Origin of the sequence: Luteolibacter yonseiensis (genome assembly GCF_016595465.1) — a bacterium.
GTDB classification, from domain to species: Bacteria; Verrucomicrobiota; Verrucomicrobiia; order Verrucomicrobiales; family Akkermansiaceae; genus Luteolibacter; species Luteolibacter yonseiensis.
Genome location: NZ_JAENIK010000009.1, coordinates 173,014 through 230,684 on the forward strand (window position 1 = coordinate 173,014; position 57,671 = coordinate 230,684).

At 61.8% G+C, this 57,671-nt stretch carries 46 protein-coding genes (1 of these 46 running past the window's edge); 18 read left to right on the forward strand and 28 right to left on the reverse strand.

Features of this window, described 5'->3' with window-relative positions:
* From ffh to JIN84_RS08365, 6 genes are all read right to left on the reverse strand, one after another.
* Positions 1-1,079: the 5' portion of a signal recognition particle protein gene (ffh, locus tag JIN84_RS08340; RefSeq protein ID WP_200350581.1), read on the reverse strand. 298 nt of this gene lie to the left of the window's left edge; the window shows 1,079 of its 1,377 coding nt (coding positions 1-1,079); it begins with the start codon at positions 1,077-1,079; its stop codon lies off the left edge, out of view.
* A gap of 190 nt (positions 1,080-1,269) precedes the next feature.
* Positions 1,270-3,732, reverse strand: coding sequence for a thrombospondin type 3 repeat-containing protein (locus JIN84_RS08345; protein ID WP_200350582.1), 2,463 nt, complete (start codon positions 3,730-3,732; stop codon positions 1,270-1,272).
* Between the two features lie 984 nt (positions 3,733-4,716).
* Positions 4,717-5,898: a polysaccharide deacetylase family protein gene (locus JIN84_RS08350; RefSeq protein WP_200350583.1), complete on the reverse strand. Its 1,182-nt coding sequence runs from the start codon at positions 5,896-5,898 to the stop codon at positions 4,717-4,719.
* 96 nt (positions 5,899-5,994) lie between these two features.
* A complete protein-coding gene (locus JIN84_RS08355; RefSeq protein WP_200350584.1) occupies positions 5,995-7,893 on the reverse strand; it encodes an MlaA family lipoprotein in 1,899 nt (632 codons plus the stop codon).
* A gap of 130 nt (positions 7,894-8,023) precedes the next feature.
* Positions 8,024-11,500, reverse strand: a complete 3,477-nt coding sequence (locus tag JIN84_RS08360) for a pyruvate carboxylase (protein ID WP_200350585.1) — start codon at positions 11,498-11,500, stop codon at positions 8,024-8,026.
* Positions 11,501-11,569: 69 nt separating this feature from the next.
* Positions 11,570-11,875 (reverse strand): DUF6172 family protein, encoded by a 306-nt coding sequence (locus JIN84_RS08365; protein WP_200350586.1) that lies wholly within the window; start codon positions 11,873-11,875, stop codon positions 11,570-11,572.
* Positions 11,876-12,019: 144 nt separating this feature from the next.
* On the opposite strand from JIN84_RS08365, the gene JIN84_RS08370 reads away from it, so the two are divergent.
* Positions 12,020-12,274, forward strand: a complete 255-nt coding sequence (locus JIN84_RS08370) for a type II toxin-antitoxin system Phd/YefM family antitoxin (RefSeq protein WP_200350587.1) — start codon at positions 12,020-12,022, stop codon at positions 12,272-12,274.
* Positions 12,274-12,534, forward strand: coding sequence for a Txe/YoeB family addiction module toxin (locus tag JIN84_RS08375; RefSeq protein ID WP_267908196.1), 261 nt, complete (start codon positions 12,274-12,276; stop codon positions 12,532-12,534). The genes JIN84_RS08370 and JIN84_RS08375 overlap by 1 nt, the downstream gene beginning before the upstream one ends.
* A 574-nt stretch (positions 12,535-13,108) precedes the next feature.
* On the opposite strand, the gene JIN84_RS08380 is transcribed toward JIN84_RS08375, so the two are convergent.
* On the reverse strand, positions 13,109-14,380 hold the full coding sequence (locus tag JIN84_RS08380) for a DUF445 domain-containing protein (RefSeq protein WP_200350589.1): 1,272 nt from the start codon (positions 14,378-14,380) through the stop codon (positions 13,109-13,111).
* A gap of 140 nt (positions 14,381-14,520) precedes the next feature.
* Here JIN84_RS08380 and JIN84_RS08385 point away from each other — a divergent pair, with 140 nt between their 5' ends.
* Entirely contained in the window at positions 14,521-15,033 is a 513-nt protein-coding gene (locus JIN84_RS08385) for a gamma carbonic anhydrase family protein (RefSeq protein WP_200350590.1), read from the forward strand.
* 517 nt (positions 15,034-15,550) lie between these two features.
* Here the strand turns inward: JIN84_RS08385 and purH are convergent.
* Positions 15,551-17,092 (reverse strand): bifunctional phosphoribosylaminoimidazolecarboxamide formyltransferase/IMP cyclohydrolase, encoded by a 1,542-nt coding sequence (purH, locus tag JIN84_RS08390; RefSeq protein ID WP_234043347.1) that lies wholly within the window; start codon positions 17,090-17,092, stop codon positions 15,551-15,553.
* 443 nt (positions 17,093-17,535) lie between these two features.
* Between purH and JIN84_RS08395 the strand changes: the two genes are divergently transcribed.
* Positions 17,536-17,793 carry a hypothetical protein gene (locus JIN84_RS08395; protein ID WP_200350591.1) on the forward strand — a complete coding sequence of 86 codons (258 nt, stop codon included), beginning with the start codon at positions 17,536-17,538 and terminating at the stop codon, positions 17,791-17,793.
* Positions 17,794-17,870: 77 nt separating this feature from the next.
* Here the strand turns inward: JIN84_RS08395 and JIN84_RS08400 are convergent, their stop codons facing one another.
* The gene (locus JIN84_RS08400) at positions 17,871-19,550 is read right to left on the reverse strand and encodes a GH39 family glycosyl hydrolase (protein WP_200350592.1); all 1,680 of its coding nucleotides are present in this window, start codon (positions 19,548-19,550) and stop codon (positions 17,871-17,873) included.
* Positions 19,551-19,817: 267 nt separating this feature from the next.
* Here JIN84_RS08400 and JIN84_RS08405 point away from each other — a divergent pair, with 267 nt between their 5' ends.
* Genes JIN84_RS08405 through JIN84_RS08420 form a run of 4 tightly spaced genes read left to right on the forward strand, consistent with a single transcriptional unit; the run spans position 19,818 to position 25,413 of the window.
* Complete coding sequence (locus JIN84_RS08405) at positions 19,818-20,204, forward strand: GntR family transcriptional regulator (RefSeq protein WP_200350593.1); 387 nt, start codon at positions 19,818-19,820, stop codon at positions 20,202-20,204.
* Complete coding sequence (locus JIN84_RS08410) at positions 20,201-21,112, forward strand: ABC transporter ATP-binding protein (RefSeq protein WP_200350594.1); 912 nt, start codon at positions 20,201-20,203, stop codon at positions 21,110-21,112. The genes JIN84_RS08405 and JIN84_RS08410 overlap by 4 nt, the downstream gene beginning before the upstream one ends.
* An 11-nt stretch (positions 21,113-21,123) precedes the next feature.
* Positions 21,124-23,574, forward strand: coding sequence for a hypothetical protein (locus JIN84_RS08415; protein WP_200350595.1), 2,451 nt, complete (start codon positions 21,124-21,126; stop codon positions 23,572-23,574).
* 3 nt (positions 23,575-23,577) lie between these two features.
* Positions 23,578-25,413: a hypothetical protein gene (locus JIN84_RS08420; RefSeq protein WP_200350596.1), complete on the forward strand. Its 1,836-nt coding sequence runs from the start codon at positions 23,578-23,580 to the stop codon at positions 25,411-25,413.
* A gap of 72 nt (positions 25,414-25,485) precedes the next feature.
* Here JIN84_RS08420 and gatA read toward each other — a convergent pair whose 3' ends face one another.
* On the reverse strand, positions 25,486-26,889 hold the full coding sequence (gene gatA / locus JIN84_RS08425) for an Asp-tRNA(Asn)/Glu-tRNA(Gln) amidotransferase subunit GatA (protein ID WP_200350597.1): 1,404 nt from the start codon (positions 26,887-26,889) through the stop codon (positions 25,486-25,488).
* Positions 26,890-26,926: 37 nt separating this feature from the next.
* Positions 26,927-27,220 (reverse strand): Asp-tRNA(Asn)/Glu-tRNA(Gln) amidotransferase subunit GatC, encoded by a 294-nt coding sequence (gatC, locus tag JIN84_RS08430; RefSeq protein ID WP_200350598.1) that lies wholly within the window; start codon positions 27,218-27,220, stop codon positions 26,927-26,929.
* Between the two features lie 182 nt (positions 27,221-27,402).
* Between gatC and JIN84_RS08435 the strand changes: the two genes are divergently transcribed.
* Entirely contained in the window at positions 27,403-28,005 is a 603-nt protein-coding gene (locus tag JIN84_RS08435; RefSeq protein ID WP_200350599.1) for a hypothetical protein, read from the forward strand.
* A 53-nt stretch (positions 28,006-28,058) separates the two neighbouring features.
* Here JIN84_RS08435 and JIN84_RS08440 read toward each other — a convergent pair whose 3' ends face one another.
* Complete coding sequence (locus JIN84_RS08440) at positions 28,059-29,789, reverse strand: tetratricopeptide repeat protein (protein ID WP_200350600.1); 1,731 nt, start codon at positions 29,787-29,789, stop codon at positions 28,059-28,061.
* Between the two features lie 84 nt (positions 29,790-29,873).
* Between JIN84_RS08440 and proC the strand changes: the two genes are divergently transcribed.
* From proC to JIN84_RS08480, 8 genes are all read left to right on the forward strand, one after another.
* Positions 29,874-30,677, forward strand: coding sequence for a pyrroline-5-carboxylate reductase (proC, locus tag JIN84_RS08445; protein WP_200350601.1), 804 nt, complete (start codon positions 29,874-29,876; stop codon positions 30,675-30,677).
* 47 nt (positions 30,678-30,724) lie between these two features.
* The gene (locus JIN84_RS08450) at positions 30,725-31,660 is read left to right on the forward strand and encodes a tetratricopeptide repeat protein (protein ID WP_200350602.1); all 936 of its coding nucleotides are present in this window, start codon (positions 30,725-30,727) and stop codon (positions 31,658-31,660) included.
* Between the two features lie 18 nt (positions 31,661-31,678).
* A complete protein-coding gene (gene lptE, locus JIN84_RS08455) occupies positions 31,679-32,185 on the forward strand; it encodes an LPS assembly lipoprotein LptE (RefSeq protein ID WP_200350603.1) in 507 nt (168 codons plus the stop codon).
* On the forward strand, positions 32,186-32,371 hold the full coding sequence (locus JIN84_RS08460; RefSeq protein WP_200350604.1) for an ATP-binding protein: 186 nt from the start codon (positions 32,186-32,188) through the stop codon (positions 32,369-32,371).
* A 471-nt stretch (positions 32,372-32,842) separates the two neighbouring features.
* A complete protein-coding gene (locus JIN84_RS08465) occupies positions 32,843-35,359 on the forward strand; it encodes a hypothetical protein (protein ID WP_200350605.1) in 2,517 nt (838 codons plus the stop codon).
* A gap of 47 nt (positions 35,360-35,406) precedes the next feature.
* Positions 35,407-39,189 (forward strand): HEAT repeat domain-containing protein, encoded by a 3,783-nt coding sequence (locus JIN84_RS08470; protein WP_200350606.1) that lies wholly within the window; start codon positions 35,407-35,409, stop codon positions 39,187-39,189.
* A gap of 38 nt (positions 39,190-39,227) precedes the next feature.
* The gene (locus tag JIN84_RS08475) at positions 39,228-40,247 is read left to right on the forward strand and encodes a patatin-like phospholipase family protein (RefSeq protein WP_267908199.1); all 1,020 of its coding nucleotides are present in this window, start codon (positions 39,228-39,230) and stop codon (positions 40,245-40,247) included.
* A 431-nt stretch (positions 40,248-40,678) separates the two neighbouring features.
* The gene (locus JIN84_RS08480; protein ID WP_200350608.1) at positions 40,679-41,614 is read left to right on the forward strand and encodes a ThuA domain-containing protein; all 936 of its coding nucleotides are present in this window, start codon (positions 40,679-40,681) and stop codon (positions 41,612-41,614) included.
* 181 nt (positions 41,615-41,795) lie between these two features.
* On the opposite strand, the gene hpf is transcribed toward JIN84_RS08480, so the two are convergent.
* From hpf to JIN84_RS08505, 5 genes are all read right to left on the reverse strand, one after another.
* Positions 41,796-42,383, reverse strand: coding sequence for a ribosome hibernation-promoting factor, HPF/YfiA family (hpf, locus tag JIN84_RS08485; protein WP_200350609.1), 588 nt, complete (start codon positions 42,381-42,383; stop codon positions 41,796-41,798).
* 372 nt (positions 42,384-42,755) lie between these two features.
* Positions 42,756-44,288: a hypothetical protein gene (locus JIN84_RS08490; protein ID WP_200350610.1), complete on the reverse strand. Its 1,533-nt coding sequence runs from the start codon at positions 44,286-44,288 to the stop codon at positions 42,756-42,758.
* Positions 44,289-44,323: 35 nt separating this feature from the next.
* The gene (locus tag JIN84_RS08495; RefSeq protein WP_200350611.1) at positions 44,324-46,786 is read right to left on the reverse strand and encodes an Amuc_1098 family type IV pilus outer membrane protein; all 2,463 of its coding nucleotides are present in this window, start codon (positions 46,784-46,786) and stop codon (positions 44,324-44,326) included.
* Positions 46,787-46,830: 44 nt separating this feature from the next.
* Entirely contained in the window at positions 46,831-46,968 is a 138-nt protein-coding gene (locus JIN84_RS08500; protein WP_200350612.1) for a hypothetical protein, read from the reverse strand.
* A 51-nt stretch (positions 46,969-47,019) separates the two neighbouring features.
* Positions 47,020-47,949, reverse strand: coding sequence for a bifunctional riboflavin kinase/FAD synthetase (locus JIN84_RS08505; RefSeq protein ID WP_200350613.1), 930 nt, complete (start codon positions 47,947-47,949; stop codon positions 47,020-47,022).
* A gap of 162 nt (positions 47,950-48,111) precedes the next feature.
* Between JIN84_RS08505 and JIN84_RS08510 the strand changes: the two genes are divergently transcribed.
* Positions 48,112-49,254 carry a PDDEXK nuclease domain-containing protein gene (locus JIN84_RS08510; RefSeq protein ID WP_200350614.1) on the forward strand — a complete coding sequence of 381 codons (1,143 nt, stop codon included), beginning with the start codon at positions 48,112-48,114 and terminating at the stop codon, positions 49,252-49,254.
* Here the strand turns inward: JIN84_RS08510 and JIN84_RS08515 are convergent.
* From JIN84_RS08515 to JIN84_RS08565, 11 genes are all read right to left on the reverse strand, one after another.
* Positions 49,237-49,629 carry a VOC family protein gene (locus tag JIN84_RS08515; RefSeq protein ID WP_200350615.1) on the reverse strand — a complete coding sequence of 131 codons (393 nt, stop codon included), beginning with the start codon at positions 49,627-49,629 and terminating at the stop codon, positions 49,237-49,239. The two genes, JIN84_RS08510 and JIN84_RS08515, sit on opposite strands and share 18 nt — an antisense overlap.
* Positions 49,626-49,769 carry a FeoB-associated Cys-rich membrane protein gene (locus JIN84_RS08520; RefSeq protein WP_200350616.1) on the reverse strand — a complete coding sequence of 48 codons (144 nt, stop codon included), beginning with the start codon at positions 49,767-49,769 and terminating at the stop codon, positions 49,626-49,628. The genes JIN84_RS08515 and JIN84_RS08520 overlap by 4 nt, the downstream gene beginning before the upstream one ends.
* A 2-nt stretch (positions 49,770-49,771) precedes the next feature.
* A complete protein-coding gene (gene feoB, locus JIN84_RS08525; protein ID WP_200350617.1) occupies positions 49,772-51,661 on the reverse strand; it encodes a ferrous iron transport protein B in 1,890 nt (629 codons plus the stop codon).
* A gap of 21 nt (positions 51,662-51,682) precedes the next feature.
* Positions 51,683-51,937, reverse strand: coding sequence for a FeoA family protein (locus JIN84_RS08530; protein ID WP_200350618.1), 255 nt, complete (start codon positions 51,935-51,937; stop codon positions 51,683-51,685).
* A 56-nt stretch (positions 51,938-51,993) separates the two neighbouring features.
* Complete coding sequence (locus JIN84_RS08535) at positions 51,994-52,872, reverse strand: metallophosphoesterase (protein WP_200350619.1); 879 nt, start codon at positions 52,870-52,872, stop codon at positions 51,994-51,996.
* Between the two features lie 66 nt (positions 52,873-52,938).
* Complete coding sequence (locus tag JIN84_RS08540; RefSeq protein WP_200350620.1) at positions 52,939-53,661, reverse strand: metallophosphoesterase family protein; 723 nt, start codon at positions 53,659-53,661, stop codon at positions 52,939-52,941.
* A gap of 72 nt (positions 53,662-53,733) precedes the next feature.
* The gene (locus JIN84_RS08545; RefSeq protein WP_200350621.1) at positions 53,734-54,711 is read right to left on the reverse strand and encodes a hypothetical protein; all 978 of its coding nucleotides are present in this window, start codon (positions 54,709-54,711) and stop codon (positions 53,734-53,736) included.
* A gap of 4 nt (positions 54,712-54,715) precedes the next feature.
* Entirely contained in the window at positions 54,716-55,639 is a 924-nt protein-coding gene (locus tag JIN84_RS08550) for an ABC transporter permease subunit (protein ID WP_200350622.1), read from the reverse strand.
* Entirely contained in the window at positions 55,636-56,526 is an 891-nt protein-coding gene (locus tag JIN84_RS08555) for an ABC transporter ATP-binding protein (RefSeq protein WP_234043406.1), read from the reverse strand. The genes JIN84_RS08550 and JIN84_RS08555 overlap by 4 nt, the downstream gene beginning before the upstream one ends.
* 54 nt (positions 56,527-56,580) lie before the next feature.
* The gene (locus tag JIN84_RS08560) at positions 56,581-57,048 is read right to left on the reverse strand and encodes a GNAT family N-acetyltransferase (RefSeq protein WP_200350623.1); all 468 of its coding nucleotides are present in this window, start codon (positions 57,046-57,048) and stop codon (positions 56,581-56,583) included.
* A gap of 47 nt (positions 57,049-57,095) precedes the next feature.
* Positions 57,096-57,668 carry a DUF4256 domain-containing protein gene (locus JIN84_RS08565; RefSeq protein WP_200350624.1) on the reverse strand — a complete coding sequence of 191 codons (573 nt, stop codon included), beginning with the start codon at positions 57,666-57,668 and terminating at the stop codon, positions 57,096-57,098.
* Positions 57,669-57,671 lie beyond the last annotated feature (3 nt).

Consider the following 57,671-nt stretch of genomic DNA (forward strand, 5'->3'; position numbering starts at 1 on the left):
TGCTTCTTGATCTTGCTGAATCCGGGCATGAGGCCCAGCAGGCCTTCGAGCGGACCGAGGTTCTGGATCATCTTCATCTGGTCGAGGAAGTCGGTGAAATCGAACTTTCCTTCCTGCATGCGCTTCATCGAGCGCATGGCGTCGGCCTCGTTCACCTTGTCCGCGACCTGCTCGACCATGCCGACGATGTCGCCCATGCCGAGGATGCGGTCCGCCATGCGGCTCGGGTGGAATTCGAAAAGCTGGTCCAGCTTCTCGCCCTCGCCGGCGTATTTGATCGGCTTGCCGGTGACGGCGCGCATCGAGAGGGCGGCGCCGCCGCGGGCGTCTCCGTCGAGCTTGGTGAGGATGATGCCGGTGATGCCGACGGCACCGTCGAAGTGTTCGGCCACGGAGACGGCCTGCTGGCCGGTGGCGGAGTCCGCGACGAGGAGGGTTTCCTTCGGCTTGACGAAATCGTGCAGGCGCTTGAGCTCGAGGATGAGTTTCTCATCGATCTCCTGGCGGCCGGCGGTGTCGAAGATGAGCACGGTGCCCTGCTGCTTCTCGGCCCATGCGAGGGCGTCCTTGGCGACTTTCACGACGTCGCTTTCCGAGGCATCCGGGGTGTAGCAAGGCACGTCGATCTGTTTCGCGAGCACGGCGAGCTGGTCGATGGCGGCGGGGCGGTAAAGGTCGCAGGCGATGAGCAGCGGGCGTCGGCCCTCCTTTTTCAGGCGGTTGGCGAGTTTGGCGGAGGTGGTGGTCTTGCCGGCACCGTTGAGGCCGCAGATGAGGATGCGGGCGGGCGGGTTGAGGTCGAGCGGTGCCTGGTCGCCGCCGAGAAGGGCTTCCAGCTCGTCGTGGAAGATCTTGACGATCTGTTCACCGGGCTTGATGGACTTGAGAACGTCCTCGCCCATGGCCTTTTCCTTCACCCGGGAGATGAAATCCTTGGCGACGCCGAATTCGACATCCGCCTCCAGCAGCGCGATGCGGATTTCCCGGAGCGCGTCGGCGATGTTCTTTTCCGAGATTTTTCCGACGCCACGGAGGTTGCGGAAAGTCTTGTCGAGGCTGTCGGAGAGCGATGTGAACATGGTGGAAGTTTTGAATCTTGGATCAGGATTGGGAACGGGGGCGAACCTTCCGCACGGAATGGCTGACATGGAATGCCCTTGGATGCAAGAGCCATGGGATCACGGGGGGCATCCCGGTGGAAATACGGAAATCCGCCACCAGCCTGGAAGCCGGTGGCGGAAATGGGGCGGTCTCGGGGCGATGGGGAGTTTATTCGGCGGTCGAAGCCTTCACCCGGACGAATTTGCGCACCGCATCCAGCGGGATCAGCGCCTCCTTGCGGGTGTAGTCATCGGAATATTTTCCGGTTTGGTCGGCGGATACGGTTGGAACCACCGCGCTGACGCCCCACGGATCGGCGAGAGTGGAGCCTTCCTGGAGGACGTAAACCCCGCCCGCGCGTTCCAGCCAGCGGACGATGAGTCCTCCGCTTGTTTTCTCGAATGTCGCCAGCGAAGGGGTGCCGGCGACGGGTGAACCTCCCAAAAGGTATTCCTGGAGGTTCGTGAAGCCGTCGCCATCCGGATCGTCCGATTTGTCGCGGTCCGCTTCGTTGGGGATGACAGAGGAATAGGAGGCATACGGACCGGCATTTGTCACCACCACCTCGTTGGTCAGGCCGTAAAAGTGGAAGCTGTCCGCGGTGCTCCCGGCGGCTTCGATTCTCAAGGTCGTCTCCCGGGCCACATAACGGTAGCTCACGTAATACGCCGAGTCGTTGTTGGGGTCCGTGCTGTTGATGTCGGTGCTCAGCATGATTTTCGGACGGTCGGGAAGGAGCGCTCCGAAAGGTATTCCGACCTCGCTGCCGTTGGTATAGGTGAAGTTGATCGGCCGGAGGGAGTCTTGGGAGTAGGCGCGGATGTAGATCCTCACATCATAGGTCTGGCCCGGGGTCAGGTTGCCCAGCTGGTAGGTCTGGAGAGGGGAGCCGTAGGTGAAGGTGCCGAGCAATTGCTGGAGGCCGGTGCCGGTGACTCCACCGGTCGCGGCCACCCAGCCACCGAGCTGTGTCGCCGTGAATTGATTCTTCGCAGCGCTCGTCCATGTGAAGTCCGCAGGAGCCGCACCCGCGGTGAGCGTGTCGAAGGCGACTCCGTTGATCGTGGCGGCCCCGCCCCCGCTGACACGGTGGGTGTAAGTCTTCGTGCTGCTGATGCCGGTGCTGGCATCATCGGTCACCGGAACCAGGGCGAAGCCGGCCGGCAGCGCCGGGCGTGAGACATAGGAAAGCGGGTCGCTGCCATGGGAGACCTCGAAACCATCGCGGGAGCCGTCTTCATCCGTGTCGGCCACATTGGGATTGGTGCCCACGGTATATTCATCCTTGTCCGGGATGCCGTCGGCATCGCTATCGGCCAGACGCGGATTGGTGACGACGCGTCCTTCGGGCGGCGCGGTTTCTTCCGAGTCGGGAAGACCATCGCCGTCGCTGTCCAGCGAGTAAGGTGACAAGCCCGGCTCCATGACCCAGTAGAAATACTCGTCCGCGTCGGAGAATCCATCGCCATCGTAGTCACCGGTGCCCGCGCCCGGACCTTCGCCGAAGACCAGGCCGGTCAGGTCGGCGAGGCTCGTGTGGCCGGGGAAACCGAGCTCCCAGTCGTCAGGCAGCATGTCGGCATCGTCATCCTTGACGGGCTTGATGAGGAAGATTTTTTCCGAGAAGGAGCCGGTGGTGGCGCCAGTACCTCTCACACGGACGGAATAGGTCTTTCCCGCGGCACCCAGCTTGAAGTTGTAGGACCCCGAGACCAGTTGGTCGAAAGAATTGATGGAGAACTTGTCGTTGTCCGTCGAGCCATCACCAGAGACCAAGGCATAGGTCATTGGTTCGTCACCGCTTTCATTCAGCGGTGTTTTGGCGGTGAGATCGCCGATCGGCGTGCCCGCCGCAGATGAGGTGTTGAAGTCATATCCGGACGTCGTCAGGCTCACGTCGTAGAGTACGGCGGTGGAGATCCTGATGTTGTCGAGATATTGGTCGCTTCCGCCACGGTTCTCCAGCTCCATGTGGAGCTTGCCCGCGTTTCCATTCCAGGTGAACGTGTCGTAGCCGACCACGTTGCCGGCCAGGGTGGTCTTGACCGTGACCGGCGAACCGTCCGCGAAAGAGTTGAAAAGATATTCGATTTTCACATGCCCGGTGGCGGTGGCGGTGACCGGGTCGCCGGTGACCACGCCGTTCTTGTAGCGTGTGTGGATGCCTTCCTTGCCAAACCGGACGGCATGGTCCGTTCCTGAGTCCGTGATACGGACACCAGGCTCGCCGGGACCGGCAAAGCCGACCGCGAATCCCACAAAGGCCCCTTCAAGCGTGCCGAACCGGGTGTTGATGTCGAATTCCACGGTGAGTCCGCCCGCCGCCAGGATGGTCGGAGCGGAGGGGAGCGCCGCGAAGTCGCACCAGGTGCTTGTATCCCTCTGGAAGCGCACGCGCCCTCCGCTTCCCCACATGTATAAACTATTGCCGATACTCACCTGCTGGACCTGTGCGGACCGGACCATGATGTTCTCCGCTTCGATTCCGGAGCGCCGGCCCGCCAGCGGAGCCGAGTCGAGGGCGAGCTGGCCTTGCCCGGTGTCGAAGTTGTCGGCCCAGATGAGTGTCTGGGCGGAAGCGGTTGATGATAGCGAGGCCGCGAGGAGCGGCACGAGGAGGTGTCGGGTCATGATTTTTTTTCGGATGATGATATTTCGTCCTGGGACGGGGATCTGACAGACGTCGGACGGGAACGGCAGCCGCCACATGTCCGCCGTTTCAGCATCATCGGAGGCGTGGCGGACGTGGTGTTCGTGCCGCCATTTTTCCACCTTCGGAAATACTCTATGAAACGATCCTATAACATCGGGTGCTTCCGCCGCATCCCGCCGTCGGGACATGGATATTTCGAGCACCGCCTATGCCAAGAGTCGCCATGTGATGCCGTTGGAGGGGTGCCCGGGGAGCGGGCTGCCGACAATCTAACAGGTGCGGCCGTGGTTGTTTTGATGTGCGGAATGCGGCGGTCCGCCCGCCTCCGTCGTGATGGATCCGGACTGGTCCGGGAGCTGTTTCATGCGTGTTTTTCACAGCGCCGCCGCGCGGTTTGTCATAGGATACGCAATGGTTTGCTCCTATGGAAAACGGAGAGCAGGGTGAGGGGCGGTGGGGTGTCGCGGACCGGTTGTGCCAGGGATGTTCCGGTCTGATATCGATGTTTTCCGCCGCCGGGATATGGTATGGAAACCGGTGGTTCGACATGGTTTTCCAGCCGTCATCCACCTACATGAACCTATAGGTTTACTACATAAACAGGGAGCGGATTTGTAAAGAGTCCGCCCGGTGATGTCATATGATCGGAATCGGATGAAACCGGAGGCGGTCCATCTGATGCCTGCTCTTGGAAACAAGATGGCCCAGGATGCCGGAAACAAAATGGGCTTGTATATCGGAAACAAGATGTCTTTGGGCTCCGCCACGCCTTGGATGGCGTCCCTTCAGGACTTCGACCATTTTTCATCACCCTACCCGGGGCCGCGCTTCGCTTGCCCCGGGCTGTCACATTTCGCACCGTTGGTGCTGGCATGTGGAAGAACGCGCTTTGGGATCATCCGTGTTGGGACCGTCCGTTTTGATCACACACACCCGTATGCCCTGCGGCGAGGTCGCAAGTCCTACTCGCCGTCCGGCAGGTAGGCGGACTCCAGGTCGATCTGGAAAGACCAGCGGAGCGGCGTCTCGGTGGCTTTTCCGGCGGCATCCTTCCAACTGATCAGAACCTGGCAGCCCGGCTGGCGCAGGCGGCGGTTCACCTGCCAGGAATACTTGCGCGTCCCGGCCGAGAAAATGGCCGGGACCTCGCCGAAGCCGGAGACCTTCATGGTGAGGGTGGCGGGATCGAAATTTTCGAGGGTCGAGAGATCCGCGGAGATCACCGGCAGGCGGGTGTTGATGATGGCACCGGCCTCCGGGGTGACGGGGTAGGGTGTCTTCTGGACGAATTCGGCGACCTCCCCGATCTGCGCCGGGGAGCCCTGGCCCTCGCGGAAGGTGGTGGCGAGCTCGAACACCTTGTCATAGTTTCCAAGGATCATGTAGCGGGGGAGCGTCTCGTCCGGGAGGCCGCGTTTGACCTTGCCGGGAAGCACGGTGAAGAGGTGGGTGTAGCCGAATTCCTTGCCGAGCGTGAGCATCTCCTCGGTGTGGTAGCCGCCGGGATATGAGTAGGTGTTCGCCTTGACGGGGAACTTCTCCTCGAGGAAACGCTTGGATTCCCCCATTTCCTTGCGGAGGAAGGCGTCGTAGGCCTGCGGACCCTTCTTGCGGAAGGACTTGAAGACGATGGGAAACGGATGGCTGACGGAGTGGCTGCCGATGGTGCATCCGTGGCCGAGCATTTCCTGGATCATCGGGATGGTGAGAGCCTTGCCGCCGCCGTCCACGTAGTCCTTGTAGAGGTAGAGGGTGAACGGATAGTTGAACTCGCGGAGGATGGGGTAGGCGTCGGTGTAGAAGGATTTCCACCCGTCGTCGAAGGTGAGCAGCATCGACTTCTGCGGGATGTCCCGCTCGCCTTTTTTCCAGGCGATGAACTCGTCGAGCGTGATGACCTTGATGCCCAGCTGCCTGACGGTCTCCATCTGCTTGCGGAACTTCGAGGTGCGGATGCGCATCGCGGTTTCCGGCAGGGTTTCGGAAAAATCGTGGTAGCCGAGCACGGAGACGCGCACGCCGTCGTCCGGCGTCGTGGGTTGTTCCACGGCGGGCGGCTCCACCGGCACGGGTGGCTCCGGAGTTTCCTGCGCCCATCCGCAGAGGGTGGCGAGGAAGGTGAATAGCAGGATGTGCTTCGTCATCAAGGCGGGCAGGTTAGGCCCGGTCCGGGATTTTTGAAAGTCCCAAGACCGGTGGATTTGGCGTTTCCCGTTGTCCGGCTCCTCGCGATGGATGGGTCACTTCAGATCCCGCACCGCACCGAGGATGGCGTCCCGCACCGGAGGGCTGGACAGGTTCCCCATGTGGCCGCCGGAGGGGAAGAGCGTGAGGCGCGACGGGCCGAAGGTGGAGTTCATCCACGAAAGATCGTCCGGCGGCAGCAGGAAATCGTTGCGGTTGGTGATGACGCGGATCTTTTTCTGGTCCCGCAGGGCGGCGGTGTGGGTGGCGAGATTTCCCTCGCGGCGGAGTTCCGCCATGCTGATGCCGCGCTGCTGGTAGTAGGGAACCGCGAATTGCTGGAAGTAGTCGCTGAACGTGAAGTTCATGATCTCCCGGTAGCTCTCCTCACGCTTCCACGGAGTGATCGGCGTTTGCAGGACGCCCATGTTGTTGCGCCTCTGGCTGCTGTAGACGATGTCCCGCAGGGCGACACGGAATGTCAGGCCGATGAGATACTTCGTCTCGATGCCTTCGAACGGAGGAGCCCCGCCCGCTTCGGGAGGCAGGGTGATCAGCTTCGCGACCTTGTGCGCGGCGTTGTTCAGCCGTGCCTGGCGTTCCGCGGCGGGCCATGCGAGCGGCGCGCGGGTGTAGCTGTCGAGGTGCTGCGAACCGTATTGCAGGTTCACCGGCGGGTTGATGGCCACGTAGCGGTCGAAGCGCACGAGGTCGTCCGGCGCCTGCTTCTCGCCGGCGGCGATGCGCAGGCTGAGGAAGCCGCCCATGGAGCAGCCGACGAGGGCCTTCTTGCCAAAACGGCCGGGATATTTGCCGGCGAGCAACCTGTCGATTTCCGTCAGCGCCACATGCAGGTCGCGGCTGTCCACTTTCGGGTAGGCGGGGACGTCGGCGGAGGAAGCGTTTTCCATGAACTCCGGCTGGAAGACGCTGGAGGTGGTGACCACGGAATAACCGTTCTGATAAAGCTGTTCGGCAAGCCAGAGCGTGGCGAGGGAAAGGCGGTGCGAGCTGAGGCCCGGCGAGATGTAAACGACCGGAGCCGTCTGCGGCTGGATCCAGCAATTGAACTTCAGCCGCCTCCCGGTGGAGGGGATTTTCACCGACATCTCACGGCCGTCGGAACCGAACTCGGGATCCGTCAGGCTGATCTGGACGGCTCCGAGTGTTTCAAGGGTCGGGCGGTCCACTGGACCTGCGACCCGCCAGTCCGGCTGGCCGTCCTTGGCCGCGTAACTCCAGGCGTATTTCGCGAGCGCGTAGGAGTCGTCTTCGGACTTCAGGATGCGCGCCGCGCTCTCCGCCTTGTCGGACAAGCGGTTGAAAGCGGTGACGGGACCGATGGCGGTGTAGGGCGAGCCCGCGTAGTTCCATGGCTCGGCGGCGCTGTCCGCGAGGTAGCCCGTCGCGTTCCGGTCGTCGCTGGGACCAGCGAACGGAAGCACCAGGAACATCGATGGTTTCCAGCCCCAGGTGCCGAAGGTCTGGCTGAAATTCGCTTCCGTTTTCGGGATGTTCCATTTCGTCGCGACATCGAAAAATCCGAGACCGCCCGCGGTGGTGTTTGTCAGGAAACGCACGGTTTCATCACCGGCATCGGACCAGCGGCCCTGCAGCGTGTCATTGATGAGGCGGCCGGGGTAGTTGAGATTCCGGCGGAAATGGTTGATCGATTCCCTCGCCGGTGGCGGAACGACCGCGCGGTAGCCCTTGGCCACCGGTCGCACCACGCCCACGAGGATGCCCTTGTTCGCGGCCCACATGCCGCGGTTGAACGGCTCCAACGGATCATTGATGAACTCCGGAGCCGGAGCATGTCCGTGGCTGTCGGATCTCGCCGAGGTGGGGGCCGGGCCTGTCGTCGTGCAGGAGGCGAGCGCGGCGGCCAGCGCCACATAGGTGGCGTGGCGGGGCAGGCGGGAGGGAGTGGTGCGCGTGACAGAGGGACGGATCATCTGGAGAAAGGAGCGGGGACGGGTGAATCTAGCCTGCTTCCTTCCGACGTAAAGGGCGGATATGGGAGATCTAACCGCCCTGCCGGAAGGCTTTCCCGGCAGGGTCATTCCGGAGGGTCACCCTGGAGGGTCATGCCTTCAGTCTCACCAGCAGGTCGTCGCTGTCCACCTGATCGCCCTTTTTCACGAGGACATCGGCAATGGTCCCGTCCGCGCCGGCGCTCACGGTGGTGAGCATTTTCATGGCTTCGAGGATGACGAGCTTGTCGCCGGCCTTCACTTCCTGGCCGGGAGAAACGGCGACCTCCGTGACCATGCCGGGCATGGGCGCGCAGGAGTGGCCGGGATTTCCCGGTTCGCCTTTCGGGCGCGAGGCCTTGGAAACGGATTGCAGCGATTTGTCCAGCACCACGGACTCGCGGGGCATGCCGTTGAGTTCGTAGAACAACGCCCTACGGCCCGCGGAATCCGCCTCGCCGATGGAGATGAGCTTGATGATGAGGATTTTCCCGGTGTCGATCTCGATCTCGATTTCCTCGCCGATGTGCAGGCCATAGAAAAACGCGGGAGTCGGCAGGCCGCTGAGGTCGTCATACTTCGCGCGGAAGGCGGTGAAGTCGGCGAAGACCTGGGGATACATCAGGTGGGAATAGAGGTCGTCGTCGGTGGCGGCGCGTCCGAGTTTCGAGGCCAGCTCCGTGCGGGTGGCTTCGAGATCGATGGCTGCGGCGAGTTCGCCGGGACGCTTGGTCGTCGCGGTGCGGTTTCCCAGCACCACCTTCTGCACGTCCTCCGGCCAGCCGCCGTCGGGCTGGCCGAGGCCGCCGGACAACATGTCGATGACGCTCTCGGGGAAATCCATCGAGCCGGGCTTGAGCTTCGGCACGTCCGCCGCCTTCATGCCACGGGTGACGAGGAACATGCACATGTCCCCGACGACCTTCGACGAGGGCGTGACCTTCACGATGTCGCCGAAAAGCTGGTTCACCTCGGCATAGGTGCGGGCGATCTCGCGCCAGCGGTGGCCGAGGCCCATGGAGTTCGCCTGTTCGCGGAGGTTGGTGTACTGGCCGCCGGGCATCTCGTGTTCGTAAACCTCCGCCGTGCCGGAGCGCGGCGCGGAATCGAACGGCTGGTAGAACGCGAGCACCTGTTCCCAATAGTCGGAAAACTCGTTGAGCGAATCGAAGTCCAGCCCGGTGTCGCGTCCGGTGCCGGTGAGGGCGGCGGCCACGGAGTTGAGGTTCGGCTGCGAGGTGGAGCCGGACATCGAGGAGATGGCGAGGTCGACGACATCCACACCCGCCTTCGAGGCGGCGAGGACGGAGGCGGCGTTGATGCCGGAGGTGTCGTGCGTGTGGAAATGCACGGGGATGCCGATCTCCTGCTTCAGCGCGTCCACCAGCTTCCACGCCGCATGCGGTTTGCAAAGCCCGGCCATGTCCTTGATGCAAAGCATGTGCGCGCCCATGCGCTCCACCTCCTTCGCCTTCTCCACGTAGTATTTCAGCGAATACTTGTCGCGGCGGCTGTCGGAAATGTCGCCGGTGTAGCAGATGGCCGCTTCACAGATCGCCTTGCCGTGATCGCGCACGGCTTCCATCGCCACGGTCATGTTGGGCAGGTAGTTCAGCGAGTCGAAGATGCGGAAAATGTCCATGCCGGAGTCCGCCGCGTGTTTCACGAATCCGGCGACGACGTTGTCCGGGTAGTTCGAGTAGCCCACCGCGTTCGAGCCGCGGAAGAGCATCTGGAAGCAGATGTTCGGCACCTTCTCGCGCAGGCGTCGCAGGCGGTCCCACGGACACTCGCTGAGGAAACGCATCGCCGTGTCGAAGGTCGCGCCGCCCCACATTTCAAGTGAGAAGAGTTCGGGCGTGCGGTGCGCCACCGCCTCCGCGACCCGCAGCATGTCGAAGCTGCGCATGCGCGTGGCGATGAGCGACTGGTGGGCGTCACGGAAGGTGGTGTCCGTGATGAGCAGGCGCTTTTCCGCGAGGATCCATTCGGCGAATTTCTCCGGCCCGAGTTCCAGCAACACATCGCGGCTGCCCCGGGGCACCTTCGCCTGGTGTTCGATGACGAGCGAGCGCGGCACCACCGCCTCCTGCATGACCGCCGCGGGTTTCCAGCCCTTCGCGGTGGGGTTTCCGTTCAGCGTGATGTCCGAGAGATAGGCGAGCGTGCGGGTCGCGCGGTCGCGGCGGCGCTTGAACTGGAACAGCTCGGTCTTCGTGTCGATCAGCTTGGTATGCGCCTGGCCGCTGCGGAACGTCTCGTCCGCGATGACGTTTTCAAGGAAGGGAATGTTCGTCTTCACGCCCCGGATGCGGAACTCGCGCAGGGCGCGGTCCATGCGCTGGCAGGCGGTCGGGAAATCCCGGCCCATCGCCGTGAGCTTCACCAGCATGGAATCGTAGTAAGGGGTGACCACCGATCCGGCGTCGCCGGAAGCCGCGTCCAGGCGGATGCCGAAGCCCGCCGCCGAGCGGTAGTTGAGGATGCGTCCGTAGTCCGGTGAGAAATTCTTCTCCGGGTCCTCCGTCGTCACGCGGCTCTGGATCGCGTATCCGATGCACGGGATCTCGTCCTGCGGCGGGATGGCGATCTCCTCACCGAAGAGCGTGTGTCCGGCGGCGACGAGGATCTGCGATCTGACAAGGTCCACCCCCGTCACGCACTCCGTCACCGTGTGCTCCACCTGGATGCGCGGGTTCATCTCGATGAAGAACCAGTCGTTCTTGTCCATGTCGTAGAGGAACTCGACGGTGCCGGCGTTGTCGTAGCCGATGCCCTTCGCCAGAGCGACCGCCGCGTCGCAGAGTTCCTTTTTCACCCGTGGATCGAGATTCACCGCGGGCGCGACTTCGACCACCTTCTGGTAGCGCCGCTGCACCGAGCAATCCCGCTCGTGCAGGTGGACCACGTTCCCGTGCTGGTCGCCGAGGATCTGCACCTCGATGTGCTTGGCGCGGGAAATGTAACGCTCGAGGAAAACCGCCGGATTGCCGAACGCGTTCTGCGCCTCGTTCTGGGCCTCCGCCAGCAGGCCGGCGAGCTGCGACGGGTTCTCCACCACGCGCATGCCGCGCCCGCCGCCGCCGAAGGCCGCCTTGATGATGAGCGGGAATCCGATCTCCCGCGCGACCACCAGCGCCTGTTCCGGATCGGTGATCGGGTCCTCGGTGCCGGGCAGGGTGGGGACGTTGAAGCTGTGGGCGAGCGCGCGGGCCGCCGTCTTGTCTCCCATGTTTTCCAACAGGTCCGGGGATGGCCCGATGAACGTGATGTCCTCACGCGCGCAGGCCCGCGCGAACGCCGCGTTTTCCGAGAGGAATCCGTAGCCGGGGTGGATCATCGTCACGCCCTTCTGCTTCGCCAGCGCCACGATCCCCTCCACATCCAGATACGCGCCGACCGGTCCTTTCGACGAATCCAGCTGATAGGCCTCGTCCGCCTTGAAGCGGTGGATGGAAAAACGATCTTCCTCGGCGAAAATCGAAACGGTCGTCAGACCAAGCTCGGTGGCGGCACGGAAAATACGGATCGCGATCTCGCCGCGGTTCGCGGCCATGAGCTTTCCGGAGGTGGGTGGGTTTTCAAGCATCGTGAATGCTTTGTAAACGCCGCCGGACGGTTCGTGAAGATGAAATACGGGTTACTCCATCCCCCGTGTTTATGCAGGATTGTCCGCGCCATCCTTGGGCTTGCGGTGGCCCGGCTTCGCGAGGATCTCGATGTAAACCGCACCCGCCTCCGCCGCAGCGGCCTGGTCGATGGCGGGGATGATCTCCTCCACATGCTTCGTCTCCGGAGCCGATTCGCCCTGTCCGATCTTGCAGTCGAAATCCCAGAAATCCACGCCCTCCGGCAGCGCCTTCTTGCGCTCGCGCTTCAGGTATTTCCGCACGTCCGCCTTGATCTGCTCGACGACACGCGCCGGTTGGTGGAGTGGGGAGGTGAGTGGGAATGTCTTTTTCATCGGAACCGCTTGTGTCGAGCGGACGGGGGTTTGTCTAGGATTTGTTCTGGAAAGAGGGGTTGCGAAGCAGCTGGAGGCGACCGGTCCGGGATGATCCACAACCGCTCCCTTGACCGACGGATCTGGACATGATACTGTCCATTGATGAACGCGATTTCCTATACAGCCGCCCGGGAGAACCTCGCTTCAACCATGAACAAGGTCTGCGAGGATCACGCCCCCGTGATCATCACCCGCAACAGGGACCAGGCCGTGGTGATGATGTCGCTGGAAGACTTCGAAGCACTGGAAGAAACCGCCTACTTTCTCAAAAGTCCGAAAAACGCGAAACGAATCATGAGTTCCATTTCCCAGTTGGATGCGGGGAAAGGTAGCGAGCGAACCGTTGATCCGGAATGATGAAGCGCAAGCTCATCTTTTCCGACGAGGCATGGGAGGACTATCTTTACTGGCAGGATACGGATCGGGCGATGCTGCGTCGAATCAATCAACTCATTAAGGATATCCGCCGGAGTCCTTACGAGGGCATCGGCAAACCCGAGCCACTGAAACACCAGTTGGCGGGGTGGTGGTCGAGGCGCATCAACGGCGAACACCGCTTCCTTTATCGGGTGACAGAACAGGCCATCGAGATAGCGCAGTTGCGGCATCACTACTGATCTTCACCGGTTTTTCACTCTGTTTTTGGTGCGGGATATGTTATTCAAACCTCTTTCAAAGTGTAAATCATCCGTCGAAAGATGCGTCCGAGATTCCACTTTTTCATCGTTCTTCTAGCGGTGGTGGTTGTCTTTTTTCAATTGTTCGCCTTTGCGATGACTTGGGGGATGATGGTTGGCCACGCGATAGTACAGGGCCGGCACCTGCGCGGAGGCTACATCGGTGCGAACGCATTTCACTTAGGGACGTTCTCCTTTGTTTTGGCATCTTTGTCCGCCTCCATCCTCGCGGGGGAGATCCGCCGCCCGGCTGTCCGATGGATCGCGATCATGAGCTGTTTGGGAGCGTGGCTTCTGTGGCTTTACCCGGCATATTCCTCATATCCGATCCGGATACCTGTCTTCGCGGGCACGGGTGCCTTGATTTTGTTGTCGAGAAGCGGGTTGCCGATGTCTCTGGTCGCCCGATATCTCCGGACCCGCCCCAGCCTCCACCTCGTCAATGAAGAGGAGTGAGCGGCGATGAAAAATTACAACAGTAAGTTTTCCCAAGGCGTCGGAATGTGACGGATACTCAGAAAAGCGATGTCACGAAATGCAGCATCACTCCTAACAGTCCCCCCACCAGCGTGCCGTTCAGGCGGACGAACTGCAGGTCGCGGCCGACTTCCAGTTCGAGTTTGTGGGCGAGTTCCGCGCCGTCCCAGCGGGCGACGGTTTCCTCGATGATCCGGGAGACCTGCGGGGTGTTGTCGGAGATGATGTGGAGCACGGTGACGCGGATGCCGGTATTGAATTTCTCGCGGATGGCCTCGTCCCCGCTCACCTGTGCGGCGGCCCGGCGCAGGCCGTTGGCGATCTGCTGGCGGATCTGTCCGTCCGGGCGGGCGGCGTCTTCCTCGATGGCGTTCTTGATCTCCGTCCAGATGCGGGCGGCGTAGGTCGAGACGTTCGGATTCGCGAGGAACTCCTGCTTGATCTCTTCTCCGCGCAGCAGCATGTCCGGGGACTCCTTCAGGTCCGCCGCGAGCCGTGCGATGCGTTCCTGGATGCGGATGCGGATCTCGTGGTCCGGGTTTTCCCGCACCTCGCCGATGGTGCGCAGGATGCGCTTCATGGCCTCCTCGGCGATGAGGCCGGCCAGCTTGTCCTTCACGGATCCCATGGGCAGGGAAATGGGGATGCCGGGGACGGAAAAGGAATCCGGCATCGGGATCTCCTTGCGGATCAGGTTGGTCAGCATGTCGCGGTTCTCGGCCATGCTCTCGCCGCTGAGGGCGAGCAGGTCGTCCACGATGCGCTCGTGCTTGTCGCCCGAGGTGAGCAGTTCAATCAGTTTCCCGGCCACCGGGGCGATGGGGATGTTCCGGATGCGGTCGATGAACTGGGTTTCGAGGAAACGGGTGATGTCCTCGTCATCCAGGGCGTTCAGGAAGCGCGGCAGGTATTTGGTGGCGCGCGCCGAGAGTTCGTCCGCCTTCGTGGTGATCCATTCCGCGCCGCGGGCGCTGAGGTCCATCTTGGTGAGCTCGCGCTCCACCACCTCGCGGCTGAGGAAATTGCTGACGACGAAGTGCGAGAGCGAGCGGGCGATGCGGTTTTTCCCGCGCGGCAGGATGCGCGTGTGCGGGATGGGAAGGCCGAGGGGGTGGCGGAACAAGGCCGTCACGGCGAACCAGTCCGCCAGTCCGCCGATCACGGCGGCTTCGGAAAACGCCCGCAGGTAGCCGACCCACACCACATCCGGCATGAAAAGCGTGCTGATCAACACCGCGAAGGCCACTGCGACCGCGGCGGTGGCGATGCGCTGCATTTTACGAAGCTCGGCGGATTTTTCGGTAGGCATGGAGGGGTGGGATGACGCGGAGGACGGGGGACAGTCGGGCATTTATAGGGGAGATTGCCAAGCGTGGATACGGGGAATCCGATTGTTCCGCTCCGGCCCTCGCGGCTTGCCGTGCACGGCGGGCGTGGCTAGCATGCGGCATGGCCATCGAGACGTTTCTGGAATTTACCCCGGGCATTCATGAAAGCGCGTTCGTCGCGGCGAGCGCGGATGTGATCGGGAGGGTGACGCTGCACGAGGAAACCAGCGTGTGGTACAACTCCACCCTGCGCGGGGACATCAATGAGATCGTCATCGGGCCCAGGTCGAACGTGCAGGATAATGCGGTGATCCATCTCGCGGATGATTACGGTTGTTATGTCGGCGAACTGGTTACGGTGGGTCACTCGGCGATTTTACACGCCTGCACGGTGAAGGACGAGGTGCTGGTCGGCATGGGTGCGATCGTGCTGGACGGCGCGGTGATCGGCGAGCGGTCGATCATCGGCGCGGGCGCGCTGGTGACGGGCGGGACGGTGATCCCGCCGGGCTCGCTGGTGCTGGGTTCCCCGGCGAAGGTGGTGAGGACGCTTTCCCTGGACGAGCAGGCGAAGATCCGCGGCTGGGCGGACAAGTATGTGCTGGGTTCCAGGAAGTATCTGGAAAGGAAGTAACGTGTGACGGCGGTTTCCGACTTGCCGCGAAGGTTGTGAATAGCGCGGATCGGGTGCGTTCGCCAGAACCATGGACTGCGTGCGGCTTGCCGCCGCTTTCCGTAGCCAGCTTGCTGGCACGGGGGGGAGGGCGGGATTCAAAATAGCGGATCATCCCATTGCGACAGCCGGCGGTGGGGACACCGAGGGGGGGCGCCAGTCCACCGCCCGTGCCAGCAAGCTGGCTACGGAAAGCGGCAGCAAGCTGCACGCAGTCCATGGACTTCGCCAGCCGTCAGACGTTCCCGGATCAATCATCACCTCGTTTGTGAAAAACGGGAGGCCTCCGCCATTCTTCTTTGCACCCCCTTTGCGATCTCGCCGGCTTTGAGGCCTTGCTGCTTTGCGGTGAAAAATTCCGCTGCCGGGTTGTTTGAAATAAAAAAACGGAGGCGGAATGGGATTCCGGCCTCCGTTTGGATTCGGGCGTTCGCGAATGAATTCCGCGCTCCCGGTGGGATCTCTCCCGGTGGGTGGATCAATGCCTGAAGTGGCGGTGTCCGGTGAAGATCATGGCCATGCCCGCGGCGTCGGCGGCGGCGATGACCTCCTCGTCACGGACGGAACCCCCGGGCTGGATGCAGGCGGTGGCTCCGGCGTCGATGGCGGACTGGAGGCCGTCGGCGAAGGGGAACATGGCGTCGGAGGCGACGATGCTGCCAGCGAGGCTGAGGCCGGCTTCCTTGGCTTTCCAGATGGCGATGCGGGAGGAGTCCACGCGGCTCATCTGGCCGGCGCCGATGCCGAGCGTGCGGTCCGAGCTGGAGTAGACGATGGCGTTGGACTTCACGTGTTTCACGATGCGCCAGCCGAAGCGCATGGCGCGCATCTCGGCCTCGGTCGGCGGGCGTTTGGTGACGACCTTCGCTTCCAGGTTGTCGAGGCCGAGCGCGGTGTGGTCGCGGTCCATGACCATGAGACCACCCGGGCAGGAACGGATGACAGGAGATTGTTTCTCCGCGAGGTAGGCCTCGTTCATTTTCATGAGACGCAGGTTTTTCTTCTTCTGGAGAAGGGCGCGGGCGTCGCTCTCGAATTCCGGAGCGATGATGACGTCGGTGAAGATCTCCGAAATGATGCGGGCGAGCTCGAGGGTGAGCGGGCGGTTGACGACGATGACGCCGCCGAACGGGGCCTGGCGGTCGGTTTCGAAAGCTTTCTGCCACGCGATCTTGAGGCTCTCGTCATCCTGGCCGACTCCGCATGGGTTGGTGTGCTTGAGGATGGCGACGGTGGGGCGGACGAAGTCGAGGATGAGGTCGGACGCGGCCTCGATGTCGAGGATGTTGGTATAGCTGAGCTCCTTGCCCTGGACCTGGGTGAAGAAGTCGCCGAACCGGCCGTAGAGCGAGCACTTCTGGTGCGGATTGTCACCGTAGCGGAGCTCTTGTTCGAGCGGCAGGCTGAGGGTGAAGTTGCAGCCGGTGCCGGTGCGGCATTGGCCGAGGTAGTTGGTGATGGCGGCGTCGTATTGCGAGGTGCGGAGGAAGACCTTCACGGCGAGCTGCTCGCGGAAACCCTTGGTGGTGTTGCCGTTGTTCTCCTTCATTTCCTCGATGACCTTCGGGTAGTCCGCGGGATCGACGATGACGGTGACGCTGGAGTGGTTCTTCGCCGCGCTGCGGAGCATGGAAGGGCCGCCGATGTCGATTTTTTCGATGGCTTCCTCAAGCGTGACGTTCGGCTTGGCGACGGTTTCCTCGAACGGGTAGAGGTTCACGACGACGAGGTCGATGGGCGGGATGTCGTTCGCCTTGGCCTGGGCGACGTGGTCCGCGTCGTCGCGGCGGTGGAGCAGGCCGCCGTGGACCTTCGGGTGGAGGGTCTTGAGACGTCCGTCGAAGAGTTCCGGCGCGCCGGTGAACTCGGAAACGTCGATCACGGGCAGGCCGGCATCGCGCAGGGCGGCGGAGGTGCCGCCGGTGGAAAGCAGTTCCACACCCATGTCATGGAGTTCCTTGGCGAAGGCGGCGAGGCCGGTTTTATCGGAAACGGAGAGCAGGGCACGAGTGATGGGCATGGGGAATGGTCTTTCGCGTGGTTTGAAATGGATCGGCCGGGTGACGGGCGACGCAGACCCCGTAACCAACCCGCCGCCGCCCGGCAAGCGGAATAGCTGGGAGGGGAATCAGGGGGGAGGCGGTATCACCCGGGCTCATTGGAAAGCATGATGGAGTCCGAAATGGGTTGCGGGCAGTGGAATTCCCTGAGGATTGCGGCGATTCCACCCGACCCGAGTCCATCGATCTGCTTTTCCAGTCGTTCGATTTGAGCCAGCGGCGGAGCAGTCCCGGAAGGCTCCCGAAGAGCCGACAAACGGGCCTTCAGGCATTGATGACGTGCCTCGATCACCCGCTGGGCCAAGGATTCCAGGTTGGGCAAGGACCCGTCTCCCGGGGATTTTCCTGAACAGGCGGCGATGGTCGCCCGGAGGGTCGTTTCCCTATCGGCCACTTTCGAGGCATGCGTGCGTCCGGTGAACTGTCCTTGCCATTGGGCCATTTGAATGAAGCGGAGGCGGTTGATTTAGAGAGATTCTTACCGGGCGCGGCCGGCCGTTTCTTCCTTGAGGCGTTTCAGTTCTTCGACGCCCTCGCTTTTCAAATAGACTCTGCCCGTCCGCGCATAGACCGGCTCGGCAGCGAAGCGGTGTTGAATCGCGAGAGCATCTGCCATCACCCTTTTGAAAACCGGATTTTCGAGAATCCTTGGATCGATTGACGGGTGGTCCCCGGGTTTCATTGTCAGATGAGCTATCAGCTTTCATCGGTTCGCGCAACTCCGCTCATTTCCATGGCTCACTCCCACTCCACCACCAGCAGCGACACTCCCTGGCGCGGCAGGGTGAAATCCAGCTTGGCGGTGTGGTCGGTGATCTGCGTTTCCGCCTCCGGCGCGAGCGTGGCGAGTTTTCCGGCGGCCTCCAGCTCCTGGTATTGCTCCGGGGTGGGCTTTTGTGGCTCGCCCATGGACTTCCAGAGGGTGAAGGAGTTTCCGTGGGTCTCATCCACGCGGTAGTGGCTGACCTTCGCCTTGCCGCTGGCGAGGGGCAGGCCGGGGACGTTCAGGGAAATGGCGGCATCCGGGCCGGTCACGTCGTCGTCGTGGTAGTGCCAGACGAGCACGCTGAGTTTTTTCGCGCTGAGGCTGGCGAAGGCGGAAACGTCCGCCTGCTTGCGGACACCGCTGCGGAGGATGTCCGGCAGGGACACGGCGGAGTCGCTGGTGACGGGAAGGCGGTCGCCGTCCATTTTGGAGAACATCCGGAAAACATTCAGCACCGGCTTGTCCACGCCGTTCGTGGCCAGCGAGCGGAACCCGGCGAAATACGGCTGGTCCTCGAACTCGAACGCCCAGGTGACCGCGCCCTCCAGGTTCACTCCGTGCTTGGCCGCGAGGTCGAGTTTCCGTGGGAAGCTCGCGGCGGTGTAGCTGGAATACATCGTGCCGTTGCGGTAGGCGAGATTCGGCCCCTGGCAGGCGGCGCAGCCCTCCGGATCGGACTCGCCGATGACGATCGGCGTATCCGCGAATTCCGGGTAGCGCGCGATCACCGAGAAGGCTCCGTCGATGTCGCGGAGCTGGCTGGAGATGCCCATCTGGACGCGTCCGTCCATGTCCTTCGGCTGGCCCTTGGCGTGGAAGGAAATGAAATCCGTGGGCGTGCCGGTTTCTCCGGTGGCGGTGTTTTTGCCCTTCACGCAGTGGTCGAGGAAGGACTTAAGGAAATCTCCGCCCGCGCCCCCCGCCAGATCCGGGCCGCCGACCCTCGCGCCGGGGATGGCGCGGCGCACGGCCTTGATCGCGTGGTCGTGCAGCTTGAAAAACTCGTCACGGGTGCCGCGCCAGTAGCCGATGTTCGGCTCGTTCCATGTCTGCCAATACCATTTGAGGACCTCGTCCCGGCCGTATTTTTCAACGGAATGCTTCGCCCATTGGTAGACGAGTTCCTCCCATTTCCCCCAGTCCTTCGGCGGGTAGGTCCAGCCGGTGTAGATGTCGTCATACTTCGCCTTCGGCGTCCAGTGGTGGCGGTAGGGCTCCGGCTTTATCGAAAGCGCCTGCGGCATGAAACCGATCTGCACATAAGGCCGGACGCCGCGCTCCAGCCCGCTGTCGATGATCTTGTCAACGATGGTCCAGTCATAGACCGGGTTTCCCTGCGCGTCCTCGGTGTAGGCGTTCGTCGATCCCCACTTGAGCGCGTGCGTGCCCTCGCCGGTGACGAGCAGGCTGTGGGTGCGGAAAAACACCTCCTTCGGCTTCAGCTCACCCAGTTCGGAAAGGAGTTTCCGGCCGTCCTTCATGTAGGTGTAGTTCGGCTCGTCCGCGCCGAAGAACCGCCAGATCGGCTTGAGCGGCCCCATCGGCCGCGCGGCATCCACCGTGATTTTCACAGGAAACGAATCCGCCGCCATGGCGGACAGGCAGGAGCTGAAAAGGCAGAGGGCGGTGAGGGTGCGGGAAAATGACGGCATTGGGCGATTTTTGAGTTTCAGGGAATCCTATGCGGTTTCTCCGGAAGGAATCTTGGAAGAGTGCGACAGGAATTTGTATGATTCCGCCAAAACTCCTTCACACGGTTCGAGGTAAACGATCCCCGCAGAAGGAGGTGGAAAGCGGAATGGCTGGTGGATCCGGCAGGTTCACGGAGCGTGGGGAGAAGGCAGTCTGATAATTTTCTTGCCATCCGTTTCTAACTGTATCAATCATGCTGTTACGGTTGGTGTTGAATCCGCCCCATCATGCTCCCATTTCGTTTCCAACTCCTCGACGGTGTTCCTGTTTCCGACCAACTCGTGAAAGCGGTGCAGCGCGCCGTTCTCACGGATGAGATGGCGGCGGGGGAGAAATTTCCCTCGGTCCGCATCCTCGCGCAGGAGCTGAAGATTTCCCCGACCACGGCCCACAAGGCGGTCATGGAACTGCGGGATGCCGGGTTCCTCGCCAGCCGTCCCGGTGCCGGGATGGTGGTGGTGAAGCCGGCAGGGTCCTCCCGGGAACAACTCGCCGCACAGCTCGCGCCCGCCTGCCGGGACCTCATCCGCCACGCCAACCAGCTCGGCCTCACCGCCGATGAAACGCTGGAAGTCCTCCGCCGCACCCTTTCCGAAAACCCACCGCTTCCATGAAACCACTTCTTGAATTCCACCAGGTCACCTGCCGGTTCTCCCGATCATGGGCGCTGAGGCATGCTTCGTTCCACGTGCCCGCCGGATCGATCACCGCGCTGCTCGGTCCGAATGGCGCGGGGAAATCCACCGCGCTGAAAATCGCGCTCAATCTCATCCGCCCGTCCTCCGGTCACGTGGAGATCCTCGGGGTGGATTCCCGCAAGCTCGGTCCGGCACAGCTCGCCCGCATCGGCTACGTGGCGGATGGCATGGAGCTGCCGGACTGGATGAGCGTGGACCAGTTCCTCGCCTGGTGCCGCCCGCTTTACCCGAAATGGGACCCGGATCTCGAGCGGTCGTTGAGGAAACAATTCTCCCTGCCCGGCGACCGGAAGCTCAGCCACCTCTCGCGCGGCCAGCGCATGAAGGCGGCCCTCATCGCCGCGCTGTCCTACCGGCCGGAGCTGCTGGTGCTGGACGAGCCGTTCTCCGGACTGGACCCGGTGGTGCGGGACGAGTTCATCACCGGGCTGCTGGAGATCGCGGGCGGGGAAGGCTTGTCGGTGGTGGTTTCCTCCCATGACATCGAGGAGGTGGACCGTCTCGCCGACCACGTGGTGCTGCTCAACCACGGGGCCGTCGTTCTGAACGAAGGCACCGAGCCGCTGCTAGCCCGCCACCGCCGGGTGGAAATCCTGCTGCCGCCGGATCTCGGTGAGCTGCCGCAGCTTCCCGCGAACTGGATCTCGCCGCAATCCGCGGGCCGCGTCCTGCGGTTCACGGACACGGGGCATGAACCGGAAAAACTCGCACGCGCGCTGTCCGCCCTGTTCCCCGGCAGCCCGCCCGCCGGAATCCACCCGCTCGGCCTGCGCGAGCTTTTCGTAACCCTCGTCCGCGAGGGCCGGGCCGACTCCGGAATCTAACAGGCATCATCATGAACTTCCGCACCGTCTCACATCTGCTGAAAACCGACTGGCAGCGCTTCAACATCCCCATCATCGGGATGTGGGTGTGCTTCGTCATCAGCGCCGCGCCCTGGCTGACGCATGACCCGGCATCGTTCGGAGTGCCGATGATCACCGGGACCTCCTATTCGGGAAATCTGGAGTCTCTCGGACTTTCCGAAATTCCGAATGTTCCGCAGTATCTGCGATGGTTCGGCGTGCTGGCACTGGTGCTTCCCGTGCTGCTTTCGACCTTCATCGGGATGCACGACCTGCGTTGGCAGTCCGTGAGTCCCATCCGTCCGTGGCAGCGTTTGGTGGCGAAGACGCTGGGACTGTTGTTTTTCATCGTGCTGCCGCAACTGGTGCCCGGGGTCGTCATCGCGATGCGCAACGGTTTTTCTCCGGCCCATGCCATGGACCAGGTATCCGGCACTGGAACGCAGCTGCTTTTCCTGTATGGCACTCTCGCGGTCATCGGTCGTTACTGCGGCTCGTTCTGGTCATGGAGTGCCGCGGTGGCATGCTTCATCGGTGTTTCCCATCTGATCGGTTCCCTATTGGGGGAAACCTACGAGCCCGGAAATATGTTCGGCATTCTGGTCCGGCTTGGAGGAATTCATCCGGAGGCGGCCGATCAGGTGCGGGTGGTGCTCGGCTTCGTGCTGGTCGTCGCTTTTTCCCGGATCTTCCGGTTTCGGCGGGGAGGTGCGGCCATCATCGCCTCGGCGATATTCGGACTGACGGCGGCATCTTATCTCGGCACCTGGTCGGGCACCTGTCCGGTTTTGTGGTCGCGCCCCGTGGTGATGGACTCGGTCCAGCCTGTCCTTTCCGGCCAAGGTGTCTGGGGGGCGAATGTGACGCAGTATCAGAATGGGATGACAAGGACACGGCGGTCTCTTCAAGCGATGATCGACACCAAAGGACAGGGGGAAGGAGTTTTCGTGAAATGGCGGTCGGATTTCCAAAGCGGAGAGACTGTGCCGGGTCGGTTTTTCCCGGGGCCTCGCACTTCCGAAATGCGGGCCGCGCTTCATCAGGTTTTGCCCGCACCCTTGATTGATCGCAACGATTCATGGGATGTGGTGGATTTTGGTCCGGAAGAGGTCGATCGTCCGCCTGCGGATGTGGGTCTCACCGGAGGGGTGTTCCGTTATCGCATCGTGGCGGATCTTCCTCTGGGACGGAACCGGGTTGCGACCACGCTCGATGACATCGCCACCGCCGCACGGTATGTCGAGAACAAGGAAGGAGAACCCCTGGCCGAGGTGTCCCTCAAATGTCCCCAGTCTTTGACGGGAGGAAGCGACTCCTATTTCAGTTACGTGCTTTACCTGCCGGAGTCCGGCAGGTGTACCGGCCTTGAACAAAGGTATCGCGGGGAAGGTTTCTCTCCGGGCGGCATCGCATGGTATCAACTGTTGATGGAGGCCACGGATACCGGCGAATTCAAGCCAAGGTCTTGGAAAAACGCGCGGCTGCTCGTCATCCAGCCGGAATTCCTGGGCACGGTTTCACGCCGGCTCATGCTACCACCACCGTCCGAGCCTCCTGTTCCCAATGGTGAGGACTGGATGCTGTCCGGGGCCTACAGGCAGCAGCACGAGGCCTACTATTCCAACCTGCGTCCGCATCGCCCGGACCCGGCGACTTGCACGGAGAAGGAACTGTCCCGCTACCTGCGCTCGCTCATCGCGCTGTTTCCATCGGGCATCATCGCGCGGGATCTGGCGGAATATGCTCCACGCTTTCCCCGCCTGCTCGCGCTCTACGCCCAGGAATATTATATCGGCGATGCGATTGAGAATGGCGTGCCCGAATCCTCGAAGGCGGAGGTGGTCTCCGCCGTCGACGGGCCGGTACAGGCAATGAAACTCGTCCGCACCCTGATGAAGCGGAATTGGGAAGATCCGGTCCGGAGCCAGTTTCTCAACTGCCTGGAGGCACCCTTTCTGATCTCGGATTCGAGCGGCGTTTTTTCGATGGTCTCGGCCATCGCCCGGCAGGAGGATCCCGCGACCTATCCCGCGTTGATCCGTGCTTACGAAACGACGGGAGATCCGCGCCTTTACAACGTCATCCGGTCCCTGCCCGGCATCGCTCCGGACTTGGACGGAGCGGTCGACCGGATCAGCCAAAGGCTTTCTCCGGTGAGCAATCTCAGAGGGCAGCCCGTCCGTTTCGTCGGTGCCTTGGACGAATTCCTACGTCCCGTTTCCCATGGCAATCCGGTGGCATTGGCCAAGCTGCTCCAGGTCTGCCAGAACCCGGAGCTGAAAATCTATCTTCCCGGAACTGAACTTCAGGAAGTCGTCTCACCGTCCCCCGTTCCCAAGGACCAGCAGGCATGGCGTGATTTTTTCAGAGGAAAAACCGCCGGCGACTTCACCTACGACGCTTTCGCCCGTTGCTGGCATCCCATCTCCAAAACCCATTGAACCATGTCCGCCCTCACCCACAGTCTCTCGACTCTTTGGTCCCGTTTCCGCTGGGAAATCCTCGGTTACCTCGTGCTGGTCGGTCTTTCCTGTATCTCGAACTCTTCGGAGTCCCGATGGTCGGGCGGCGTCGCCTCGCTCCGGGCGCTGGGTCTTTACTGGATCACCTTCCGCATCCTGCTCTCCGAAGCAGGATTCTCCACCCATGGTGGCTGGCGCACGCGGCCCTTCTCCCGGAATTCCATCTTCCTCAGCCAGGTCCTGCTGCTTTTCGCGATCCTGCTTCCGGGGTGGATCGCCAAAGCCCTGACGATCCATCATCTTTTCCACCCGACAGGCCGGCAGTGGGGTTTCCTCCTGGAATCGATCCGAACCACCGACGTCGTGCCGTGGCTTGTTTTTGTCCTCGCGCTGAAAGGCTTCGAATTGCTCATGCGGTTCCAAGCCCAGGAGCGTGCGCGCAAGGTCATATGGGCCTTCATGATCATCGTGCTCGTCCCGGCATTTTTCATGCCTGCGGTCAAAAACGATGGAGTGGGCCGGAGCGACAGCCGGTATCCCAAAAATCTCTCCCAAGGCATCCTGCGCCAGCTCCCGGATGCCACCGACCTCATCGGAAGGTGGTATGATTCGGGCAACATGGATTCGGAATTTCCGCAGGCGCGCTTGAGGGCCCGCTTTCCCCTCGCAGGCCGGCGTTCCGAAGTGTTTTCCGGACTGCGGCTGCTTTCCCTGGATTCAACGGTGGAGGGTTTCCGATCCAGGGTCACCCTTGATCTCGCCGCCATCCATCGCGGCGACCTCCAGTGGCTCGGCCAGGCGGTTCCGGTGCTCGCTTATTCCGATGGCACCTACGCTGCCGCGCTTTCCTGCCAAATCTCCACCGAAGGCTTCGGCGGCATCGCTTCGGAGCTGCGGAGGGCGGTTTATGAGATTGAATTCGGCTCGCCGCTGATGCTGCCGGAAAACCGGCACGCTTCCCCGGCGGATTTCCCTGCGAAGGAAGTGCTCTTTTTTGTCGAAGACGGCGATGCCCCGCTCATGCCCGCCGCGCCCGAGTTCGTCCCGCGGGATGGTGGACCGGGTCGTCTTCATCTCCGGACCCTGCCGGACACGGTACCGCTGGACCTCGCGGTGCGCCAGGTCATCGACAGTTTCGACACCCACGACAACGTTCCCGACTCCGAGGTCTATTTCAGCGGAAAACTGCCTCGGGAGGCCATGGCCACGGTGCTCGCCTACCACCCTTGGTCGGATCTCGCCTGGGACAAGGTCATCCGCCCGTTCCTCCGGCAGCAAGCCACGGAAGCCGACAAGCCCGCATTGCTCCAACGAATGGCGATCGACCCCCGGCTCGTTCCGCTGTTCATCGAAAAAGGCTGGTTGGCCGATGCCTTGCCAATCCTCCGCCAGCGGGCGAAAGAGCGTCTTCCGGTCGACGCCGCGTCGCTCATGCTGCTCTCGGGTGAAAACGATTCCGCCCTCGTTGCGGACCTCGCGGCGCTCGCCATCCGTCTCGACAGGGGAGTCGGAGAAGTGGCGGCGGAATTGCGGCGAAATCCGGCATTCGACTGGCCCGCTTTTGTCTCCGCGGGATGGAAATCGCGCAAGTACGGCAGGTATGACCGGGAGGGCTGGCTCTATGCGCGCTGGTCCGCGGAGCTGGGAGATTCCAGCGCTTTCCGCCGCCTCGCGGAAAAAGCCGCCGGCGGGAAAAAGTGGGAGAACGAGCAACTGTCCGCCCTCGTCGACGGAGAGCACCAGGACCTCATCGGTTACCTGCGGGAAAACATCGACCGGCTGAAATACGATGCCGGGACGAGGAAGTGGGGGCTGTGAGCCCGGGCCTTCAACGCGCCTTCGCTTTCATGGAAGACGCCTTTGAAAGCTGAACCTCACACGAAGAAATCTTCAAGCTTCCGCCGCCTTGGCGATCTGCAGCATCTTCGCCTCACCCAGGTGCGGGGCGAGGATCTGGAGACCGGTGGGCAGGTTTTTCCCGCCGTCCCAATCGACCGTGCCGCAGGGAATGGAGATGCCGGGGATGCCGGCGAGGTTGGCGGCGATGGTGAAGATGTCGGAGAGGTATTCCTGGAGCGGGTCCGCGGCGGAGGCTCCGAGGCGGCGGGCCGGGGTGGGGGCCACGGGCGAGAGGATGGCGTCCACTTTCTGGAACGCGTTCTCGAAGTCGCGGCGGATGAGCGTGCGGACCTTCTGGGCGCGGCCATAGTAGGCGTCGTAGTAGCCGGAGGAGAGCACGTAGGTGCCGAGGATGATGCGGCGTTTCACTTCCGCGCCGAATCCTTCCTCACGGGATTTCTTGTAAAGGTCGAGAATGTCGGCGGGGCTTGATGCACGGTGGCCGTAGCGGATGCCGTCGAAGCGGGAAAGGTTCGACGAGGCTTCCGCCGGGGCGATGACGTAGTAGGTGGCCACGGCGTGCTCGGTGTGGGGCAGCGAGATTTCGACGATTTCCGCGCCTTGGGCGGCGAGGTTCTGGATGGAGGCCTCGACATTCCTGCGGACGCCGGGGTCGATGCCCTCGCCGAAGTATTCCTTGGGCACTCCGAGCTTGAGACCTTTCACGCCGTCGTTCAGGCCGGACAGGTAGTCGGGCACCGGGACGTCCAGGCTGGTCGAGTCCGCGGGATCGAATCCCGCGATGGCTTGCAGGATGAGCGCCGCATCCTCGACGGACCGGGTGATGGGGCCGATCTGGTCGAGCGACGAGGCGAAGGCGACCAGTCCGTAGCGGGAGACACGGCCGTAGGATGGCTTGAGGCCGACGACGCCGCAGTGCGAGGCGGGCTGGCGGATGGAGCCGCCGGTATCGGACCCCAGTGTGGCGATGGCGGTGCCGTCCGCGACCGCCGCGGCGGAGCCGCCGGACGAACCACCGGGGATGCGGTCGTGGTCGTGGGGATTGCGCGTGGTCTGGAGCGCGGAGTTTTCCGTGGAGGAACCCATGGCGAACTCGTCCTGGTTCAGGCGGCCGAAGGGGATCGCTCCGGCGGCGCGGAGTTTTTTGATGACGGTGGCGTCGTAGGGGGAGATGAAATTTTCGAGAAACTTCGAGCCGCAGGTGCAGGGCTGGCCGAGGACGTTCATGTTGTCCTTGATGCCGATGGGGATGCCGCCGAGGGGCAGGCCGAGATCCGCGCCGGCGGCCTCCGCGAGGGCGGATTCAAGGTCGTGGGACAGGTAGGCTCCGGTCTTGGAATCGCGCGCGGTGATTTCTCCGGCGAGGCCTTCCAGGATTTTCGCGGGCGTGGTTTCTCCGGCGGTGAGCTGCTTGCGGAGTTGGGAAATGGTCATGGGAAAAGTGGGAGATGGGGAGTTGGGAAAAGGGAACTCAGGCGTCGGTGACGACCTTCGGCACGCGGATCTGGCCCTGGGCCTGGTCGGGCGCGTTTTGGAGCATGGCGGCCTGGCTCAGGCTTTCGTGGGGGACGTCCTCGCGCATGCGGCCGAAGATCTCGTTCGCATGGGCCGTGGGATCGATGCCGGAGACGTCGAGCTTCGAAAGCGCCTCGACGTGGCCGAGGATGGCTTCGAGCTGGGGCTGGAATTCCGCGACCTCGGCATCGGAAAGTTCGAGGCGGGCGAGATTGGCGACGTAGCGGACATCGATGTGACTGTGCGACATGGGCGGGAGCGTCTGGAATGGGCGGGGATTTTCCAAGTGCCAAGTGCGGCGGGAGGAGAAGTTCGGAGTTTTTTAAGAAATTCCCGGTCCGTTGTAAGAAGCTTGGGGAAGTCGTCCGTCTGTCAGCAACGGGCTCGTTGTTTTTTCCTCGGGCCGACGAGAGGATGATGGAAACCAAGCCCATGAAACCCGCTTCAATCCTTGTGACGGCATTCACCTTTCTCTGCCTTTTGTCGGCTGCGGCGGCTGATTTCACCGAAGTGCCGGACAGCGCATCGCCCGATGGTGGTTATGCGGCACGCACCGAGCCGCCCGCAAATGTCGAAGACGGACGGGACGGTCTCGTGCTTTATCGAAAAATGACCGGAGCTGCGGTGGCGCGGATACCCCTCGGGGGTTATGCGGGCCATCCGGGCGACGCCGATCCGGCAAATCTTCGTCTTCTGTGGGCACCGGACTCGAAACACTTCGCCCTGATGTTCCGAGGGACCAAGACATCCTGGACCACGACGGTTTACGCCATGAACGCTGGAAAACCGGTCGAGGTGAAACTGGCCGGCGCCACCTCCAAGTCGCTTGAGTTGTTGTCCGCGTCACAAACCAACCGCGTCTCGCGGGAGACGCCTGTGAAGTGGATCGACAACGGGCGTCTGCTGCTGAGAGCGTCAGGTGACACCCTGGTCGGGGATAAGTTGATGTGGTATGAGATCGATATGACCTGTTCGTTGGAAGGCGGGAAGATGACGGATGCGAAGGTCGTCACCCTCAAGCCTCACGATGGCTGAACGGAGCGGCGTCTTTCCGGCGATTCGCCCCGGAATGCGGCGATCCCATCGTATCATTCGGCACCAAGCTCCCCGATCTTTTTCTCCGTCGCGGCGGCCTCGGCGGGCATCTTCGCCTTTTCATAGGCATCCTTGAGCCCCTTGAGGGCGCCGATGTCGTTCGGGAACAGGGCGAGGGCGCGGTTGTAGGCTTCGACGGCCTCCGTGGGTTTGTCCGCGGCGAGGTAATATTCTCCGAGGCGGCTGGCCATGGGAGTGAGGACCATGGGTTCGAACATCATCGGTGCCGGAGACTGGCGGTCGGCCGCGGAGGAAAACCAGTTGTAGGCCGTGCCCATGCGATCCTTGGGGCCGGCCATCGCGAGGCGTCCGCGCAGTTCGCTGGCGAGGATTTCCAACGCGCGGAAGGCCCGGTTCCAGGGCGAGCGCTCGCCGCTGTCGCCTGCGGCGGTCTGGGCCTTGCTCATGGTTTCGCCGTGACGGGTGAGCGCGTCGATGACCTGCTGCGCTTCGTCGGTTTTCCCGTCTTCGATGAGGCGCTGGGCATCCAGCGCGAAGCGGAGGCCGTCGATCCACCAATAGGCGAGGGACTTGGAACGGGTGCCCTTGATTTCATCCGGCGCAGGGAGCGATTTGAGTGCTTCGGCGGCGTTTCCACGGAGGTTGCGGCGCAGGAGGATGCGTGCCGGGAGCGTTTTGCCATCCCAAAGGAGCAGGCGGATGCCGGGCGAGGCGACGCGGTCCTTGGGGATGGGCGTGGCGGCGATGGCCCGGGCGGCGGCTTGGGCTCCCTCGAAATCGCCGCGCGAGGCCAGGGAAACCACCCGATAGCACTCCGACTTCACCCATTCCGGGCAATCGGCCGGCGTGGCCTTGTTTTCTTTCATCCAGTTGGAAAAAAGCGAGGACGTCCTGGTGAATGCGGCGGCGGCACCGGCATGTTGGCCGCAGCGCCACTCGTAGTGCCCGAGAAGGTGCTGATAGGGGCCGTAGTCGGGGGAGATCCGGCACAGCTTGCGGGCGAGATCCAGCGATCCTCCGAGGTCCGGAGCCTCCGCGCGGATGGTGAGCAGGGCGTTGAGCGGGATGGGGCTTTCCGGATGTTTCTCCATCATCGCGAGCAGGCTTTTTTCCGCGACCTCCTGGTCCGGGGTGGCGGTGCCCAGCTCGTCATAGCCGCCTCTGCCGAACAACGCGGCGAAGATGGCCGCCTGCATGTCATTGGGGAACTGTCCGGCGATCTTGTGGAAGGCGATGGCGGCGCCCTTGGGGCCTTCCTCGATGTATTTGATGAGTCCGTAGGCGTAACCGCGTTCGAGCTCGGTTCCCTTTCCCTGATCCACCAGATCCAGCAGCCGGTCCGTCACCGCGTTGCGCGCGGGGCCTGTTTCGGGTGAGGGGTTGAGCAGGCACATGACCATGCCCCAGTGGGCGAGCAGGCACTCAGGGTCCTCCCGCATGGCTGCGGCGAAGTGGCGGCTGGCTTCGAATTCCCAGCCTCCGTGCAGGTGGTTCAGTCCCTGGTTCACATGCGCCTGGGCTTTTTCCGTCGCCGCGGAGACCGCCATGCGGATGCCGCCGGGAAAGGTGGCCATGGCCGGTTCGCCGAGCGCCTTCACCGGCCCGGGGATGGCGTCCTCCACGTCGGGTGTTTGTTTCGCCGGTGCGTTCTTTTCCTCGATCGCCGGTGCGGGCTTGGGCTTCGGCTTCTGCGGAGTGGTTTTTTCCGCTCCTGTCGCAAGCGCGCAACCCGCCAACAATGCCGCCATGGTCCGAATTCTCATGGACGGATGATGGCCACGCGCGGCCCGCCGGTCCAAGCAAAATGACGCTGGCATCTCCCGTCCGGACCCGCATACTCTCCTGCCATGAAGCTTGGAGTCATTGGATGCGGGAAGATGGGAACGGCGTTGATTCAAGGTGCGATCCGCGCCGGAGTCGTGGCCTCCGGAGATGTGTATGGCTGCGATCCCTACTACAAATCCCGCGAAAATTTCGCCGCCGTCACCGGGGCGCACGTCAGCGCCGACATCGCGGAAATCGCCTCCGCCAGCGACGTGCTGCTGCTCTGCACCAAGCCGAACGACGTCGCCGCCGCCCTTGCCACCGTCGCGGAAAAATCCTCCGGCCAGCCGAAGCTGGTCATTTCCATCGCCGCCGGAGTGACTCTCGCCGCCTTGGAAAGCGCGGCACCGGAAAATTTCCGCGTCATCCGCACCATGCCGAACACCCCGGCCCTCGTCGGTCACGGCGCGGCCGGCTACTGCCTCGGATCCAGAGCCACCGGGGCGGATGCGAAAACCGCCGAGTCCCTGCTGGGGGCCGTAGGACTCGCCGTGCAGGTCCCGGAGCGCCTCATGGACGCCGTCACCGGACTCTCCGGCAGCGGCCCGGCCTACATCTACATGGTCATCGACGCCCTCGCCGACGGTGGCGTGCGCGCGGGCATCCCGCGTGCGGACGCCGTCCGCCTCGCCGCGCAGACGGTCATCGGTGCCGCCTCCATGGTGCTCGAGACGGGCGAGCACCCCGCCGTGCTCAAGGACATGGTCACATCGCCCGGCGGCACGACCATCGCCGGGGTGGCCGCGTTGGAAAAACACGGACTGCGCAACGCGCTCATCGAGGCCGTCACCGCCGCCACCCTGCGTGCGACCGAACTTGGGAAGTGAACGATTTTGAGCTTTCCCGCGACGGTGGGCCATCTATGTTTCCACGCATGACCTATCGGTTGATCGCCTGCGCACTGGTTGCCGCCTCCGTTTTTCCCCTGACATCCTGTGGTCCGGATCCCGATACGCCGATCCTGGCGGGAAACACCCAGGCCGCGTCCGGCGAGGGCGAGGCTCTCTATCAAAAGGCGAAGGCCGCCGATGACGCGGGCAAGACGGGCCGCGCGATCAGCCAGTACGACAAGATGGCCACGCGCTACCCCTTCGCGCCGTCCGCCGCGCAGGCGAGGTACCGCCAGGCTCAGTTGCTTGAGCAGAAAGGGGATGTCGTGAAATCCTTCGAGGCCTACGACCAGTTCCTCACCCGCTACCAGAGCAGCAACCTCTACACCACCGCCCTCAACCGCCAGATCACCATGGCGCAGTCCGCCGCGGATGGGGATGTGAAACAAAGCATGCTCGGCCTGAAAACAAAGCTCTCGCTGGACAAAACCGTCGAGATGCTTGGCAAGGTCCGCGACAACGCGCCGAAGTCCGCCGCCGCCTCCAAGGCCCAGTTCACCATCGGCCAGTTGTATGAGGGCCGGAAAAAGTCCAAGGAAGCCATCGCCGCCTACCGCCAGCTCGTCCGCGACCAACCCGCCGCACCGCAGTCGCCCGAGGCGCTTTTCCGCATCGGTCTCATCCTCACCGCGGAAGCGGACCGGGGCAACCAGAACCAGGCGAACATCGACCTGGCCCGGGAAGCCTTCAACGACTACCTGATCCAGTATCCCGGTCACGCGCGCAATGCCGAGGCCCGCAGGCTCGTCGCCAATCTCGGTGGCCGGGATCTGCAGAAATCCTACGACATCGCCGAGTTTTATCAAAAAACCGGCAAGACGGAATCCGCCAAGGTTTATTACCGGGACATCGTCAGCCGCGCCAAGTCCGGCCCGCTGCATGACAAGGCGAAGGCCCGTCTCAAGGAACTCGGCGAGTGAGCCGCAACCCCTCCGCCCATGAAATTCGCCGCCCTGCTTGCCCCCGTTTTCCTGCTCGCCTCCTGTGCGGGCTACCAGCTCGGGAACACCAAGCCCGCTTCATTGGCCAAGGTGAAAAGCATCGCAGTGCCGATGTTTTCCAACTCGACCCTCCACCCCCGCGCCGAAGCGCTGGCCACCTCCGCCGTCGCGAACGCTTTCGTGCAGGACGGCACCTACCGGATCGGAAAGTCCGACCATGCCGACGCCGTGCTGGAGGGAACCCTCAGCAGCATCGATTACTCCACCATCCGTGGCAGCCGCCTGGACACCATGCTGCCGGAGGAGCTGGAGAACACCGTCACCATCAAGTGGAAGCTCCTTGACGCCCGGGACCGCACCAAGGTCCTCGCCTCCGGAAGTTCCAAGGGCAGCAGCCAGCTTTTCGTTTCATCGAATCTCCAGACCTCGCGGAACAACGCGCTGCCGGAAGCCCTGGAGCGCGCGGGAGAGGCCTTGGTTTCCCGCCTCGCGAACGGCTACTGAATGGCACGCCGCACTCTATCTCTCTCCGCCCCGCTCCCTGCGTCCTCCGCGTTTCGATCACCTCCTTGCGGCTGCTATGGCGACCTCAAACGCGGGCGCCGGTGCCCTCCACGGCAGATCGAAAACTACCGACAGCGCATTTCCGGCCCCTTGCTGGACCAAAAACCTTGGTTTTCACGTTTTTGAAAAAAACAGGTTGCGCAAATACAGTTGGGCGCAACGAAAGTTTCACCTCTTTTTGGATCCGGATTAGTCTTCCATGTTGCTTATCTGACCACCGCTGAAGTGGCCCGCCACACCGCCGCCCGCATCTATCGGCATAAAACCGGCACCACCTATTTCGATGCGCAAACTAGCAAGCTTCCGGACCTGCTCGCCGAGCTCGTCCCACAGCCGTACCAGCATGTGCGACAGTGCGGAAGCCGGGCTCTTCCCGGATATTAGGGGTTCGGCTGGTGACGGCGGCGATGTCGGTGTCTTGATGGATAACCTGTCACTTGGGAAGTGTGCCAGTAAGTTCCAGGTGATTTTCAGGGTTGCCTGACAAAGCCTTGACTCTCCGGATTCGCATGTGTTAGAGATCCATTTGTCAGAAGATCGGTTTACGCTGTTCTTACTTTTCCCCCTTGTTGAAATTTCCCTCTCCTTGCCGTAGGCATGAATTCGCAACAATCCCGAAATACCATTGTCAAACCTCGTTTTGCGCTTGAGGTGGCGGTGATAGGAAACAGGCGCTATGCCGGGGATGCGGATACGGTCGAGGATGTGAAGGTGGAGGACACCCCTAAAGAGGCCGAGAAGGTCCTGTCCGCACTGTCGGAAAGTTTCCAAGAAGTGTGGAAGGCGATCGGCGACCAGATGCTGGTGGCGCGCAAGCAGGAGATCCGCGTTGAGGCGGCTTCGCATAGTGGCGGGAAAAGACACGGACACCGAGAAGAGAGAAAGGTATTTATCAACCAGTTCTTCGACGAAACCAAACCCGCCAAGCTGGGGGTGCTCAGTTCCTTGGCTGCCGGCGCGGATCAGGTCGGGGCGGAAGCCGCGCTGGTGGTGGGAAAGGCATTCCGTCACAAGCCAACGTGTGAGAAGGCGGCGACCGATTTGCCCGCGTGTGAAAAGCTGGAGGTGGAACTGGAGGCAATACTGCCGATGGCGGAGAAAAATTACCCCGGATTACAGGGCGGGGAGCAGAAGGAGTTCCGAAAAAAAGAGGCGGCAAAGTTGCGCGAACTGCTGTCGGAAGCCTCGCAAGTCATCAGGTTGGACGGCTCATACGACTCCCGTCATGGGGCCTACAGCGCGGCGGCGGAACTGCTATTGGAGAACAGTGACCTCGTGATCGCGGCCTATGATCCGCAGGCGGAAGCCGGGGCGGGCGGCACGCTGGAGACCGTGAGGCAGGCACTGGAGAGGGAGATTCCGGTCCTTGCCATGATCGTGAAGGAAACTGAAATCCGGATTGTCCTCTATCGAAAAACCAAGGACCGGCCGGAGAGAGACAAGGAATGGGAGCAGGCTGAAGGAAAACACAAGATGTGGGAGGAGGGACTGAAAACGCTGGTGAGTTATCTGTTGGCGTTTCCCCACTCCATGGCTGGAACCGCAGAGGCGGGAAATCTCCACGGAGAGAATGCCCACGGATACGAACGAAAGAGGTCCCTTGCAACGGCGGTCGAGCGGTTGGAGCTGCTGCAGGGAGTGCTACCCTTGAGGTTTCCTGCCAGCTCCAAGTGGGTGCGCTGGCTCACGGGATGGGTGGTCCGTGCGACTGCCTATGTTGGCGAACGGTTTGCCAAGTTGCATGCCTTCGAGCGAGCCGACTTGGCGAAGGTCATCCCCGGCCAGAAGCTGGAGAGGCCGGGCCCTTTCAGCGGCTTGGGGCAATGGCTCCTGGCCATGACGCCATTCGCGAAAAAGCCTGCGCCCTCAGGGAACCTGGGGCGTGTGACCATGGAGCCCTATTCCTCGGTCTATCTTCGCGCCTCTTCCCTCTCGAGGCCGCTGATGGCTGTTTATCGCGGTGGTTTTGTTTCGGCATTCCTGCTGGCCGCATGTGCGTCTTCGGTCGCGATCCTTTCGTTGGGTTGCTCCCTCTTGTTTGAGAATCCTTGGATCGTCGTCTTGGTGGGGCTGGGGGTGTTGAAGCTCGTCATCATCGCCATCCTGCTCGCGCTGGAAGTTTACAATCACCATCAGAAGTGGCAGGAGGTCGCCGCGGATTTCCGTTATCTCGCTGAAGTGATGCAACCGATGGAGTACCTGGCTCCGCTGGGAGCATCCATGCCCTACATCGAGCTGCCGTCGATCTACACGCGGGGAGACCCTCGCCAGGACTGGGCAAACTGGCTTTTCCGGGCTTATTCAAGAGCCACTCCATCCGTCATCGCCCTTCCTGGCAGTGAGGTGGGGAAGGAGATCTCGGTGGTGGCGGACGATAAGATGGTAGATCGCTCCAAGCAGTGGATTTCCAGCCAGATCTCCTATCACAAGCGGAACGCGGTGAAGTCCCACATAATCGAGAATGGCCTCGAGCGGCTGGGATTCAGCCTGTTGGTGATTGTTCTGGCTGCCGTGCTGGCGCTTTTGGCAATCGAGGTGCCCCACCTCATGCCGCACGAGGAAAATACGCAGGAACCTGCGAAGCAGGAGGCAAGTGCTGCGACCCAGGAGAAGTATGCCGCAGTGGGTGACATTGGAGATGGGACTGCGGAGCCCGCTGGAGCCGCTGCCGTTTCCGCTCCGGCCGATGGTGCCGCAGCTCGTCACCTTGTCACGAGACCGGCCGGGGAGCACGCGGTATACGGGAAGGAAAGCGCAGAGAAAGGGAAAGAAGCTCCATCCATGTTCCGCGAGCCCTGGTATGTGGTGTTGCTAGGAGTGCTCGCGGCGAGTTTGCCTGCGCTCATCGGCGCGTTGGGGGGCATCTGTTTCCAATCCGAGGCGAAGCGACTCGAACAGCGTTCTGAAATCATGGTTTGGTTGCTCGATGAGCACTATAAGCGGGTGGAGATACTGGGTGGATCCCTGAAGCAGGGGAACCCTTCTCCATCGCTTACCCAGCCTCCTCCCTCTCGGCTTCTTGCTGCGGAATTGAGGAGCGCGGCGGACCTCATGGTTCGGGAGTCGCTGGACTGGAGAACCCTCTACCGCACTCACAGCATCAAGGCGGGTTGATCCTTCGCTCTCACCCGTCTGAGCCGAATCCGATAAAGACCCCCGATATGGAAAATGAGAAATCCCCCCTTAAACTGAGCATCTTCATTTCCTCTCCGGGGGACGTAATGCCGGAACGCCGTATCGCGGAACGTGTCATCGAGCGTGTGGACGCCGCCTATGGTTCCTTTGTCTGCTTGGAGCCCTATTTCTGGGAATATGAACCGATGGTGGTGACCAAGGACTATCAGGAGCAGATCAAACCGCCCTCAGGTTTCGATATCTTCATCTGCATCCTCTGGTCACGGCTGGGGACACGCCTGCACTCCCGGTACACCCTGCCTCCGGACCACCAGAAGGTGGCTGCTTCGGGAACGGAGTATGAGTTCGTCGACGCGAAGACGCACTTCGACATCTCAAGCACACCAGACATCCTTGTCTGGCTTAACAAGACAGAACCGCTGGTCTCGATGGCCGCGGGTGACCTCGAGGAAAAACGGAATCAATACGAAGCCCTCAAAATATTCCTCAACAATCTCACCCGGGACAACGAGGAACTGGTGCTGAAGGGGGCTCTCAACCGCTACGGGACTCTGGATGAATTTGAGCATCTGTTGGAGATTAAATTGTCCAAGCTCATCGAGAGCCGCATGCCAGAGGCCGGGGTGAGGAAACGACCTCGTCCACACTGGAATGGAAATCCTTTCCGGGGGCTGGGTGTCTTTGAATTCTGGCACGCCCCGATCTATTTCGGCCGCACGGCGGCCATCCAAGAAGTGACAGGAGCCATCGGATCCAAGCTCCAGGCCATCTGGCAGCGCCGGGCCATGCTGGCGGAGCACCCGGAGCTGACCGCGGTGAATGGCCATGTGGAAAATGCTGGCCACCATCTCCCGGAAGAACCGTGTGCCTTCACGCTCATCTTTGGTTCCAGTGGCAGTGGAAAGAGTTCCCTGGTCCGCGCCGGGGTCCTACCCTTCCTGGCACCGGACAAGCATGGCTACGAGAAAATCAACTTCTGGCGGTGCGCTGTCATGAAACCCAGCGAGGGAGGGGGAGACCTGATGAAGGCTCTGGCTCATGCCCTAGTGCAGGAGGAGGTGGGGGAGGAAGATCCCGAGGAGCGCCTTATAGCCACAATGAAGCGGCCGGCCGCTTTGCCGGAACTGCTGGTGGACGGCAAGCTGACCGTGGCGGAAATCGCACGGAGTCTGGAGAACGATCCGAAATGCGCAATTCATATCGTGCGCGGCGGCCTCTCCATCTCACTCAATGTGTTAAAGGAAAAGGAAAAGGAGTTCCTAAGTAACTTGTTAACCAAGAATGAGCGGGACGGTCGTACGGAAGACGCGGCCGCGACCAGGAAACAGCTGGAGGAGCTGAAACCACGCAGCAACGCGCTGATTCTCGTGCTGGACCAGTTCGAAGAGATTTTCACCGGCGGTTACAGCAGGGACGCCGTGGAACGGTTTCTCTCAGCCATCGAGTCGATGGCGGTCAGCGGTGATGTAGTCGTCATAGCCACCTTGCGCAGCGAGTTCTTCAAGAGTTGCGAAGGATACGATACGCTGATCCGCCTCAAGAAGAACGGCAGCACCATCCATCTCACCTCGCCGCGGCCCATGGAACTCGGCAAAATGCTGACCCATCCCGCGCAAATGGGAGGGCTTTTTTACGAGGAGAATGAATCCTTCGGGAATCTGGACCAGCGAATACTGAACGCAGCGGCCCAAGATCCCGATAGCCTCGCGATGCTGGAGTTCAGCCTTGCGAAACTCTACGCCACCGTCGGACAAGATCGTTGCCTCAAGCATGATGAATATACAAAGCTGGGAGAACTCAGCGGCATTCTGAGCAACCAGGCGGACGAGGTGCTGGCGGAGAACAAATCCTGCGCCCACGCCATGGATTCCGTCATAAGCCTCATCATTACCGTCGGCGGGCGCAACGAGAAGGATGACCTCGGCCAGACAGCGTTGGTACGGAGGTCCGTGCGCTTCAGTGAATTGAGAGACATCTTCGGCGCGGAGGAACTGGTGAATGCTTTCGTCGAGAAGCGTCTGTTCACCACAGACCAGGATCATGACGGGGAGCGGGTCTTCAGTGTGACCCACGAGACGCTTCTGCGCCGCTGGGAGCGGATCAAGAACTGGTACTCGGACGACATGAACCGCCGCTTCGTCCGGGTGCGTTCCTGGGTGGCGGAGCGTTTGAAGCAGTGGGAGGAGTCCGCGAGGGACGACAGTACCGGTGTCTCCGCTGGAGGAGATCCCGGTTTCCTTCTCAAGGCCGGGAAGGAGCTGGACGACGCAAGGGAGCAATTTGAGGCGTACCGGATCGCATTCAGCGTCGCGGAGCAAAATTTCATCGAAAGTTCTTTGATGGCAGCCGAGGAAGACCTCTGGCGCCATGATCTAGCGGAAGGGGACATACCACGAATGGTCGGGCGCTGGCAGCTTCTGGGGGCGCAATACCAGGAGATGCGGGATCGGGTGATCCGTGAATCCCTGGCTAGCAACAACGCCGGGATCAGAAAAAACGCCGCTTTTATGTTAGGTATGATTCCCCGCGATCCGCTCCACATGCGATTGGTCACCCTTCTACTGGAAGATGGGGATGACACGGTGCGCTCGGCGGCAGCATACAGTCTCGTGCAACTCCAGACAGAGGAATATTACGACGAAGTTTTCCGTTCCGGCCCGATCGATTCGATGGACTCTAACTGCATCGGCTCGCTGGCCCGGTTGGTGGTCACCGCAGACATGCGGGTGGAATCATCCGTGTTCGATGGATGGTTCAGGCGGCTTCCCGCTTTGGTCCGGGGGCGTACGCGGATTCATTCATGGGGATTGCGGCTGCGCAAATCGTTGCCGATGCTCATCACCGTAGTCGTGCCTGCGCTTTTTCTCTCCGCTGCGGGGGGCATGACGTGCAAGATCATTCCGGGGGCGCTCAACTATGCTTTCGGCCAAGCCCTGCCCGGCTGGGGAATGTCGTTTTTCCATGGAGCGGTGGCGGCTATTCTCATCGGCGGTGGGTCGGCCTTCGGGATTACCCTTCACCGCATGGTCTTCGGCAGGGAACACGGGAAGTTCGGATTCTTCCGACCTTTCGGTTCGATCGTCGCGGGCGCGGTCTTCGGAGGATTCGGCGGTTTTCTCTGTGATATGGCGGTGGTGGGAGTCTTCCTTCTGAACGGTTTGCAGATCATGGGACTGGTGGGATGGGACGCTGTTGACAAGCCTCCGTTTCTGCCGTTTCTGAAGCTGCTTTTCCTGGAAAACAAATGCGGTTGGGTTTTCGTCCTGAATGGTGCCGGAGTAGGCATCGGCATGGCAATAATTGCAAACCGGCTGCGAGCTCATCCAGCCTGGGAGAACCTCCTGCAATCTGCTGTGTCAATGGGGAGTATTCAGCAAGCCTTCGACACCATCGCAAGCATCTTGCGAATCTCAATCCGCTACATTCTTGTCCTTTTCCTGACGCTTGCTATCACCTCTTCGCTGGGACTGACGATTCTACATTTCAGCGGATCGATGACGGAAAATCCTGAACCTTGGACCAGGATGTTATATGGCGGAATGGAGAAGCCCAAGGAATGGCCGAAACCCGGAGCGAATGCCACTGCAATAGAAATCGTTGAATACAAGGCTAACATGAAGAAAGCGATGGAAGACAGGGATCAGAAACTCTGGAAGTGGAAGATAAGCCGCTTCGGCCGCATCGCTGGTGTAAGTGCGGACGCACTTACCAAGGCCGTCGGCGGGTTCTGTGCTACGGTAGGCATGGCCTTCGGCCTGATCGTCCTCTACACTGGCATCAATGTGGACCGCTGGAAGCGTGTCGGTTGAAAACATATTCCACTCCCTTCATCCTCGATCTTTTGACAATGTTAGCAGTTTCTCCCATCTCGCACGGAATTCCCGGTTTACGCGGAATAAACCCGGAGGCGGTGATCGATTTGGTGCGCCAGCGCATCCACCGACCCGCACCTCTTGGCAATAATGGAAGAAAACTCGCCCTTATTCTGGAAGGCGGGGCCATGAGGGCCGCTGCGCCTGCGGGAGGCACCCTCGCTCTCGCCCATGCGGGCATGGAGGCGCAGTTCGATGCCATTTACGCCACCTCCGCGGGGGCGATCAATGCGAGCTATTTCCTTTCCGGACAAGGAGACTTGGGGATCTCGATCTATTTCGATGACCTGACGACTGGCCGGTTCATCAATCCGCGCCGCCTGAATAAAATCGTGGATGTGGATTGGGTGATCGATGAACTGGTTTGTCTGAAGAAGCCGCTGGACGTGGCGAAGATCCTGGCTTCACCTACACAATTTTTCGTCCCGTTGATCGATATGGAAAACGGAGAAGCTACCATGATCGACGTGAAGAATAGCTCGGTCTCCGTCCCCTCGGTCATCCGTGCCGCCCTGGCCCTACCGGTGCTCTACAATCTGACCGTCAACATCGACGGGAAAGATTACATGGATGGAGGCCTGAGGATTCCGTTTCCCATCCAACAGGCGATCGAAGACGGATGCACGGACATCCTGCTGCTGCTTTCGCGTCCGGAGGATTTCGTCGCACCGGTACCGCCGCTCTGGAGCAAACTGATATTCGAACTGATCTGCGCACGCGGCCGCAAGGGGATTCGCAAGGCCTTCTCTGAGAGCCACCACAGTTCCCGCGTCTCCAGAAATCTTGCGCTGGGACGATCCGCAGTCCCTTCCAATGTGAACATCGCAACAATTTGCACGAAGGAGAACGAAGCGATCCACCGGACTTCCGTCCACCGAGAGACCTTGATTGCTGCCGCCACTTCCTATGGAAAGAGAACCCTCCGGATTTTGGGAGCGGATCCGGATGGATGGGCGCTCGGCCCCCCTGAGGCCATCCACTGGCCCGGGAGATGACCGTCATCGCACGTCCTGGGCGGCATTCTCCGGGACTTGTACAATCCTCCGCTGAAAAAGCGACGGTGCGGCGAGAGGGCCATCCTAGTTTCTGGTGTCGTCCAGAGGCATTGCCTTTTTCATGGCGTCGATCTGCTGGTATCCGTGATTCCGCGTGGAAGCTGCCAGAATACCAAGCAGCGAAAGAGCGAAGATCAGATATCAGACGGCTGCGGATCTCTCCCAAAAATCCGGCAACCATCAGAAGGCGTTCCGGATCGCTACTCACTTCCTCAAGATTCAAAAAATTACTGATGATCTGCCATTTACGCCTGAAATATTGTCGGGCTTCGGCATTGCCGGCGGGGGAACAGTGAAACTTCCGCAGGCCGGAGGCGTTCCGCTTGCAATAATCCTCATTTGGGCGCGTAGTCAGGGTGTCCTATTACGATATGTCCACATTCACGAAAAACCCTCGTCCCATCCTTTTCCCACTGCTCTGCGTGTTTGGCATGGTGGCAGCCATCATGACGCTCTCGTATGGGGAAACCAAGACCACCGCCGCCGCCAAGAAGAAGATCGTCTTCATCGCGGGGAATCCGAGCCACCCGCCGGGCGAGCACGAGCACCGCGCGGGCTGCATGCTGCTCGCCGACCAACTCAACAAGAGCGGCCTGCCCGTCGATGCGGTGGTCACCACCAACGGCTGGCCGAAGGACAATTCCATTTTCGACGGCGCGTCCGCCGTGGTCATCTATTCGGACGGCGGTGGCGGTCATCCCGCCATGCGGCAGCTGGACGAATTGAAAAAGCTCGCCAAACAAGGCGTCGGCATCGGTTGCATCCACTACGCGGTGGAAATTCCGAAGGGGGAGCCGGGAGACACGTTCCTTGATCTCATCGGCGGCTACTTCGAGAGCGACTGGTCGGTGAATCCGCACTGGGACGCCTCCTACAAGATCCCGAAACACGCGGTCACCCGCGGCATCAAGGATTTCAACATCCGCGACGAGTGGTACTACCACATGCGTTTCCGCCCGAAGATGGACGGTGTCACCCCCATCCTGACCGCGCTGCCTCCCGCCGAGTCCCTCACCCGCCCAGACGGTCCGCACGAAGGGAACCCCGCCGTCCGCGAGGCGGTGTTGGAGCGCAAGGAACCGCAGCACACCATGTGGGTCTATGACCGTCCCGCCAAATTCGGCCGCGGCCGTTCCTTCGGTTTCACCGGCGGCCACTTCCACAAGAACTGGAAGGCGGACGACCACCGCCGCGTGGTGCTGAACGCCGTCGCCTGGATCGCGGGGATCGAAGTGCCTGCGGACGGAGTGCCCTCCAAGACACCGACCGACGAGGAGATGGCGGCGAATCTCGACAAGAAGAACTGAGCCATAGGCTCCGTCCCGTCGGGCGACAATGACATCACCGGACGATGGGAATCACGGGGACCGTCCCATCGTCATCCGGTTGCCGGGACCGCTGTCACCTGGAGCGCTCGGCGAGGTAATGGGAAAAAAGGCGGCAAGGAAGATGGATCCCCCTTGCCGCCCGGGTTCAATGCTTCGATGATCAGTCCTTGATGTCCATCGCGGCATATTCGCCGTCCTTACGGCGATAGACGATGGTCAGCACGCCGCGGCGCGCGCTCTTGTAGAGCACGAAGGGGCGGTCGGAGAGTTCGAGCTGCATGATGGCGTCTTCCTTGTACATCGTGCGGATCGAGTAGTTTTCCGGATGGACGATGAATGGAGCCGGATCGATGTCGGAATCCTCCGGGTGGTCGAGGACCTCTTCCGTGAAGAAGCGCTCCTCCAGATGGCGGATGGATTCGTTGCGATGCGGGCGGTGCTTCTTCATCAGGCGCGTCTTGTGCTTGCGCATGCGACGGGCGATTTTTTCGATGGTTTCATCAAGCGCCACATACATGTCCTTGCCCTCGGTGTGGGCTTCGATGGTGATGTGGTTGGCGCAAAAGAGAATGATTTCCGCAATGTGCCGGTTTTTCTGAACGTCGAGAATGACCTTGGCCTCGATGATTCGCGGGTAATCGAGATGAAGGCTCTCGATTTTTTTCGTCGCGTGGTCGCGGAGGGCATCGGTCACTTGCTCATGTCTCACAGTTACAGTGATCGGCAGATTGACGTTGGCAGTTTGCATGGTTCTAATTGGTTTAATTTAGGTGAATGGATGACAGGTTTAGCTGCCTTATCCGTTTGATACAATGAACCAAAAGATTGGAGAGCGCCATGTTCTTCTTCGGAAAAGAAGAACAAATTTTATTCCGGATTTCGTGCGGGATCTGTGGAAAACGCAGGCAGGGCACGGATGTGCCGGAGGGGGATTTTTTCCCTATACGGCGGGCTGGTTGTGGCGGAGGTTCACAACCGCGGGGTTCCCGCATCCATCATGGCGGCACGTTGTTCCGCAATGGGATCAACGCGTTTTGTGACATGGAGCCGTCCGCCGTGGATCGGAGGAAAAGGGTTTGTCGGTTGGAAACCGCCGCCACGATGTGGACTCCAAGGGGAGTTATTTCGGACGGGTGAGTTCCTCGAAGGTGGAGGCTGGTGTTCCGGCGGGGGCGGAAGGGCCGGCACCGGTTTTGGCCGCGTCGAAGAGAGCCTTGAAATCATCGGTCGGCGCGTTCGCCTGCCCGCCGAGTTGAAGCGTGATCCAGCAGAAACCCTCGGTGGCCGGGCCGAACATGCTGATGAGGCGCTGGTGCCTGGAAGCCAGGAGTATCGTCTCGGAAAGTCCGACTTCAAGCGTGCCGGACAGCGTGTTTTTCGTGGTGAGGGAGATCTCGCCTTTCATCGCCATGCGGCTTTTGCTCTCCAGCCTGACGTCACGCAGCGTGACCGCGCCGCCCTCGCGGATGAGATGGACCTGGCTGTGGCTTTCGAATACGGGTGAGACGAACCATTTGTCATCCCCGAGCGCCTCGGAGATGGCATTGAGGAAGGGGAAGCCGTGCATCCTGATCGCGGAGCCCGGTGATGCGGCGACCGTGACATCCAGCTTCGCCAGGGAGTTCGCCGTGGGTTGGAAGGACAGGAAGTTGGAGGTGTCCGCCGGCTCGGTGTCGACCTCTCCTTCGATCAGGCCGCCGAGCGCCGGGCCGATGAGGCCGGACAGTGGGAACAATTCGAGGGTGGCCGCAAGAGAGGCGACCTGCTCCGGCTTGTAAGGAGACAGGGTTCCGCTCAACTGGAAACTGCCGCGGTTGTCCTTTTCATGGAGCATGCGGAAGCTGATGATGTCGGCTTCTTCCCCACGGAACTCGACCAGCGCGCGATCCAGGCGGAGCTTGGGCCAGTTCGGGATGCCGAGTTCCCCCTTGCTCACCGACAACTGGGGGCGACCCTTGATATTGCTCGCCGTGTAAGAACCCTCCGCCTTGCTGAGGCTGATGGTGGAGGGACCGCTGCCCAGGGTGACATCCATCAGGCGGGTCCGGTAGCGGCCGAAATTGACCGGCAGGGAGCTGCCGGCGGCCGGGCCCGCGCGCCTGGGTTGCCCGGGCTGGGGATACTGCAGGGCGATCTTGCTTTCAATGGCTGTCACCTCTTCTCCGGTCATGGATTTTCCGAGGAAGCTCGACGGGAAGATTTCCGCGTTGAGACCACGGAAATTCATGGTCTTCAGGAGACTTCCCTGCGGCCACTCCAAGATGAGGTAGTTCGCGTTCGCCGTCTTCGGGTTCATCCGGAACTGATGGAGCTCGGCTTTCGCACCGGTGGATTCGCCGATCTTGGTGACCAGCGAATTGCGGAACGGGCCGCTGTTCGCATAGATGATTCCGACGCCGATCGTCAGGGCGGCGAGGAGGACGAGGATGAGTGCCGCGGCGATCTGGACGGCGCGCGCGCGGCGGATGCGTTCGGCATCTTTCTTGTGCGGTTGGCTGGAACGGCGCTTGCGCTTGCGGACGCGGACGGCCTGGGAGCCGTCGGCGCGGGTGACGAGCTCACCCTCTTCTGGATTTCCGGCTGAAGACTGCTTCAACCGATTCATCATTTCGTCGATCGAATATTTCTCTGGCTCGCTTGGGGCGGCTGACATTGGCAGATGTTGGAGTGGGCGGCGTTTTCGCCAGCTCAGCGGTTACGGTAAGGGCGACCGGTCGGGTCGGTGATCTCCACGTTGACCATGAAGATGATCGCGATGGAGGTCGGCTTCTTCGCCTTGGATTGGAACAAACGGCCGACAACCGGGAGATCTCCAAGAATCGGTGTCTTGTCCTCCACATTCTGGACGCTTTCGGAAAGCAAGCCGCCGACGACGAGGGTGGCCCCATCCATCACGTTGACACTCGTGGAGAACTGCTGCTTGCTGAACACCGGCATCAGGATGTCGTTCGGAGTGACTTCCACCGCCTGGGGGCCGAGCGGACCGTTGATGGTCTTGTTGATGGGGCTGCCGTAGTTGACAAAGCCGTCGAAGTCGCTGAACACGGGATTCAGGGTGACGTTGACGTAGTTCTTCGAGGGATCGACGATCGGAAGGACGTTGAGCGTGATGCCGACATCCTCCTTTTCAAAGGCGGTCGGAGTCGCGGGAGTGACGGCGCTTGAGGCGGGGGCGACGAAGCCGAAGAAGTCGTTCTCGTTGCCGCCACCACCACCGGAATCGTTGGGAAGTTCCGGGGGTTCGTATTCCGTAGGGTAGATGAATTCGCGGACGATGGCGATGGAGGATTCCTGGTTGCTGCGGCTCACGACAGCCGGGCGGGCCATCATGTCCACGCCGGATTTCTGGTCCAGGCCGCGCATGAGGGTTTGGAAATTCGCGTTGCTGACGGCGCCGTGCACGCCGAGAACGCCCGGCGCGCGGAAGCTTTCCTGGCGACCGGACGGGTCGTTGAGCAGGGAGTCGAGGGAATTGCCGTTGATGGCGCCGTCACCACTGCGGTTGCCGGCGGTGAGGGGGCGGCGGTCGGTCACTCCGCTGGGGAGGATGATGTCATCGACATCGCCGCCGTTGCCCTGGGTGCCGCCGCTGAGATTGAGCTTGGAGGAACCGGGAACCCAGCCGGCACCGCCGAAGCCGAAGTTGTCCAGAAGCCAGTCGAATCCGAGTTCCTCAAGGCGGGATTCCTCCACCCGGATCATGGTCACGCGGACCGTCACGCTCATCGGCTCGGTCTTGGTGAGGGACTCGATGATTTGTGAAATGTAGTCCTGGTTCGCCGGGGTGTTGACGATCCGCAGCGTGCTGCTGCTGGCGATGTAGCTGACGGAGGATCCTTCCGGGAAGGTCACGTTCTGCCTCTCGAGGGCTTCCTGTGCGCCGAGCCGCTTGGCAAGCAGTCCTTTTTTCGGAGTTTCCGCGAATGGGTCGGCGGCGGCCCCGCCTTCTTCGCCCGCACCCTGGCTCAGGCTGCTGATGAAGTCCGGCGGGACGCGGTAGGTGCGTGTGACCAGTTCGGCGGAGGCGGTGCCTGCCGGGACGATGTTCACCGCGTAGTCATCCGTGGAGTAGGAGGTGCCGGTGGTGGCGGTGATGTATTCGAGAATCTGGGAAACCGGAACATTGGACAGCCGCAGATCGAAGCGCATGCTGTTGATTTTTTGCGCGGCAGGGGAATCCGGCGCGCCGAGGTTCACGGTGAAGTTGACGCCCTTGCGGGTAGGGTCCAGCTCGGTGGTGTCGCTCTCCGTGGCACGGATGCGGAGGAAATCGAGGGCTTCCTGGAGCGATGCCTGTTCCAATGCGATTTTAGGAACGATGATGCGTTCGATCTTCGCCTTGATGGAAATCGCGTTGTGTCCCATCGTGTGGTCGCCGGGATCCGTGAGAGAGGGATCAAGTTCCGGTGCGGGAACCTGCAGTTCCCACTGGCTGGCCACCTGGCTGAGCATGTCGGCGCGGGCATGGTCGTAGCCGGCTTTGGAATAAGAGCTTTTCGCCGAGGCGACGACCTCCAGGCCACGACGGGCGGCGGTGTTCGTCGGGTCGATGCGGAGCACATCCTCGTATTTACGCTTCGCTTCGTCGTATTTCCCGAGGTTGTAGGCACCTTCGGCGGTGTAGAGCAGGCGGCGCACGGCATCCACGTTCTTGCCGTGTTCGGCGGTCAGCGCGGGATTGGTGCGGATCGGGTCGTCAAGCTGGGCGCGGTAGTTCAGGGCACCGGCGTTTTTCGGGGCGATGGCTGGATCCAGCACCTTGTCCACGACGGCTTTCGCACCGGCCAGATCACCCTTGCGGACGAGGCCCTTGGCATGCTCGACGGAGGCTTGGGCGTAACGTTCGGCCGCGGCGGCCCGGAGTTCGGAGGAGGCAGATGTGTCGGGAATGAGGGCGTGGGCACCCGCATACGCATCGACCGCTTCGGAATAGCGTGCGGCGGTGTAGGCTTCATCGCCCTTGCGCAGCAGAACCTGCGCTTCTTCGACCGCCACATTCGTGCTGGAAGATTCTGAAGTCGCGGATGTTGAGTTGTTTCTGGTTTCGCCAGCCGTCAGCGGGGCGATCAGACAGGCGGTGGCCAACAAGGCGGCACGGCCACGGAAAGGGGTGATGGGTTTGACGGTCTCCATGTGAGCGATGGGCGACATATAGAGAGCTTAATCCGCGAGGGTAAGCGCAAAATCCGGAAAATTCATCTTTTTGAGAGCCACGGGAACTCCAACTGCACCGAGATGGGGCGGCGGATCACCTGGGGCTGGCGGAAATAGGGGGTCAGCTTGGTGGCGATGATCTTGCGGACCTTGTACAGGACGGGTGGAATGGAGTTCATGTGAAAAGTGTTCACATGAACGTTCCATGTGTCAAGCAGATGCTTTACGAATCAGGACCGGCTGTTGAAATACTCGCGTGCGGCCATCGCATCCTGCTGGATCTGAGAGCGCAGGGCATCCAGCGACGGGAACCTGATCTCGTCACGCAGGTGTTTTTCGAAGCGCACTTCCAGCTCCTGGTTGTAGATGCCTTCGGAAAAATCGAACAGGTGGACCTCTAGCGCGCGGTTGCTTCCATCCACCGTCGGGCGCAGTCCGAGGTTGGCCACGCCGGTGGTGTCACGCCCGTCCGGAAGCCGGACCCGCACCGCCCACACGCCGTCGGGAGGGAGCTGCGCGTCGCGCGTCACGAGATTCGCGGTGGGAAAGCCGATGGTGCGGCCGAGTTTCCTGCCCTCCACCACGGTTCCACAGACGACATACGGTCTGCCGAGCATGCGGGCGGCGGCGTCGAGGTTGCCGTCACGGATCGCCTGGCGGATGCGTGTGCTGCTGATGCGCTCGCCTTCGTGCATCACCGGTGGCACGGCTTCGAGGGTGAATCCTCGTTTCGCCGCTTCCGCCGCGAGGAAATTCACATCGCCACCGCGGTTGTGGCCGAACCGCCAGTCCTCACCGACGGCGAGGGTGCGGACGGGGGCGGCCATGAGGCGTTCGATGAATTCGGAGGCCTCCATTTTCGCCACCTCCAGGTCGAAGTGGAGCGGAATGAAAAGCTCCACGCCGTAATCCCCGACGGCACGGGCCTTGTGCTCCAGCGTTTCCAACAAGGAGGTCGGAGCCTTCCGTGGGGCGATGACCCGGATGGGGTGGGGATCGAAGGTGAGCACTCCGGCCATCCCGCCATCCCGCTTCGCGGCTTCCACGGCACGTGCGATGACCGTCTGGTGGCCCACGTGCAGACCGTCGAAAACCCCGAGCGCGAGGTGGAGCGGCGCGCCGAGGGCGGGTAGGTCTTCAAGGTGTTTGCGAATCAGCACGTGGCCGGGATAGCGGGGTGGAGGCGGAGGGGCAAGTGGGTTATGGGAGGGAGGGGTGGACGTTACAAGGTGACCTGAAGCAAATAAAGCAAATGAAAGTGTCCGGCTGGTGGTTTCCTTTCTTGGCGTGGAGGATGTTATCTGCTGGTTGGTGTGAACCAGATGACTGCGAAACGCCGGGAGAATGATAAATCCGAGATCGATCCGTCCCGCCTTTCCCGTGGGCGTACCCGCGCGGATGCGATTTTCCCCGTGCCGACACCCGCTTCTTCATTGCCGACGGGTTATGCCGGCACTCTTCAGGAAATCAAGGACCACCTCCGGGCCGCCCGGCTCCGTGCGGTTCTCGCTGCGAATCCCATTGTCGTCGAGGCGTATTGGAATACTGGAAAAATCATCCTCGCCCGTCAGCGGGAAGCTGCCTGGGGGGCGCGGGTCATTGATCGCCTCGCGATGGATCTCCAGGCCGAATTTCCGGGAATGAGCGGTCTTTCCGCTCGTAACTTGCTTTCGATGAAGTTGTTCGCGGAAGCATTCCCGGATGGTTCAATTGCGAAACAACCTGTTTCGCAATTGCCCTGGGGGCAAATCATCCGATTGCTACAGATGGTGAAAGATCCCGCTGCCCGCGATTTCTACATTGGTGAAACTCTGGCTCATGGGTGGAGCCGGAATGTTTTGGAAATACAAATCCGGAAAGGTCTCCATCTTCGTGCGGGCAAGGCGCAGAACAACTTCGCCCTCACCATGTCTCCCGAGGATTCGGACCTCGCTTCGCAGCTTTTCAAAGATCCCTACCTTTTCGATTTTCTGGGAACCGCGGACCTCCGGCGTGAGGCTGAGGTCGAGCAATCGCTCATGGATCACATTCAGAAGTTTCTTCTCGAACTGGGAACGGGTTTCGCGTTCGTCGGCCGTCAGGTGCGCTTGGAGGTCGGCGGCGAGGATTATCCGTTGGATCTGCTTTTCTACCATCTGCGACTCCGTCGCTACGTTGTCATCGAACTGAAGAGCCGTGCTTTTTCTCCGGGGGATGTGGGCCAGCTCAATTTGTATCTCTCCGCAGTGGATGACCTGTTGCGCCACCCGGACGACCAGCCGACCATCGGCCTCCTGTTATGCCGGAAAAAGAACAGGCTCGTGGCCGAATACGCCCTGCGCGGGCTGGACCAATCCATCGCCGTCGCGGAATGGCAGACACAGCTCACCGAATCCTTGCCCGAGGAACTGCGCGGCAGCCTGCCTACCATCGAGGAAATCGAAGCCGAACTGGCTGTGGATTTCGCCTCAGGGAAATACGACTAGCGGCACCGCCCTTTTGCAGAGTTGCAGGGCGACTCCCCATGGATCGCGTAGCATGACAAGATGGCTGCCGTCGGGCAGTTTCAATTCGTCCACGAAAGAAGCCCCGGCGTCGGTGAGGCGGGCGCGGTCGTCATCGGGTGACGCGGAAACAAAGGCGAGGTGGAACAGCAGCGGATTCATCGCCGCATAGTCCGGGATCTGGTCCGGCGGATTGCAGTAGATTTCGAGGACCGTCGCGCCGGTGTCGTCGGCGAGGAAATGGGTCTGGGTGGGGCTGGGCAGGTGCCGGACGATCCGCAGCCCCAGGTGCCTCACATACCAGTCCGCCACGGCGACGGGATCGGCGACGTTGAAGGCGACGTGTTCGATTTTCATGGGTGCTTCGGTTTGTCACAACCGCAGCCGTGCCCGCAGCCGCCCTTCTTTTTCTTCGGGCGGGCGAGGCGGACGAGGAAGATCGTGATCGTGGCGACGACGACGGCCGCCGCGGTGATGGTTTGCCAGTCGGTGGTCATGTTCAGAATCCGAAGAGTTTTCCTGCCTGATAGACGATGAGCGCGGCCACGTAGGCGAAGCCGGTCATGAAGAGGAATTGTCCGACCGCCCATTTCAACGACCCCGCCTCCCGGGCGACCACGGCGCTCGTGGGCAGACATTGCAACGCGTAGATGTAGAACACGAGCAGGGAGACGATGACCAGAGGCGTGAAAAGCGGTTTGCCGTCCGGCCAGGTGGCGGCGGAAACCTTTTCACGCAACAGGGACTCGGCCGCTTCCTCGTCATCGGACTCCACGTTGAAGATCACGCTCAGGGTCGAGTTGAACACCTCGCGCGCGGCGAAGGAGGTCAGGATGGCGGTGCCGATGCGGCCATCGAATCCAAGCGGTTTCACCACCGGCTCGATGACATTTCCGATGCGGCCCATGGCGCTGTGGGCGAGTTGCTCACCCGCGTCTTCCGAGTCGCTTTTCGGATAGGTGCCGAGCGCCCAGAGCAGGATGGACAGTCCGAGGATGATGGTGCCCGCCTTGGCGACGAAGGCCCACGCCCGCTCGAAGACGTGGCGGAAGATATAGGACCACTGCGGCAGGCGGTAGGGAGGCAGTTCCAGCAGGAAGTGGTTGATCGACTTGTCCGGACCGAGCCGGCCCCGCAGGACGCGGGCGACGATGAAGGCCGTGACGATGCCCAGCAGATAGATGCCGAAGAGGATCAGCGCCTGCTGCCAGGCTCCGCCTTCTTTCGGCAGGATCAGCGGGATCAGGAGGAAATAGACGGGCAGGCGGGCGGAGCAGCTGATCCACGGCGCGACGAAAATGGTCACGAGGCGTTCCTTCGCCGAGTCGATCGTGCGGGTGGCCATCACGCCGGGAATTGCGCAGGCGGCGGAGGAGAAGAGCGGAAGGAAGGATTTTCCGCTGAGTCCGGCCACCGACATCACGCCGTCCATCAGGTAGGCGGCGCGTGACATGTAGCCCGAGCTTTCCAACAGGCCGATGAAGAGGAACAGCAGCACGATCTGTGGCAGGAAAACCAACGTGCCGCCAATGCCGGCGATGACTCCATCGACAATGAGCGAGCGCAGGTCTCCCTCCGCCATCTTTGAGCCGACCCATTCGCCGAGCGATCCCAGCGCGCCGTCGATGGCGTCCATCGGGATGGAGGCGAAGGAGAAGATGGACCAGAAAACGGTGAACATGATGCCGAGGAAGGCCACCCAGCCGAAGACCGGGTGGAGCAGCACGCTGTCGAGCTTGTCGGAAAGGGTCTGTTGGTGGGCGTCCGGGCGGCGTGCGGCGAGTTCGCACAGGCGGGTGATGAAGGCGCGGCGGCTGTTTTCCGCGTGGTCGGGGTCGGTCGCCCAGTGGGCGTGCGGGGCGGCGGGGAGGGGGAAGCGGATCGCCTGTTTCAGCTCGATGATGCCTTTCTTCGCATTCGCTTGCATCGGCACCACGGGGATGCCGAGTTCCTCGGAAAGCTTCACCGGGTCGAGGCGCAGGCCGGTGCGCTCCGCGACGTCCACCATGTTCAGCGCGAGCACGCAGGGGATGCCCAGCTCGATGACCTGGAGGGTGAGCTGGAGGTGGCGTTCCAGGCTGGAGGCATCCACCACGCAGACCACGAGATCCGGCTTCGGCTGGTTGGGAAGCTGGCCGTTGAGCGCGTCGAGCGCGACCTTCTCATCCGGAGAATTGGCACGCAGCGAATAGCAGCCGGGCAGGTCGAGCACCTTGAGCTTGTTGCCGTGGGCGCTGAAGGCCTCGCCGGATTTCACGGAAACCGTGACGCCCGCGTAGTTGCCGACGTGTTGGTTCGCACCGGTGAGGGCGTTGAAAAGAGTGGTCTTTCCGGCATTCGGATTGCCGATCAGCGCGATGGTCGTGGGGGCGTCGGAAGCAGTGGACATGAAAAATTCCCGGTGGTGGTGTCAACCGACCGGAGACACCAGCACCTGTTCGGCCAACTCGCGGCTGATCGCCATGCGGGTGCCGCAGATGGAGCAGACGAGGTTCCTGCCGCCGGAGATCTTGCGGAGCATGAGCTGCTCGCAGAAACCGAGGTCGCGCAGGCGGTCACAGCTCGGGCCGCTCAGCAACCTGATCCGCACATCACAACCTGCCTTGACCTGGTTGAGGGTCATGGCGCTGTCGATGCGGAGGTCGTCGGCGAGGATGGAGGGCATTGGTTGGCCAAAGATCTCCAATTGAGATTCGCTTGCAACAAGAAACTTGGATTTGTTCAAGACAAAACCGGTGCCCGGAGCGTCAGCATCGCCAGTTCCGGAGGACAGGCGAAGCGAACCCTCGGGCCGCTGGTGCCGACGCCACGGGTGACAAAAAGGGTGGAGTCGCCTCTGGTGTAGGTGCCGTAGATGTATTTTTTGCCGAACGTCACCTTCCGCGGCGCGTAGCCGATGACCGGCACCCGGCATTGTCCGCCATGGGTGTGGCCGGAGAGCTGGAGCTGGATGTTGCGGCCGGCCGTCATGGTGTCGAAGTAGTCCGGTTCGTGGACGAGGGCGATGACGGGGGTGTCCGCGGAGACACCCTTGAGGGTTTTCACAGGGTCCGGCCTGCCCTTCCAGACGAAGTCGGTGCCCGCCAGCGCGAGCTTCTCGCCACGGATGTGGAGCTGGCTGTGCTGGTTGATGAGAAAGGAAATGCCCTTGCTTTCAAACTGGCGGCGGATGATGGCGGGATCGCCGCACCAGCCGTCGTGATTCCCCATGATGGCGAAGATGCCGTGGGCGCAGCGCAGCTGTCCCAGCTTTTCCACCAGAGGCTGGACCACCGACACGTCCGAACTGATGTAGTCTCCGCCGAGGGCGATGAGGTCCGGCTTTTCGATGCGGACCCGGGCGATGATCTTGTCCAGCAGGCCGTCGTTGGTTCCGGGGAGGAAATGGAAATCGGCGAGCAGGCAGACTTTCAGTCCGTCCAGCGCGGGCGGGAGTTTTTTACACGCCACGTCCTGCCGGGTGACGGAGAGGAGGTCGGGCTCGATGGCGAAGCCGTCGATCAGGCAACCCGCGGCACCGGCGAGAACGAGTCCGGCCGCACGTCTGCGGGTGATGAGGCGGGGCTTTGTCCCAAGAGCGTCTGTGTCGTCATGCTGCATGGGGCCAGCGTGTGCAGGGGATATGTAAACCTGATGTTTTTCCGGTGAAAATTCCGTGAAGAAGGCTCAGCGGCCTTCCTGGATCCGCTCGGCGAGCATCTGCGGCAGTCCGGCGGCGATGATCTTCGCCTGGGTTTTCGCGATGTCGTACTCCACGCGGCGGAAGGTGAGCAGGTTGCGGTCGAGATCGAAGATCGCATAACACGCGCGCCAGTCGCCATCGCGCGGCTGGCCGACGGAGCCGACGTTGATGAAGTACTTCGCCCCGGCCTCGATGGCGACGGACTCGGCGGCCACCTCGGTGACCTTGTCCGTCTTCATGTAGACGCGCGGCACGTGGGTGTGGCCGTGGAAGCAGAGCTGGGTGAACTGGTAGGAGAAATTCGACATCGCGTCGAAGCGGTTCGTCACGTAGTTCCAGTTGGCGGGCTGGTCGAGCGTGCTGTGGACGACGGTGAAGTCCGAGACCTGGCGGACCATGCGGAGGCGGGTGAGCCATTTCCGCTGCTCCTCGCTGAGCTGGGAGCGGGTCCATTCCAACGCGGCGGCGGCGACCGGGTTCATGGTTTCCAGCGAGTGGTTTCCGGAGGCGTCCTCGTCGTGGTTTCCCTTCACCGTCGGGCAGTCCATGGCCCGCACGATTTCCAGGCAGGCGGAAGGGTCCGCGTTGTAGCCGACGATGTCGCCCATGCAGACGTAGTCGGTCGCGCCTTGTTGGGAAGCGTCCGCCAGGACGGCCTCGAGGGCTTCGAGATTGGCATGTATGTCACCGAAAAGAGCGATCCGCATGGAGTGTGTTCTGGGAAAGGAGGGGCGAGTGTGTCGGTTGAGGCGTTTCTGTCGAGAGGAAACAGGACTGTCCTAGCGGGAGAAGAAGCGGTCCATGTCGGCCGGCGGGGGCATCGGTTGGCTCAACACGCTTTTTTCCGGTGGGATCCCCAGAGATTTTCCGAGCAGTTCGAGGGTCGCCGCCACTCCGTAAACGGGGAATTTCTCCCTGATGCGCATCCAGTGGTTGCTGAGCTGGTCGTAGGCTTCCTGCTCGCTGCCGAAGATTTCGACAGCGCGTTTCCGCAGGTCCATCCCGGGATTTTCATGGGCCTCCAGCACGAAAACGAGGCATTTCAGGGTGGGCACGCGGTTGCTCTTTTCCGCGTAGAACCGGTGGGCCAGTTCGAGGGCCTCCTTTTCCTTCCCCCTGACGCGGGCCAGTGGCCAGAGCTCGGCACGTTTCACGAAGGGAGGCGCCTCCCCGGTCGCGGCGGCGCGGCGGTAGGCGTCCGCCGCGTCCAGGAAGACCTTGTCCTGGTCCGCATAGGCGGAGAACTTGTTCGAGTCCGAGAGGATGTTGCCGAGCTTTGTCAGCAGGGTCCAGTCCTGCGGGTTGTTGCGGATGCCGCGTTCCAGAAAAGCCCGGCCCTGCCGGATCGACGCGCGCCACGCTTCCTTTCTCCGCAGGGGCGGGAGGGTGGATTGGGAAAGGTAGTAGGACGCGGCGTCATAGGCCAGGTGCGAGGATCCGGCGTCCCAGTAATACGGAGTGCGCGGCGCGAGGTCCACGATGGTGTCGAACGTTTCCGCCAGTTCGTCCCACCTCAGTTCCTGGAAATAGGAGAATGCCTTGAGGTTCAGGAAAGTGGCCACCAGCGTTCTCAGTCCGCCCAGCGCCACCGCCGTGCTGGTCTGGCCGATGCGCTCGCCGGTCCCGATCTGGAGGTCCGGAGCCGTCAGGTGCGCCGCGCGCAGTTCCTTCGCCAGCCCCGCCTCGAATGGCATGCGCGCCGCTCCGAAGGCCAGCACGGCCACCGCCAGGATCGCGTTTTTCTGCCAGGGTTTCACAGGTTCAGAATTCCTTTTCAGCGAAGATGAACCACGACGCGATGGTGAAGAACACCGCGTAGTAGAGACCGACGAGCGTCAGCTTTCCGAGGATCAGCAGGGGGATGGTCTGCCCCTGGATGACGTCGTCGATGATGTTGAAATTTTGGAAATCCGGCAGCACGAGCGATATCACGAGCGAGGCGATCCGTGCGAACATCCCCTGTCCCGCCTCTCCTGCCTGGAGGTAAACGTTCCGGGCGTCCGCCTGGAAGTGGCCGATGAAATAGAGCAGGAAGCTGATGATCGTGGTGAACAGGGTGCTCGTCGAGAAGGTGGAGATGAGCAGCGCCAGCGACGCGATGATGGACGCCCGCAGGAAGACCGCCCACACCGCGCCCTGCAGCGACCACGTCGCCCCCTGGGCTGCGATTTCCAGCCGCATCGAGTCGATCGTCGCCTGCGGCCATTCCTGCATGCGGGCGAAGGCGACCTGCTGCTCGATGACGATGCCGGTCCGGATGTGCAGGACCGCGGTCATCAGCACGTCCATCAGCGCGAGAGAAACGAGGACCAGCATCAGCACGCCCAGGAGTTTTCCGGCGAGGTAGTCGATGCGCGGCACCGGCTTCGCCAGAATCGTGTAAAGCGTGCGGTCCTCCACGTCCTTCGGCAGCAGCAGCGCCGTCGCCACGATGGAAAGCACCACCGAGAACAACGTCATGGTCCCCAGCGACCAGCTCTTGATGGACCGCAGGACGTTCACCCCCGCCGACTCCACGCCCTCGTGCTGGGGAAGCTCGAAGAAGTTGCTGCCGATGGCGATCACCGCGAAGACCGCGAGGAAATAGAAAACCTTCATCCGCACCAGCTGCGTGAACGCATGCCGGGCGATGACCCAGATCCGGCCCGCGTGCGAACCTCTTGAAACCGTTGCCGTCGTGCTCATTGGTCACCTCCTTGTGTTTCGCGGAGGAAAAGTCTTTCGAGAGTGGTCCGTGGCTTGCCGGTGCGGACCAGGGAGGTTCCGGAGGAAGCCGCCACCAGCGACCGGATCTGTTCCACCAGTTCCGGACTCGCGTCCTTCAGGATGATCTCCGTCTGGTCCTCGATCGCGATGAGGTCCTCCAGCCTGCCTTCCTTCACCATTTTTCCGCGGAAGATGATGCCTACGTGGTCGCACACCTCCTGCACCTGTTCCAGCAGGTGGGAGCAGAGGAAGACGGTGATGCCGCGTTCGCGCAGTTTGAAAATCAGGTCCCGGATCTGCCGCGAGCCGATGGGGTCCACGCCCGCCGTCGGCTCGTCCAGGATCACGAGGCGCGGCTCCTGCACCAGCGCCTGCGCCAGTCCGATGCGCTGGAGCATGCCTTTCGAATATCCGCCGATGCGGCGGTCCCGCGCGCCTTCCAGATCCACCAGCGAGAGCAGCTCGTTCACCCTGTCCTCCAGCTTGCGTCCCCGGAGTCCGCAGAGCTTGCCATAGAACCGCAGGGTCTCGGCACCGCTCAGGTGTTTGTAGAAATAAGGATTTTCCGGCAGGAAGCCCACGTCGTTGCGCGAGTCCACCTTGAGCGAATCCTTGCCGAAGATGGAGCAGTTCCCCGAGGTGGGGGCCACCAGCCCGAGCAGCGCCTTCATGGTGGTGGACTTTCCCGAACCGTTAGGCCCGATGAGGCCGTAAACCTCGCCCGGCATGATGCGGATCGACACCCCGTCCACCGCCCGCAGCAATTGCTTGCGGAACGACGTGCGGAAGTCCTTCACCAGGTCCTTGATCTCAACTGCGGGGGTAATATCAGCCATCAGCCCGTGCACCTTGAAACACAGCAGCATCGCTGGCAACGGGTAAATTTCACCAACCCGCCCCGCAGGAATGGCATCGGCACCTCAACGGATGCCGAAGCGGCTGCGGTACTTGACGAATCCGAGCTTGGTGTCGCCGGTGAAGCCGCAGCGGCGGAAGAAGGCATGGGCGGACGTGCGGGTCGCGCTGCTCAGGAGCATCAGCTTCGTGCAGTCGCGGGTGATGGCCAGGTGCTCGACATGGGTCAGCAACTGCCGGCCGATGCCGTGGCCGCGCGCCTTTTCAGAAACGACGACATTCTCCACCACGCCGAAAGGCTGGGCGCGGTACATCGCATCCTGGCACAGGTTCAGCAGCGCCGTGCCCCGGACGATGCCGTCCAGCTCCGCCACGAGCAGGAAGCTGGTGTCCGAAAGGAACAGCTTGCCGACATGGCTCCGGGAGACGTGGATGAGGGGATCGGAAATCAGTTCGCGATAAAGGGCCTCCACCGCCGCCGCGTCCTCCGCCGTGGCCTGCCGGATCACGCAGGCCTCCGGTTTGCGGATCATGAAAAGGTCGTCGTCCATCATGTGAGATCTCCGTCCATGAGGTGGATCTACACCCGCAGCGAGGCCCGGAACCCGCGGGCGGAATAATAGGACTGTGCGCCGTTGTGATAGGTGAAGACACGGCCGAACCGGCGGTCTCCGAACAACGCGCCACCGAGCTTCCGCACATCCTCCGGGGTTTTCATCCAGCTCGATGTTTTCAAATCAAACTCCCCCAGCTTCTGGAGCGCGTGATACTCCTCCTCGGTCAGCAGCTCCACCCCCATGGCCTCCGCCATGTCCACCGCGGTATCCTTCGGGCGGTGCTCCTTGCGGGACTCCAGGCCCTCGCGGTCGTAACAAACGCTCACGCGGCCCTTGGGGCTTTCCGGCGAGCAGTCGAAAAACAGATATTCACCCGTCTTCTTGTCCAGCCCGACCACGTCCGGCTCGCCGCCGGTGTCGTTCATCTCGTTGAGCGACCACAGTTTCCCGGGAGCTGCCGCAAGCCTTGCCTCCACCTCCGCCCATTGGATCCCCTTGTGGCGGCCCGTGTGTTTCTCGAAACGGGTTTTCAAAACGCCGAGCAATCCATCGCGCTGCTCCGGTGAGAGCTGTCTTTTCGGTCCGGCGGCTTTCATATG

Bases quoted from the DNA above. Each gene is read 5' to 3' on its own strand.
- JIN84_RS08345 (WP_200350582.1), bottom strand. From the start codon at position 3,732: ATGACCCGACACCTCCTCGTGCCGCTCCTCGCGGCCTCGCTATCATCA.
- JIN84_RS08350 (WP_200350583.1), bottom strand. From the start codon at position 5,898: ATGACGAAGCACATCCTGCTATTCACCTTCCTCGCCACCCTCTGCGGA.
- JIN84_RS08355 (WP_200350584.1), bottom strand. From the start codon at position 7,893: ATGATCCGTCCCTCTGTCACGCGCACCACTCCCTCCCGCCTGCCCCGC.
- JIN84_RS08360 (WP_200350585.1), bottom strand. From the start codon at position 11,500: ATGCTTGAAAACCCACCCACCTCCGGAAAGCTCATGGCCGCGAACCGC.
- JIN84_RS08365 (WP_200350586.1), bottom strand. From the start codon at position 11,875: ATGAAAAAGACATTCCCACTCACCTCCCCACTCCACCAACCGGCGCGT.
- JIN84_RS08370 (WP_200350587.1), top strand. From the start codon at position 12,020: ATGAACGCGATTTCCTATACAGCCGCCCGGGAGAACCTCGCTTCAACC.
- JIN84_RS08375 (WP_267908196.1), top strand. From the start codon at position 12,274: ATGAAGCGCAAGCTCATCTTTTCCGACGAGGCATGGGAGGACTATCTT.
- JIN84_RS08380 (WP_200350589.1), bottom strand. From the start codon at position 14,380: ATGCCTACCGAAAAATCCGCCGAGCTTCGTAAAATGCAGCGCATCGCC.
- JIN84_RS08385 (WP_200350590.1), top strand. From the start codon at position 14,521: ATGGCCATCGAGACGTTTCTGGAATTTACCCCGGGCATTCATGAAAGC.
- purH (WP_234043347.1), bottom strand. From the start codon at position 17,092: ATGCCCATCACTCGTGCCCTGCTCTCCGTTTCCGATAAAACCGGCCTC.
- JIN84_RS08395 (WP_200350591.1), top strand. From the start codon at position 17,536: ATGCGTGCGTCCGGTGAACTGTCCTTGCCATTGGGCCATTTGAATGAA.
- JIN84_RS08400 (WP_200350592.1), bottom strand. From the start codon at position 19,550: ATGCCGTCATTTTCCCGCACCCTCACCGCCCTCTGCCTTTTCAGCTCC.
- JIN84_RS08405 (WP_200350593.1), top strand. From the start codon at position 19,818: ATGCTCCCATTTCGTTTCCAACTCCTCGACGGTGTTCCTGTTTCCGAC.
- JIN84_RS08410 (WP_200350594.1), top strand. From the start codon at position 20,201: ATGAAACCACTTCTTGAATTCCACCAGGTCACCTGCCGGTTCTCCCGA.
- JIN84_RS08415 (WP_200350595.1), top strand. From the start codon at position 21,124: ATGAACTTCCGCACCGTCTCACATCTGCTGAAAACCGACTGGCAGCGC.
- JIN84_RS08420 (WP_200350596.1), top strand. From the start codon at position 23,578: ATGTCCGCCCTCACCCACAGTCTCTCGACTCTTTGGTCCCGTTTCCGC.
- gatA (WP_200350597.1), bottom strand. From the start codon at position 26,889: ATGACCATTTCCCAACTCCGCAAGCAGCTCACCGCCGGAGAAACCACG.
- gatC (WP_200350598.1), bottom strand. From the start codon at position 27,220: ATGTCGCACAGTCACATCGATGTCCGCTACGTCGCCAATCTCGCCCGC.
- JIN84_RS08435 (WP_200350599.1), top strand. From the start codon at position 27,403: ATGAAACCCGCTTCAATCCTTGTGACGGCATTCACCTTTCTCTGCCTT.
- JIN84_RS08440 (WP_200350600.1), bottom strand. From the start codon at position 29,789: ATGAGAATTCGGACCATGGCGGCATTGTTGGCGGGTTGCGCGCTTGCG.
- proC (WP_200350601.1), top strand. From the start codon at position 29,874: ATGAAGCTTGGAGTCATTGGATGCGGGAAGATGGGAACGGCGTTGATT.
- JIN84_RS08450 (WP_200350602.1), top strand. From the start codon at position 30,725: ATGACCTATCGGTTGATCGCCTGCGCACTGGTTGCCGCCTCCGTTTTT.
- lptE (WP_200350603.1), top strand. From the start codon at position 31,679: ATGAAATTCGCCGCCCTGCTTGCCCCCGTTTTCCTGCTCGCCTCCTGT.
- JIN84_RS08460 (WP_200350604.1), top strand. From the start codon at position 32,186: ATGGCACGCCGCACTCTATCTCTCTCCGCCCCGCTCCCTGCGTCCTCC.
- JIN84_RS08465 (WP_200350605.1), top strand. From the start codon at position 32,843: ATGAATTCGCAACAATCCCGAAATACCATTGTCAAACCTCGTTTTGCG.
- JIN84_RS08470 (WP_200350606.1), top strand. From the start codon at position 35,407: ATGGAAAATGAGAAATCCCCCCTTAAACTGAGCATCTTCATTTCCTCT.
- JIN84_RS08475 (WP_267908199.1), top strand. From the start codon at position 39,228: ATGTTAGCAGTTTCTCCCATCTCGCACGGAATTCCCGGTTTACGCGGA.
- JIN84_RS08480 (WP_200350608.1), top strand. From the start codon at position 40,679: ATGTCCACATTCACGAAAAACCCTCGTCCCATCCTTTTCCCACTGCTC.
- hpf (WP_200350609.1), bottom strand. From the start codon at position 42,383: ATGCAAACTGCCAACGTCAATCTGCCGATCACTGTAACTGTGAGACAT.
- JIN84_RS08490 (WP_200350610.1), bottom strand. From the start codon at position 44,288: ATGTCAGCCGCCCCAAGCGAGCCAGAGAAATATTCGATCGACGAAATG.
- JIN84_RS08495 (WP_200350611.1), bottom strand. From the start codon at position 46,786: ATGTCGCCCATCGCTCACATGGAGACCGTCAAACCCATCACCCCTTTC.
- JIN84_RS08500 (WP_200350612.1), bottom strand. From the start codon at position 46,968: ATGAACTCCATTCCACCCGTCCTGTACAAGGTCCGCAAGATCATCGCC.
- JIN84_RS08510 (WP_200350614.1), top strand. From the start codon at position 48,112: ATGACTGCGAAACGCCGGGAGAATGATAAATCCGAGATCGATCCGTCC.
- JIN84_RS08515 (WP_200350615.1), bottom strand. From the start codon at position 49,629: ATGAAAATCGAACACGTCGCCTTCAACGTCGCCGATCCCGTCGCCGTG.
- JIN84_RS08520 (WP_200350616.1), bottom strand. From the start codon at position 49,769: ATGACCACCGACTGGCAAACCATCACCGCGGCGGCCGTCGTCGTCGCC.
- feoB (WP_200350617.1), bottom strand. From the start codon at position 51,661: ATGTCCACTGCTTCCGACGCCCCCACGACCATCGCGCTGATCGGCAAT.
- JIN84_RS08530 (WP_200350618.1), bottom strand. From the start codon at position 51,937: ATGCCCTCCATCCTCGCCGACGACCTCCGCATCGACAGCGCCATGACC.
- JIN84_RS08535 (WP_200350619.1), bottom strand. From the start codon at position 52,872: ATGCAGCATGACGACACAGACGCTCTTGGGACAAAGCCCCGCCTCATC.
- JIN84_RS08540 (WP_200350620.1), bottom strand. From the start codon at position 53,661: ATGCGGATCGCTCTTTTCGGTGACATACATGCCAATCTCGAAGCCCTC.
- JIN84_RS08550 (WP_200350622.1), bottom strand. From the start codon at position 55,639: ATGAGCACGACGGCAACGGTTTCAAGAGGTTCGCACGCGGGCCGGATC.
- JIN84_RS08555 (WP_234043406.1), bottom strand. From the start codon at position 56,526: ATGCTGCTGTGTTTCAAGGTGCACGGGCTGATGGCTGATATTACCCCC.
- JIN84_RS08560 (WP_200350623.1), bottom strand. From the start codon at position 57,048: ATGATCCGCAAACCGGAGGCCTGCGTGATCCGGCAGGCCACGGCGGAG.
- JIN84_RS08565 (WP_200350624.1), bottom strand. From the start codon at position 57,668: ATGAAAGCCGCCGGACCGAAAAGACAGCTCTCACCGGAGCAGCGCGAT.